The organism is Aeromonas salmonicida subsp. salmonicida, assembly GCF_001643305.1.
Taxonomy (GTDB): Bacteria; Pseudomonadota; Gammaproteobacteria; order Enterobacterales; family Aeromonadaceae; genus Aeromonas; species Aeromonas salmonicida.
Window position 1 is genome coordinate 1 of sequence record NZ_LSGW01000051.1, and the last position, 52,114, is coordinate 52,114.

Below are 52,114 nucleotides of genomic sequence, written 5' to 3' on the forward strand. Positions count from 1 at the left end.
ATCCCAGTAACGACCACCAGATCAAAAAGCCCGCAACGATGCGGGCTTTTTTTATGGTCGTTTGTCATCAGGTTCTCAAGCGGTCCAGCTGGGTTGCCAGTGCAGTTGAGGCCTGCTCCAGCTCTTCGCTCAAGCGATGGCTGGCACTGGCCTCCTGGCCAATGGTGGTGGCGGCATCACCAATGCGCATAAGGTTCTGGTTAATATCGTCGCTGACCGCACTCTGCTGCTCGGCGGCGGTGGCCACCTGGCTGATGTGATCGTGGATCTGCTGGATCTGGGCGACCACCCGGTTGAGGGCCTCGAATGCCTGTTCCGTGCCCTCGACCGTACTGGCCGAGCGGGTGATGCCGGTACTCATCAGTTGCTGGCTGCTGCTCACCTCGGTTTGCAGACTGCCGATGAGCTGGCCTATCTCGTCGGTGGACTCCCGGGTCTTGTTGGCAAGGGCCCGTACTTCGTCTGCCACCACCGCAAAACCTCGTCCCATGTCTCCCGCCCGCGCTGCCTCTATGGCGGCGTTCAGTGCCAGCAGGTTGGTCTGCTCGGCAATGGCCCGGATCACATCCAGAATGCGGCTGATATTGGTGCTGCGCTGGGCTACCAGCGCCACCGCCTTGTCAGCCTGATGCATGTCTTCAACCAGGGTATGGATCTCGTTGCGGGCATTGCTCAGGGTCTGCTGGGCGGTATTGATGTGATGGGTGGCTGCTTCTGACTCCTGGGCGGCCTGTTCCGCGTAACCCGCCACGCTGACCGCAGTGGTGCTCATCTGGTGCATGGCGCTGACCACGCTCTCCAGTTCTATGCTCTGCTCATCCAGACTGGTGCGCATGGTGTCGGCCGTCTGCTTCATGCCCTGTGCCTGCTGGTGTACCTGCTGGCCTATCAGTTTGCTGCCCTGCACCATGCCGCGCAGCTTGCCGAGAAAGGCATTGAGATGTCCTGCCAGCTCGATCAGCTCCTGGTGGGTGTCGATCTGCATCTGCTGGGTCAAATCTCCCTCGTTGCTGGAGAGGTGGGAGACATGGCGGCTGATGAGCGACAAGGGGGCCGTGATGGTCTGGATGAACCAGATGAGCAGGCCCAGTGCCAGCAGGGTGATGAGGGTCACTGTGATCAGCTGTTGGCGCTGGGCCGCCTGCATCAGATCCCCCAGCTGAGTGCTGATAGTGTTGGCCTGACTCAGTGCCAGCGCCTTGGGTACCTTGATCAGCAGCCACCATTGGGTATCGGCCGCCTCGATCCGCACCGGTTGTTGCAGGATGAAGTCGGTATCGGTATCCAGGGTTTGTCCTGTGGGGGTGCTCAGACCGACCTCCGTCAGCGGACGGCCCAGCTTGTCGGCATGGCGGTTGCTGCCGACGATGAGACCCATCTTGCTGACCAGGGTTACGTCGGCCTGGTTGTCATACAGGCTTTTACCCAGGCTTTCTGCCAGTTGCTGGAAAATGGGCAAGTTCATGTCGACACCGGTTATGCCAACGAACTTGCCCTCCTTGAGGATGGGTACCGTCAGGCTGGTCATCAGCATCTGGTTGCCCGGGCTTATCTCGTAGAGATAGGGTTCCATCAGGCAGGGGCGACGAGTATCCCGGCCGCACAGGTACCATTCGCTGTTGCGAATGCCGAATTCGTTGACCGAGGTGTCGTATTTGGCCTCGCTGGCGGCAGCGTCCACTTGCTGTTGCGAGACCTGGCCACCCTGATCCCGGACGAAGTAGATCTCCAGACTGCCCTTATCGGGCACTGAGTGGGATGCGCCGGACTGCCAGCTGGCATCCTGGCCATCGGCTTCAAATTGGGCATAAATGGAGCTGATCCCGCTCGCCTGCTGCCCTCGAGCTGGGCGGCGATCCCCAGCGGCACCTGATAGGACTGTTGCAACAGGGCCCCTATTTGTACTGCGTAACGCTCGGCCTGGAACTGCAGAGTGCGAGAGACCTCCTGCTCCAGCGCACTGCGGGTCTGGGCCATTATGTCGCTGCGCAGGGATTGCAAGGAGGAGGATTGCATCAGTGTCATGGCCAGTCCACTGGACAGAAAGAGGCCCATGGTGAGCAACAGCAGCTTGGTTTTGAGAGAGCGTTGTTTCATTCGACAACTCCTTTTGGCAAGAATGACAACGAATTACTTGAGTATATTCGGACACTTGCGTATCACCGGATTTGTTGATGGGTTTGTGGCCGGCTTCTGGTTATAATTTTTGCCTTTCCGAGCCTTGATGGAACAGTCGCAATGAGCAATGCACTGAGCAATATCCCTCCGGTGGTCGAGATGGACTACCCGTTCCCGGTCAAACCGGCCCCGCTGACCGCCGAGCAGAAAACGACCCTGATCGCAGACATCAAGGCACTGCTGAAAGAGCGTCAGGCCGTGCTGGTTGCCCACTACTACACGGATCCCGAGATCCAGGCGCTGGCCGAGGCCAGTGGCGGTTTCGTCGGTGACTCTCTCGAGATGGCCCGCTTTGGTCGGGATCATGCCGCGCAGACCCTGATCGTCGCCGGGGTGCGCTTCATGGGGGAGACCTCCAAGATCCTGAGCCCTCACAAGCGGGTACTGATGCCGACCCTGGAGGCCGAGTGTTCCCTCGATTTGGGTTGTCCCATCGATAAATTCTCGGCCTTCTGCGATGCCCACCCCGACCACATAGTGGTGGTCTATGCCAATACCTCGGCGGCGGTGAAGGCACGGGCGGACTGGGTGGTGACGTCCAGCATTGCGCTTGAGATAGTCGAACACCTCGACAGCCAGGGCCACAAGATCATCTGGGGCCCGGACAGGCACCTCGGTGCCTATATCGAGAAGAAGACGGGGGCCCAGATGCTGCGCTGGCAGGGCCACTGCATCGTCCATGACGAATTCAAGGCCAAGGCCCTGCGCGAGCTCAAGGAGCAGAACCCGGATGCGGCCGTGCTGGTGCACCCGGAATCTCCGGCTTCCGTCATCGAGCTGGCCGATGCGGTGGGCTCCACCAGTCAGCTGATCAAGGCGGCCAAAGAGCTGCCCCAGCAGAAGCTGATAGTGGCGACCGATCGCGGCATCTTCTACAAGATGCAGCAGGCTTGTCCGGACAAGGAGATGGTCGAGGCGCCGACCGGTGGCGATGGTGCCACCTGCCGTAGCTGCGCCCACTGTCCCTGGATGGCGATGAACGGCCTGGTGGCGATCAAGGAGGCGTTGACCGATGGCGCCGAGCGTCACGAGATCCTGGTGGATGAAGCCCTGCGGGTGAAGGCACTGATCCCGCTGGATCGCATGCTGGACTTCGCTGCGGAACTCAAGCTAAAGACTCGGGGTAACGCCTGAGTGCGCGAAGAGTTGAATAGAAAGGCTGAATAGAAGAGGGCACCCGTTGGGGTGCCCTCTTTCGTTATGGGGTTCGCGAAGACGAAGATCAGATGATCACGGTAGAGAGGCTGTGCTCCTCATCCGGCGCGATAACGACGCCAGCCTCGGCCGTGATGGCCGCTTCGACGCAGAGCATGGTGCGGTAGCCATCGTTGCTCATGTCCGCCATGGCGGTGCCCCCTTCCAGCCAGGGGGTCCAGACCACGACGCTGTCGTTGTTGCCGCTCACCACTTTAGTGGTGCGATCGCCGTCCTTGACCATCACCATGGCCTCGGCTTGGTGGTAGACCCGATCAATGGCAGCTGTGAGCGTCAGAGCGCCCTGCTGCTGCCCATCCTGACCGGTCAGCTTGTCAGCATAAGGCTCACCCAGCCCGGTCACGCTGACAGCCTCTGGGGCGCTTATCTGCAGATAGGTGTGCAAGGCGGCATTATAGACGACGGCGGCTTTACCCGTATTGCGGGTAGTCAGCACCAGCGAGAGTTCCTTGCCTATCAGCACGTCCAGTTCCAGCTCGAAAGGGTGCGGCCAGAGGGCACGGGTTGACTCATTGTCACGCAGAGAGAGATGTACCAGGGTGCCATCGCCGTGATCGGAGACGCCGTCCAGGGTCCAGAGGGTGGTGCGGGCGAAGCCGTGGGACGGTTTGCCGCTGCCAACGCGGGCTGGCGCCGGGCCAAACCAGGGCCAGCAGACGGGGATACCGCCGCGGATGGGCTTGCTGCCATCCAGCACTGCCTTGTCGCTGAGCCAGATCGAGGCGGGTTCGCCGTGACGCTGGTAGCGCAACACATGGGCGCCAAACAGGCTGATCTCGGCCTTGGCATCGCCATTGTCGATGGTGAGCAGAGGTTGGCCAGCCGCGTTGTGGCTGAGGGTACAGTGGGCAGTCAGAGAGCGTATCGGTTGCATGAGGACTCCTGTGCTCGCGCACATTCAGAAGAGAGGGTCGGAAAATCCAGGGGCCGAAATACAAAAAGGCGGCCAATGGCCGCCTTTTTCAAGCTACTTGATTGCGCATCCCAAATTACTTGGAGATGTGAGCGATCAGGTCCAGAACTTTGCTGGAGTAGCCCATTTCGTTGTCGTACCAGGATACAACTTTAACGAATTTGTCGTTCAGTGCGATACCAGCCTTGGCATCGAACACGGAAGTCTGACGCTCACCCAGGAAGTCAGTGGAGACCACTTGATCTTCGGTGTAGCCCAGCACACCCTTCATGGAGCCTTCAGAGGCTGCTTTCATGGCTGCACAGATTTCGGCGTAGGTAGCGGCTTTCTTCAGGTTGACGGTCAGGTCAACAACGGACACGTCCGGAGTCGGTACGCGGAAGGCCATACCGGTCAGCTTGCCGTTCAGTTCCGGGATAACAACGCCAACAGCTTTGGCAGCACCGGTAGAGGACGGGATGATGTTCTGAGCCGCACCGCGGCCACCGCGCCAGTCTTTGGCAGACGGACCATCAACGGTCTTCTGGGTAGCAGTGGTTGCGTGGACAGTGGTCATCAGGCCGGATTCGATACCGAAGGTATCGTTCAGAACCTTGGCGATCGGAGCCAGGCAGTTGGTGGTGCAGGAAGCGTTGGAAACGATGTCCTGGCCAGCGTAGGTAGCGTCGTTGACACCCATGACGAACATAGGAGTGGCGTCTTTGGACGGGCCAGTCAGAACGACTTTCTTGGCGCCGGCAGCGATGTGCTTGCGAGCAGTTGCGTCGTCCAGGAACAGACCGGTGGCTTCGGCAACAACGTCAACACCGATGGCATCCCATTTCAGGTTGGCCGGGTCACGCTCAGCGGTAACACGTACGGTTTTGCCGTTAACAACCAGGTTGCCGTCTTTAACTTCAACGGTACCGTTGAAACGACCGTGAGTTGAATCGTACTTCAGCATGTAAGCCATGTAGTCAACGTCGATCAGGTCGTTGATGCCAACCACTTCGATGTCAGCACGCTCAGCGGCCAGACGGAACACGAAACGACCGATGCGGCCAAAACCGTTAATACCTACTTTGATAGTCATATTTGGTTACCTAACTGTTCAGTAGTCAAAGAAAATTCCGTTTGTAAATTTACTAGAACTCCCCTGTGAGTCAACCAACAATCTGTCTGAAATTGCGCTATATCATGAAAAACTGTGAAATTTATTTTCTGTTTATGTAACTGACTACCAGTTTTTGTCGAAATAACTATCTATTGGTCAGCGTCACAGAGATCAACAATAGTGCCTGCTCTGTCACACAACCAGCCCGGCAGATGTGTAAAAATGTGCGCGGTTTAGCATGGCCACAGAGCCACTGTTCAAGTACCACCCATAAAAATTAATCAAAATAGTATAGATAGAATCCACAGCGGGAATTCTCAAACTATGACCACCCTGATTGAACAGCTGGCTGCCGCCAAAGGTATCGCCAGCGAGTATGTTGATGCCTGGGGCCACCCGGCCCAGGTATCCGAAGAGAGCAAGTCTGCCATGCTGGGCGCCATGGGTTACCGCGTCGATGACGAGGCCGCCCTGACCGAGCAGTTGGAAGAGGAGCACCGTCAGCACTGGCTGCGCGCGCTGGATCCCGTCATGGTGGTCCGCAGCGGTGAGCCCATCACCCTTGAAGTCCGTCTGCCCATCGATTTTGTCAATGACGCCCTTACCTGGCAGCTTGCGCTGGAGCAGGGGACTGTGTTGTCCGGCCAAATCACCCCCATTGAGGGTGAGCTGGTTGGCGTGGCTGAATTCGAAGAGATGGAGTGCCAGGCCTACCAGGTCGCGCTGGATGTACAGCCAGCGCTTGGCTATCACCAGCTGACCTTGCTGGAGGAGGGTAATGATGAGCCGCTCGCCAGTATGCGTCTTATCGTGGCACCCAAAGCTTGCTACAAGCAGGCTCCCATTGCCGATGGCCGCAAGGTGTGGGGGCCGAGCGTGCAGCTCTACTGCCTGCGCAGCCGTCACAACTGGGGGATCGGTGATTTCAGCGATCTCGGCCAACTGGTCGAGAAAGCGGCCGCCTGGGGCGCCCACTTCGTGGGCCTGAACCCCATTCATGCCCTCTATCCGGCCAACCCCGAGAGTGCCAGCCCTTACAGCCCCTCTTCCCGTCGCTGGCTCAATGTGGCCTATATCAACGTGGAAGCCGTGCCCGAGTTTCTGGCCAACGATCACCTCAAGGCCGAAGTGGCCAATCCGGCCTTCCAGCAGCACCTGAACGAGCTGCGTGCCAAGAGTAACGTGGATTACACCGGCGTTATCCAGACCAAGATCGGCATGCTGCGTCAGGTGTTCGATGAAGCCAGCTTCAGTACCGAGCGTCAGGCCGATTTCGATGCCTTCGTGGCGGCCGGTGGTGACAGTCTGCAACAGCAGGCGGCGTTTGATGCCCTGCAGGCCCACTTCTATGCCAAGGGCGAAAATGCCTGGGGCTGGCCGGTATGGCCGGAAGAGTTGCGGGATTACCACAACCCCGAGGTGGCTGCCTGGATGGCCGCGCACAGCCAGGATGTGAACTTCTATTTCTACTTGCAGTTCCTGGCCGATGAGCAGCTGGCGCAAGCCGATGCTCGCGCCAAGGCCGCTGGTATGGTGATGGGGATCTATCGGGATCTGGCGGTCGGCGTCTCCGAAGGCTCCACCGAGATCTGGGCCAACCGGGATCTCTACTGCCCGAAAGCCTCGGTCGGTGCACCGCCTGACATTCTGGGCCCGCTTGGCCAGAACTGGGGCCTGCCCCCCATGAACCCGAACCAGCTGTTTGAAGCTGCCTATCAGCCCATGGTGGATCTGTTCCGTGCCAACATGCGCTCCTGCGGCGCGCTGCGCATCGACCATGTAATGGCCTTGCTGCGCCTGTGGTGGGTGCCGCCCGGAGAGTCTGCCGCCAAGGGGGCCTACATTTATTATCCGGTCAACGACCTGCTGGGGATCCTGGCGCTCGAATCCCACCGCAATCAGTGCCTGCTGATCGGTGAAGACCTGGGGACTGTGCCGGAAGGCATAGACGTCACGCTCAAAGAGAACGGGGTTCACTCCTACAAGGTGTTCTTCTTCGAGCGATCCAAGGCCGATGGCGGTTTCATATCTCCCGCTCACTACACCGAGCAGGCGATGTCGGCCCTGACCACCCACGACATGCCGACCCTGAAGGGCTTCTGGCATTGCGATGATCTGGCGCTGGGTCGCGAGTTGGGATTGTATCCGGATGAAGACGTTCTCAAGACACTGTATGCTGATCGCCATCAGGCCAAGCAGCGGATCCTCGACAGCCTGCACGCCCATGGGGTCATCTCTGACGACATCAGCCATGACGTGAACTGGGTCGGCATGAATACCGAGCTCAACCATGGTCTGCAACTGCATATGTCCCGCGGCAGCTGCGCCCTGTTCAGTACCCAGCTGGAAGACTGGCTGGAGATGGACAAGCCGGTCAACGTGCCGGGAACCAGTTACGAATACCCCAACTGGCGTCGCAAGCTGTCCACCGATCTGGAGGATATTTTTGCCAATGAAGCGCTCAAGGCGCTGGCAGGCAAGATGAGCCAGGCCCGTGATGAGGCCAGTCGTTGAGCCACTGCCGACAAAACGTGACTCACTTACATCCGCTTCGGCCCTGGCCGGAGCGGATGCTCAGCTATGAAAGGAAATCTCGATGCTCGTTGAACGTTTGGTTGCTGCCCGCTGTGCCGATCCCTTCTCTCATTTAGGCCTGCAGGCCAATCCGGATGGGCCTGGCCTCAAACTGACCGCCTGGTTGCCGGATGCCCTTGAGGTGCGCGTCAAGGATCTCAAGTCGGGCAAAGTTGTTGCCACTCTGGCACCCACCGATGAATCGGGCCTTTTTGAAACTGTTTTCACCCGCCGTAAAAATCCCTTTCCCTATCAGCTGCTTGCCAGCTACCCCGATGCCAGTACTGAATTTGTCGACCCCTACCAGTTTCAGGATGCGGGTTGGGCCGGTCTGGCAGAACTGACCTCCCAGCCGGAAAACATCTACCACACGCTTGGCGCACAACTGCGCACCGTGGAGCACCTTGGCGTGCGGGTGGAGGGGGTGCGCTTTGCCGTCTATGCGCCGAGCGCCACCGCTGTGAGCCTGATCGGTGATTTCAACTTCTGGGACGGCCGTCGTCACCCCATGCAGCGCAGCCAGTGCGGTCACTGGGTGTTGTTCGTGCCGGGCCTCAAGGCCGGGGATCGCTACAAGTTTGAACTCAAGGATCCTGCCGGTCATCGTCTGCCTCACAAGAGTGACCCTGTCGGTTTCTACTGCGAACAGTATCCGTCGTTCGCCTCAGTGGTGTATGACCACGATCAATACCAGTGGCAAGATGCCGCCTGGATTGCCAGCCAGCACAATGACAAGCGGGATCAGCCCCTCTCCATCTATGAACTGCATGTCGGCTCCTGGAAGCGTCACTCCAACGGCGACAGCCTGAGCTGGCGCGAGCTGGCGGTGGATCTGGTGGCCTACATCAAGGAGATGGAGTACACCCATATTGAATTGCTGCCGGTCTCCGAGCATCCGTTCAGCGGTTCCTGGGGCTATCAGCCGGTGGGCATGTTCTCTCCTACCAGCCGTTACGGCAGTGCCGATGACTTCAAATATTTCGTGGATCAGTGCCACCAGGCCGGCATAGGCGTCATCCTGGACTGGGTGCCGGCTCACTTCCCGTCCGATGCCCACGGTCTGGCCCGTTTCGACGGCACGCAGCTCTATGAGTACGAAGATCCGCGCCGTGGCTGGCACCCGGACTGGAACTCCTACATCTACGACTTTGGCCGTAATACGGTGCGCCAGTTCCTGGTGGCGAGCGCCCTGTTCTGGCTCGACAAGTTCCACATCGACGGCCTGCGGGTGGATGCGGTCGCCTCCATGCTCTATCTGGATTACTCGCGCAATGCCGGCGAGTGGGTGCCAAACGTCGACGGTGGCAACCACAACTACGAGGCGATCAGCCTGCTGAAGTGGACCAACGAAGAGGTGTACGGCAAGTATCCCCACGCCATGACCATAGCCGAAGAGTCCACCGCCTTTGCCGGAGTGTCTCGTCCCACTTTCCTCGGTGGCCTCGGTTTTGGCTTCAAGTGGAATATGGGCTGGATGCACGACACCCTCACTTACATGCAGAAAGAGCCTATTCACCGCCGCTATCACCACAACGACATGACTTTCTCCATGGTTTACCACTATGACGAGAACTTCATCCTGTCGCTCTCCCACGATGAGGTGGTGCACGGCAAGCACTCCATGCTCTACAAGATGCCCGGCGACGAGTGGCAGCAATCGGCCAACTTGCGCGCCTACATGGGCTTCATGTATGCCCACCCGGGCAAGAAGCTCAACTTCATGGGCACCGAAATCGCCCAGAGCAACGAATGGAACCACGATGCCCAGCTGCCCTGGCACCTGCTGCAGTATCCCAAGCACGGCGGTCAGCAGCGCCTGATCCGCGATCTCAACCACCTCTACCGTCATGAAGCTGCCTTGTATCAGGCCGATTATGAGCAGACCGGTTTCCGCTGGCTGGATCACAACGACGCCGACAACAGTGTCTTTGCCTGGCTGCGGGCCGACAAGCAGGGGGCCCACCCGATCATGGTGGCCTGCAACTTCACGCCTGTACCGCGCATCGCCTATCGACTCGGGGTGCCTGCCGCCGGCAATTACCGCGTGGTGCTCAACACGGATAGCGAGCATTACTGGGGCAGCAACTATGATGTGGGTCTGGTCTTCGTCGCCGAGCCAACCCCCTGGCAGGGATTGGGGCACAGCATAGTGCTGGATCTGCCGCCGCTCGCGACCTTGTTCATCAAACAGGAGTCTTGATGTTTGCAATGGAAAAGGGGCAGGACCACCCGCTGGGGGGCCTGCTCGATGAGACGGGTTGTCACTTCTGCGTCTGGGCCCCCCAATCGGACATGGTAGAGCTCTGCCTGTTCGACGAGCAGGAGCAGGAGCTGGTCCGGCTGGCATTGCCCGGCCGGCGCGGCCAATATCGCTTCGGCTATGTGCGCGGCGTCAAGGCCGGTCAGCGTTACGGTTATCGGGTACATGGTGCGCCCCAGGAGGGGATGCTGTTCGATCCGCAAAAGCTGCTGATCGACCCCTATGCCAGGGCGCTCAGCCGGGCGACTCATTGGGATGACAAACTGTATGAGGGCGACAGCGCCGCCATGGTGGCCAAGTCAGTGGTGGTGGATGACGCCTTCGACTGGCAGGGGGTCGGCAAGCCGGGCATAGAGCCTGCGCGTACCGTCATCTACGAAACCCACGTCAAGGGGTTCACCCGCCAGCATCAGGGGGTGCCGAGCGAACTGCGCGGCACCTACCTTGGCATCTGCCATCCGGTGATCATCGAGCACTTGAAGTCCCTCGGCGTTACCTCTGTCCAGCTGATGCCGGTGGCGGCCTTCATGTCCGAGCCCAGGCTCGAGCAGCTGGGGCTCACCAACTACTGGGGCTACAACCCCATCGCTTTCTTTGCCCCCGAGCCGCGCTACAGCGCGGGGGAGGCGGTGACCGAGTTCAAGACCATGGTGCGCGAGCTGCACAGGGCCGGGCTCGAAGTGATACTGGACGTGGTCTACAACCACACCGCCGAATCCGGTTTCGATGGCCCCACGTTGTCATTCAAGGGCTTTGACAATGCGGGCTACTATGCCTTCGAGGCGGGGGCTCACGGCCCCGACTACAGTCGCCATGCCAACGTCACCGGCTGCGGCAACAGCGTCAATCTGGATCACCCCAACAGCCTGCGGCTGGTGCTGGATGCCCTGCGTTACTGGGTCACGGAGATGCAGGTGGATGGTTTTCGCTTCGACCTTGCCGTCACCCTGGCGCGGGAGGCGGGGGAGTTCGATCCCATGGGGGCCTTCTTCAAGGCCATGATGGCGGATCCCGTGCTGGCGCGAGTGAAACTCATTGCCGAGTCCTGGGACATTGGGCCGTTCGGCTATCGCCTCGGTCAGTTCCCGAGCCAGTGGCTGGAGATCAACGACCGTTACCGCGACACGGTGCGCGCCTTCTGGCGCGGCGATGCCGGCAAGATGGGGGATTTTGCCACCCGGCTGGTGGGCTCGCGGGATCTCTTCCCGAAGAACTGGCGCGCTCCCCATACCAGCGTCAACTACCTCTGCTATCACGACGGTTTCACCCTGGAGGATCTGGTCTCCTACAACCAGCGCCACAACCAGGCCAATGGCGAGGATAACCGGGACGGTCATGGCAACAACCTCTCCAACAACCATGGGGTAGAGGGGCCGACCCTGGATCCCCGTGTCAACAACCTGCGTCAGCAGCAGAAGCGCAACCTGATCGCCACCCTGCTGCTCTCCCAGGGCACGCCGCACTTCCTGGCCGGGGACGAGATGGGCCGCAGCCAGCTGGGCAACAACAACGCCTATTGCCAGGACAACCAGATCAGCTGGGTCAACTGGCAGTGGCGGCCGGAGGATGAGCGCCTGCTCGCCTTCACCCAGCAGATGATGGCCCTGCGGGCGGAGTCCTCCGTCTTTGCCAACCTGCAACTGAGCGATGACAGCTGGAACGGGGCTCCCACCAGCTGCCATCAGGTCAACTGGTATCACCCGGATGGCCATCAGCTGACGGATCAGGATTGGCACGCCCCCATGGGACAGGCGTTTGCCATGGACATCGGCATGCAGCAGTGCGAAGGGGAGCGCTGGTATGTGCTGTTCAACGCCAGCGACTACGATATCCAGTTCCGTCTGCCGCCACCGGGGGAGGGGCTGGAGTGGATCCAGACCATAGACACGGCCACCAATGACGGCCTGCCCTTCCTGCCCGATGACATCAAGCGGCAGGTGGCGGTTGGCCGAGCCCACTCCCTCAAGTTGCTGGAGCGGGTTTCATTGCCGGCGGTTGCCTTGGCCAAAGAGGAGGTCGCCATTACACCGGATGTTGCCACCGTGTTGCCAACGGGATCACAGTTCCCGCTGGCGGGGTAGAGCAAAGCGGCCTGACTGGGTATGCTGGGCGCCGTGATTAATGGCAAGGAGTCGGTATGAGCAACAACAATCCCGAGCAGTGGCGCAACAAGCTGAGTTCGGAACAGTTTCGCGTCTGCTGGGAGAAAGGCACCGAGCAGCCCTACAGCGGTGCCTTGCTCCACAACCGCAAGAGTGGTGACTATCTCTGCGTCTGTTGCAAGAGCATGCTGTTTCACTCGGATGCCAAGTTTGACTCCGGCTGCGGCTGGCCCTCGTTCGATCGAGCCATCGAAGGCACAGTGACCTACACAGAAGACAGCAGCCACGGCATGAAGCGGGTGGAGATCACCTGCAGCCAGTGCGGCTCCCATCTGGGTCACGTCTTCCCCGACGGACCGACCGAGACAGGCCAGCGTTACTGCGTCAACAGCCTGAGTCTGGATTTCGACCCGGACGCCTGACGGGCTCGTCCACTGATATGAAAAACGGCGCCTCTGGTAACAGAGGCGCCGTTTTTTTGTCCTTACCACCGCCGCATTGCCGGAGGCCTGTCTGGGCCAGACCTGGGGTTATCCGGCATTCGGTAGCGGGCACCACGAGCCCACAGGTTGGCTCACGTTATGCCATCAGGCAAGTTTGAAGGCCTGAATATGGGTATCCAGCGTCTGGCTGTGATGTTCCACCAGCTCGGAGGCTTCCTGCAGCTCCCGCAGTACCACCACTGAACCCTCCACGACTTGTTTTACCTGCTCCAGATTGCCGCTCATCTCCTCGGCCACCGAGCTCTGTTGCTCGGAGGCGGCCGCGATCTGGCGATTCATGTCCGCCACACCCTGTACCCGCTGCACTATGGTGGCGAGCTGATCGCCGGCCTGGGTCACCTGCTCCACCCCCTTGTCGGCCTGTTGCACGCTCTGGGCCATCAACTCGGCAGCCTGATGGGCATTGCCCTGCAACTGCTCGATCATCTTCTGGATCTCGACGGTGGCCGCCTGGGCCCGGTTGGCCAGCTCGCGCACCTCGGAGGCGACCACGGCAAAGCCGCGACCCGCTTCGCCGGCACGGGCGGCCTCGATGGCGGCGTTGAGGGCCAACAGGTTGGTCTGCTCCGAAATGCTGCGAATGGTATCCACCACTGAGCCTATCTGCTCGACCCCCTGCTCCACCTGATTGACCACGTTGGAGGAGCGCTGGATGTTGCCGGAGAGGGTATCTATGGTGTTGACGGTCGCAGCCACGCAGCGGCTGCCCTCTTCGGCCAGCAGGCTGGTTTCGGCGGTGGCATGGGAAGCTTGTTCCGCATGAGCGGCCACCTCGCGGATGGCACCCACCATCTGGCTCATGGCGCTGGCCAGTTGTTCTATCTGGGTGAACTCTTCGTTGATGGCCTCGTTGGCCTCTTCCATGCAAAGGGTGACCTGGGAGGCGATGTCATTGAGCTCCTTGCAGGCGACGCGCTGGGTGCCGAACACTTCCTTGAGGTTCTCCTGTGAGTGGGCCACGGCCTTGGCGATGTCGCCGAACTCATCACGAGACTTGAGCAGCACTTTGTGGCTCAGATCCTTGCGGGCGAAACGCTCAAGCAGGCCCACCAGATAGTGCACCTGCTTGACCATGAGGCGGGAGCCGGTCAGCAACAACACGACGAAGACGATGCCCATCACGGCGGTTTCCATCACGCCGCTCCAGAGCAGGCGATCGGCAATGGCGTTTGCCTTGTCCGCGTCTATGCCCTCACTCAGCAGTGTGGTTTCCAGATTGCTGGCATCGAACCAGAGCTTGGCCAGCAGCAGCACAGTACTGAACACCATGAGCAGTACCACTTTGGGTACCAGCCGGATATTGCTCATTCGCCTCTCCAGCGGGTTTAACTGCATAATTTTTCTCCTTTTAATGACCGGTTTTCCTTTGCCCTCAGGACTATCGGCATTATCTTCCTTTTTATTAATTCGCACCGTGCCTAAAGTAGGAAAATGTATGCGACATCACTCTTCTGGCCTGAGATCCATGGATCTGCTCATGGCCCTGCTCTCCATCGTCTCAGTGGTACTGGTGGGATTCCGCTGGCTGGGGGCTCGCTACTTCACTCCCGAGACGCTCTCCCTCTTTTATGATCTGGACAGTTTGATCTGCTACGTCTTCCTCGCCCATTTCACCTATGGCTGGTTCCGTGCAAGTGACAAGCGAGCCTTCTTCAAGGCGAACTGGTTCTATCTGCCGGGCAGTCTGCCCATGGTGGAGCAGTTGCGCTGGGCCAGGCTGATCCAGCTCTACCGGGTGATCCAGCTGCTGCGCAGCAACCCGGACCTGCTCGCTATAGTGCGCAGGGGGCGAAACGAGAGCCGTCTGGCCGGGATACTGCTGATCTTTTTCCTGCAAATCGGGGTGGGCACGGCACTCATCTACTGGATCGAGGGAGACAGACCCGGCAGCCAGATCCACAACGCCTATGACGCCTTTTGGTGGACCCTGGTGACGCTTTCTACCATCGGTTACGGTGACATAGTGCCGCAAACCGAGGAGGGGCGTTTCGTCGCCAGCCTGATGATCATCTTCGGGGTCGGTCTGTTCAGCGCCCTGAGCGGCTTCATGGCCAGCCTGTTCCTGCAACACGGGCGGGGTGACAACGAACTGGAAAAGTGGCGCCATCAACAGAGTGCGCAGCAGGATCTGCTGCTTCAGGAGCTGCGTGCCCTGCGCGAAGAGGTGAAGGCACTGAAACAGAAATAGCCTGCGACGTCCGGAATGGTCGCGTGAGTGAGGGGCAAGTTGCGAGTCAGCTCTCAGCTCGGGGGGAAGCGCTTTTCTTTGCTTGTCCTTTGACCCGCTGGCGGCTTAACATTCGGCCTGTCACCTAACCAAAAGAAGAGAACCGATCGACCATGCGCGCCCTTCTCGGGATCCTTATCTGCTTGTGTGCCCAACAGGCACTGGCCGACACCCGTTATGTCTCAGACAACATCTTTACCTTCATCCACAATGGTCCGGGTACCCAGTTCCGGATCCTCGGCAGCGTCAAGGCGGGTGAACCGCTGGAAGTAAAGGCGGTGAACAACGAAGCCGGTTTCACCCAGGTGGTGGACGGTCGTGGCCGTGAAGGCTGGATCAAGAACGCCGAGCTGCAGGGCGAGATCAGCCTGCGCGAGCGTCTGCCCCAGGTCCAGCAAGAGCTGGAAGATCTCAAGGCTCGCCTGCAGAACCTCAACGGTGACAATGAAAAACGCTTCACCGAGAAGGATGGCAAGATCGCCGAGCAGAGCAAGGAGATCGACAGCCTGAAGGCCCAGCTTGCCAGCCAGAGCGAGGAGATGGGTAACCTCAAGGAGCAGAACGAGGCCCTGACCCGCAGCTATGACAACAAGGAGCACGACATGCAGATGGACTGGTTCATCCGCGGTGGTGCCATGGTGGGTGGCGGCATCCTGCTTGGCATACTGTTGCCCATGCTGCCCCGCCGCCGCAGTCGCGGTGAACGCTGGATGAACTGACGGTTCCTGTCGGTCGGATGAAGAGGGGTCGCAATAGCGGCCCCTCTTTTTTGCCTCGCATAAAATTGTATACAAAATAAGGCGATAAACTTGTCTGTCTCGCCGTCTCCTGGTCTGAATACAGGCTAAATTTGCCAGTCAGCTATTTTTGTTAATAGCAGGCAACAATTTCATTTCATCTATGGGTGGATATTGTATACATTATCGGCGTTTCGGCAGCACGACCGCCTTCGTCGATATAGCCTGCGGGCGTACAGGAAGACCCCCTATGTTCAAAGCTACTCAAGTGCTTGCTGCTGACTACATTCCCTCCGATCTGGCCGCTTTGCGCGAAGCCATCACCCAGAATTACGTTGTGGATGAAAACGCCTATCTGGCGGAGCTTTCCGCCATGTTGCCGGGGGATGGGGCCTCGCTGGAGCAGGTGACCCAGCGCGCCCGCGCCCTGGTCACCAAGGTACGCAAGGAGAGTGGTTCGGGAGATGGCATCGATGCCTTCTTGCAGGAGTACAGCCTGGATACCCAGGAGGGGATCATACTGATGTGCCTGGCAGAGGCTCTGCTGCGCATCCCCGATGCAGAGACCGCCGACGCCCTCATCAAGGACAAGCTCTCCGGCGCCAACTGGTCCTCCCATTTTCGCAAGAGCGACTCCACCCTGGTCAATGCCTCCACCTGGGGCCTGATGCTGACCGGCAAGATCATCAAGCTGGACAAGAAGCTGGACGGCAATCCGGCCAACATGCTGGGACGCATGGTCAACAAGCTCGGCGAGCCTGTGGTGCGCTCCGCCATGTATGCCGCCATGAAGATAATGGGCAAGCAGTTCGTGCTGGGGCGCGACATGAAAGAGGCCCTCAAGGCGAGCCGCAAGTCCCGCGAGAAGGGTTACACCCATACCTATGACATGTTGGGGGAGTCAGCCCTGACCCTGGCCGATGCGGACAAGTATTTCGGCGACTACCAGCGCGCCATCGAGGCGGTCGGCAATGAGCGTATCAGCGACGGCGGCCCGGCGCCCTCCATTTCCATCAAGCTGTCGGCGCTCCATCCGCGCTATGACGTGGCGAACCGTGAGCGGGTGCTCGGCGAAATGAGCGAGCGGCTGGTGGGTCTGGTGCGCCTGGCCCGCGACAAGGATGTGGCCATCAGCATCGATGCCGAGGAGATGGACCGCCTCGAGCTGTCACTGGATCTCTTCGAGCAGCTCTACCGCTCTGACGCCAATCGTGGCTGGGGCAAGCTCGGCATGGTAGTGCAGGCTTATTCCAAGCGCGCTCTGCCGGTGCTCTGCTGGCTGACGGCGCTGGCCCGGGAGCAGGGGGACCTGATCCCGGTGCGGCTGGTGAAGGGCGCCTACTGGGACAGCGAGCTGAAATATGCCCAGCAGGCTGGCCTGCCCGGCTACCCGCTCTTTACCCGCAAGGCGGGTACCGACATATCCTATCTGGCCTGCGCCCGCTATCTGCTGAGCGAGCCGACCCGTGGTTTCATCTCTCCCCAGTTTGCGACCCACAACGCCAATACCGTGGTCTGCATTCTGGAAATGGCCGGTGATCGCCAGTTTGAGTTCCAGCGCCTGCACGGCATGGGGGAGGAGTTGCACAATGCAGTGCTGAACGACCATCCCGGCCTGCACTGCCGCATCTATGCCCCGGTCGGTGCCCACAAGGATCTGCTGCCCTATCTGGTACGTCGCCTGCTGGAAAACGGGGCCAACACCTCCTTCGTTCACAAGCTGGTGGACCCGAACACCCCGGTGGATTCACTGGCCGAACACCCGCTGCGCACCCTCAAGCGCTACACCAGTCTGGCCAACGATCGCATTCCACAGCCGGTGAATCTGTTCAGCGACCGCAAGAACTCCAGCGGCGTCAACATGAATATCGTCTCCATCCAGCGTCCCTTCTTCGCCCGTTTGAAAGAGCTGGAGAGCAAGCAGTGGCTGGCGGGCCCCATCGTTGATGGCGAAACCCTCAAGCGCAGCGAAGCTCGCACAGTGCTGAGTCCGCAGGATGTGAGCCAGCTGGTGGGCAAGATCCACTGGGCCGATGCACAGGCGGTAGAGCAGGCGCTGGCCTCGGCTCATGCCGCCTTCCCGCGCTGGCGCGAGACGCCGGTAAGCGTGCGTGCCGCTGCGCTGGAAAAGCTGGCAGATCTGCTGGAAGCCAACCGCGAGCAGTTCATCTCGCTCTGTACTCGCGAGGCGGGCAAGCTATTGCAGGATGGGATCGACGAGGTGCGCGAGGCGGTGGACTTCTGCCGTTACTACGCGCTGCAGGCCCGTGGTTTGATGGGACAGGCGACCCTGCTGCCCGGCTACACCGGCGAGCAGAACGAGCTGTTCCTGCAGGGCCGGGGCGTATTCGTCTGCATCAGCCCGTGGAACTTCCCGCTGGCCATTTTCCTCGGGCAAGTCGCGGCGGCGCTGGCCACCGGCAATACCGTCATCGCCAAACCGGCGGAGCAGACCGGCCTCATCGCCCATCTGGCGGTGACCCTGGCTCATCAGGCCGGCATCCCGGGTGATGTGCTGCAACTGCTGCCGGGCGATGGCGCCACAGTGGGGGCCAAGCTGACGGCGGATGCCCGCATTGGCGGCGTCTGTTTCACCGGCTCAACCGAGACCGCCAAGCTCATCAACCTGACACTGGCCCAGCGTGATGGCGCCATACTGCCGCTCATCGCCGAGACAGGCGGCCAGAACGCCATGATAGTCGACTCCACCGCTCTGCCGGAGCAGGTGGTGCGCGACGTGGTGAGCGCCGCCTTCCAGAGTGCCGGTCAGCGTTGCTCAGCCTTGCGGGTACTCTACCTGCAGGAGGAGATAGCGCCGCGGGTGCTGGAGATCCTGACCGGCGCCCTGCAGGAGCTGAAAGTGGGCAATCCGGCCGAGCACAACACGGACGTGGGGCCCGTCATCGACGCCGAGGCCAAGGCCGGGCTGGATGCGCACCTGGCGCACATGATCCCGCGCTCACGTCTGATCGCTCAAGCCCCCATGCCATCCGCGACGCTGGCGGGTCACTTCGTGCAGCCGACGGCGCTGGAGATTGGCTCCATCCGTGAGCTGGTGAAGGAGCAGTTCGGTCCCATCCTCCATGTGGTGCGCTACGCTGCCCGTGAGCTGGACAAGGTGATTGCGGATATCAACGGCACCGGCTACGGTCTGACGCTGGGGATCCACAGCCGCAACGAATCCCACGCCGAGGAGCTGGCCAGCCGCATCAACGTGGGCAACGTCTACATCAACCGCAACCAGATCGGCGCCATGGTCGGGGTGCAGCCTTTTGGTGGTCAGGGCCTCTCCGGCACAGGCCCCAAGGCGGGCGGTCCCCACTACCTCGGCCGCTTCGTCACCGAGAAGACCCGCACCATCAACACCACTGCGGTGGGCGGCAATGCCTCCCTGCTGGCGATGGGCGATGCCTGATTGACGTTTTGAGGTCTTTGCATCAAGGCTGCCTGCGGGCAGCCTTTTTCTTGACCGTGGAGTGGGGTGGATCCGCCATCTTGGGGTCGCCAAGGTGCCTGTCCGGCCGTAATATGGTCGCCACTTGTCCGTGCCTTGCACACTGTTCTCGACAAGGGATTTCAACCTGATTTTCAACGAGAGTCTGCATCTGATGCCATTAACCGAACAGGCCCGCTGGTTCGTACTGGGGGGCGAGCACCTCGTCCTGCTGGATGAACAGGGCCATATTCCGCAAGGCCCCCGAGCCTGTTTGCCTGCCCATTTTCACCCGGCGTCATTCGAGCGTTTCGATGAGTGGGATGGCCTGCCCTGCTATTTGCTGGACCTGGGGGCAGATGCCGATGCCAGCCATTTCACCCCGTTGCGCCAGCTGATGGTAGCGGGGGATGAAGAGGGATTTCGTCTCGCGGGTCGCGCCTGGCAGCTGGCGACCTTTCGGCGCAGCCACCGCTTCTGCGGCGAGTGCGGTGCCCCCATGGCCCCCAAGGCGGGTGAGTGGGCCCAGGTGTGCCAGCTTGGCCACACCGTCTATCCGCGCATCTCCCCCTGCATCATAGTGGCGGTGCGCAAGGGTCCCGAGATCCTGCTGGCGGCCCATCGCCGTCACTATCAGGTGGAGGACCCCATGTATACGGTGCTGGCAGGCTTCGTGGAAGCGGGGGAGAACCTGGAGCAGTGCGTGGCGCGGGAGGTGTTCGAGGAGAGCGGCATCCGGGTGCGCAACGTGCGCTATGTGGCCAGCCAGCCCTGGCCCTTCCCCCACAGCCTGATGATGGGGTTTACCGCCGACTACGATAGCGGCGAGATCCGGGTACAGGACGATGAACTGGTGGCAGCGGATTTCTTCACCGCCGACCGGCTGCCACGGTTGCCGCCCCATGGCACCATAGCGCGACGTTTGATTGAGCAGAGCCTGGCCGAAGAGGGTTGAGGTCGGTCTGACCTTGTCATCAGGGTAAAAACGGGGCGCTTGTTTGCGCCCCTTCACATCTTTGCGCTTGCAGCGGCCTGGCCGCATCTTTGGGCCGTCCCCCGCCGCGTACAAAGTGGTATCATATCCGCCATTTTATGCATGACCTGACTCAGGAACTGGGATGAAAGAGCTGAAGAACGATCGATACCTGCGTGCCCTGCTGCGCCAGGACGTGGACATGACACCAGTATGGATGATGCGCCAGGCTGGCCGTTATCTGCCGGAATACAAGGCGACCCGCGCCGTCGCGGGGGACTTCATGTCCCTGTGCCGCAACGCCGAGCTGGCTTGTGAAGTCACCTTGCAGCCCCTGCGCCGTTATCCGCTCGATGCCGCCATCCTCTTCTCCGACATCCTGACCGTGCCCGACGCCATGGGGCTGGGTCTCTATTTCGAACAGGGTGAAGGCCCGCGCTTCGAGCGACCCATCAAATCCATGGCTGACGTGCAGGCGCTGCCCATTCCGGATCCGGAAGACGAGCTCGGCTACGTGATGAATGCGGTGCGCACCATACGCCGCGAGCTCAAGGGTGAAGTGCCGCTCATCGGTTTCTCCGGCAGTCCCTGGACCCTGGCCACCTACATGGTGGAGGGGGGCAGCTCCAAGGCCTTCACCAAGATCAAGCAGATGATGTATGCAGAGCCGCAGACACTGCACCTGCTGCTGGACAAGCTGGCCGACAGCGTGATCGGGTATCTCAATGCCCAGATCAAGGCCGGTGCCCAGTCCGTCATGGTGTTCGACACCTGGGGCGGCGTGCTGACCCCGCGGGATTACCGCGACTTCTCCCTGCAATACATGCACAAGATCGTTGACGGTCTGATCCGCGAAAACGAAGGTCGCCGCGTACCGGTCACTCTGTTCACCAAGAACGGTGGCCAGTGGCTGGAGCAGATCGCTGCCACCGGCTGCGATGCCCTGGGGCTGGACTGGACCATAGACATAGCGGACGCCAAGCGCCGGGTCGGTGACAAGGTGGCGCTGCAGGGCAACATGGATCCTTCCATGCTCTATGCGGCACCAGCGCGTATCCGCGAAGAGGTAGCCACCATACTGGCGGGCTTTGGCAGCGGCAACGGCCACGTCTTCAACCTGGGTCACGGTATCCATCAGGATGTGGACCCGGAACACGCGGGCGTGTTCGTCAACGCTGTGCACGAGCTTTCTGCTCAATACCACGGCCGTTGAGGCGGGCGAAAGCCCTAAAAAATTAAGGCGCCATTGGCGCCTTAATTTTTGGTATCGGCCCACAGGGGCCTTTTAACGAGAGAGACGCTTACTTGGCTGCGTAACGCTCGGCAGAGGTAACGATCTCGGCTTCGGCAGCGGCCTTGTCGCCCCAACCTTCAACCTTGACCCACTTGCCTGCTTCCAGCTCTTTGTAACGCTCGAAGAAGTGCTGGATCTGGGCTTTCAGCAGCTCGGGCAGATCGTTCACATCCTTGATGTGGTCGTACTGCTTGGTCAGCTTGGAGTGCGGCACGGCCACGATCTTGGCATCTTCGCCAGATTCGTCGGTCATCTTCAGCACGCCAACCGGGCGGCAACGAATGACGGAGCCAGCCAGCAGCGGGTAAGGAGTCGGCACCAGCACGTCGACCGGATCCCCATCCAGAGACAGGGTGGCGTTCACGTAACCGTAGTTGCACGGGTAGAACATAGGGGTAGACATGAAGCGATCAACAAAGATGGCACCGCTGTCCTTGTCGACTTCGTATTTGATCGGATCGGCATTCTGCGGGATTTCGATGATGACATAGATGTCGTCGGGCAGGCTCTTGCCAGCCGGTACCAGGTTCAGGCTCATGACGTTTCCTTCAGTGTTGGAGTCAAGTTTGCAGGCCGATATTATAGCGATGTCGCGTCAAATGACCATATTTCGAGGGCACTGTGACAGAGTTGGCTGATGTCGCGCAGCCAAGGTCTGCCAAATTGCTGTCACCTTCTCCGGGGTTGGTGATTTCTCGTCGCGACCGCGGCTTGTGCCGCAACCTCAACAACCCCTAGAATGCGCACTCCCTTTACTGGAAAAGGCAGCGGTATGCATATTCACATTCTCGGGATCTGCGGCACCTTCATGGGTGGTCTGGCGGTGTTGGCAAAACAGCTTGGCTATCGGGTGACCGGCTCGGATGCCAACGTCTATCCCCCCATGAGTACCCAGCTCGAGCAACAGGGCATAGAGTTGACCGAGGGTTATGATCCCTCCCAGCTCGATCCGGCACCGGATCTGGTGGTGATCGGCAACGCCATGAGCCGTGGCAATCCCTGTGTGGAGTATGTGCTGGATCGCAATCTGCCCTATATCTCCGGTCCTCAGTGGCTGCTGGAGCATGTGCTGCAGGATCGCTGGGTGCTGGCCGTGGCGGGCACCCATGGCAAGACCACCACCGCCAGCATGCTGGCCTGGGTGCTGGAGTACGCCAAGCTGGAGCCGGGTTTCCTTATCGGTGGCGTGCCGGGCAACTTCCCGGTCTCAGCCCGCCTGGGCTCTGCGCCCTTCTTCGTCATCGAAGCGGACGAATATGACTGTGCCTTCTTCGACAAGCGCTCCAAGTTTGTTCACTACCATCCGCGTACTCTGGTGATGAACAACCTGGAGTTCGATCACGCTGACATATTCCCGGATCTCGCCGCCATCCAGCGCCAGTTCCACCACCTGATGCGCACAGTGCCGAGCAATGGCCGGGTGCTGTTCCCGCAGGCCGACGACAACCTCACTGCGGTGCGCAAGATGGGCTGCTGGAGCGAAGTCGAGCTGGTGGGTCAGGACGACGCCAAGTGGAAGGCGGTCAAGCTGGCCGATGACGGCTCCGCCTTCGAGGTGTGGCTGGATGGGAGCAAGCAGGGCGAGGTGCACTGGGAGTGCATCGGCGAGCACAACGTCAACAACGGTCTGATGGCCATCGCCGCTGCCCGTCACGCCGGTGTCATGGTAGAGCACGGCATAGCTGCCCTGCGCCAGTTCAAATCCCCCAAGCGGCGGATGGAGCTCAAGGGCGAGGTGGCGGGCATCAGCGTCTATGACGATTTTGCCCACCACCCCACCGCCATCGAGACCACCCTGGGCGGCCTGCGTGCCAAGGTGGGCAAGGCCCGCATCCTGGCGGTGCTGGAGCCCCGCTCCAATACCATGAAGCTGGGAGTCCACAAGGAGGAGCTGGCAGCCTGCTTCGACGGCGCCGACGAGGTGTTCTTCTTCCAGCCACCCAACATAGGTTGGGATCTCGGGGAGGTGACAGCCCACATGAGCCGTCCGGCCAAGGTGTTCAACGAGCTGGAGACCCTGATCAACCGCCTGGTGGCCGAGTGCCGCGACGGCGATCATATTCTGATCATGAGCAACGGCGGTTTCGGCGGCATTCATGACAAGCTGATCGCCCGTCTCAAGGATTACCACGGCGAACTATGACGTCGTTGCTGACCCCTTGCGGTTGTTTGTTCCCATGCCAGAAGAGCCAAGGACCATCATGCTGAAACAAGTCACCCTGGCGCTGACCGGCGCCTCCGGCGCCCCCTACGCCCTGCGTCTGCTCCAGTGTCTGGTGCAGGCGGACTATCGGGTTTATCTGCTGGCCTCATCGGCGGCCAGAGTCGTGCTCAAGACAGAGCAGCAGCAGGATTGGCCCGGCTCCCCCAGAGATCTCTCCGCCTACCTCTGTCGCCAGTACGGCGCCAAAGAGGGTCAGATAGTGGCCTGCGGCAAGGAGGAGTGGTTCTCGCCGGTGGCCTCGGGGTCGGCGGCACCGAAACAGATGGTGGTCTGTCCCTGCTCCATGGGTACAGTGTCGGCCATTGCCAACGGCGCTTCCGACAACCTGCTGGAGCGGGCGGCGGATGTGGTGATCAAGGAGCGCGGCCAGCTGATCCTGGTGCCCCGCGAGAGCCCCTTCTCCGCCATCCATCTGGAGAACATGCTGAAACTGGCACGGCTCGGGGTGACCATAATGCCCGCCGCCCCCGGTTTTTATCATGAGCCCAAAAGCATCGAGGATCTGGTGGACTTCATGGTGGCGCGGATCCTGGATCACCTCGGAATCGAGCATGGCCTGACAGAGCGTTGGGGTTACGCCAAATCTTGAGGCGAGATGTGAGCGAATAGCAGACAAACAAAAGCGGCGCCGACCTGAACAGTCCGGCGCCGCTTTTTATTCACGAGGCGGGTTATGCAGCCTGGATAGGGGCCGTCACGTACTTGAACAGAAAATCGGTCACATCTTCCCGTGAGGGGCGTTGTGGCTGATTGATCATCTGCATCATGACGTAACCAAAGCCGGTCAGGGAGCGAGCCAGGTCCTGGGCGGACAGCACACTCTGGATCTCACCGGCATCCATGGCTTGTTGCAAGTGGGGTGCTATGCGTTCCAGCGCCTTGTCCAGCAACTTGGCGTAACGGGGCCAGACCTCTTCCCGCACCGATGAGCTCCACTCCAGCCAGATACTGGCGTGGTCGGGCTGATCGTAAGCGGCGTCAACAAACAGCTTCACGTGACGGTGAATGCTCTCTTTGACCGGGCCCTGGCCGGTATAGGCCTGTTCCAGCATCTGGTGAACGAAACGTTCGATCTCGGCCAACACCTCATCCACCAGCTCTTCGCGGGTGTTGAAATAGTTGAACACGGTAGCTACCGAGACTTTGGCCTGTTCTGCAATTTCGGCGTGACCCGCACGGCCAATGCCGCGACGGGAAAACACTTCGATGGCACATTCCATCAATTGATTGCGCCGAGCTTCCGGAGAAAGCCGGGTTCGACGTCTAATTTCTGCGCGTGGTTCCATAGTTTTTTCATCTAATAGTTATTGATTATGGTGTTTATAGTATTGTCACCGATAATGCCCGAGGGCCTGCTAACTCTATCAATTAAAATAAGCCGATAAAAGCATCACGTATGCCTGACGCCTCTCGGCTTGGATGGTAGAATCCTCGGTTTTGACGTTAATGAACGGCCAAATCCCCTTTGGCCATGAGGGAGTAAGTGATGAAACACACTGTCGAGGTGATGATCTCCGAGGCCGATGTTGCCGCCCGGATCGCCAAATTGGGTGAAGAGATCACCGCCCGTTATCAGGGTTCTGACGAAGTGGTCATGATTGGCCTGCTGCGTGGCTCCTGCGTCTTCCTGGCCGACTTGTGCCGCCAGACCCCGCTGCCCATTACCCTGGATTTTATGACTGCCTCCAGCTACGGCTCCGGCATGCGCAGCACCCGTGACGTTCGTATCCTGAAAGACCTGGATGATGACATCAAGGGCAAGGATGTGGTGATCGTCGAAGACATCATCGACACCGGTTACACCCTCAACAAGGTGCGTGAAATCCTGTCACTGCGCGAGCCGAAATCCCTGGCCATCTGCACCCTGCTGGACAAACCGTCCCGCCGCGAGGTGCAGGTGCCGGTGGACTGGATCGGTTTCTCCATTCCGGACGAATTCGTGGTGGGTTGTGGCATTGACTACGCCCAGAAGTACCGCAATCTGCCGTTTATCGGCAAAGTAGTTCCGCAAGAGTAAGCAAGGTCCAGGAAGATCCCGGGCGAGGTGGTCTAGCGCCATCTTCTGTCTGCAGGCGGCCTTGGCCGCCTTTTCTGTATCGAGATGGGATCCGCCATCACAGAGGTTGCAATGAACGCATTGGAAATCAGCGGCCTGAAAAAGACCTATCAGGGGGGCGTCGAAGCCCTTAAAGGCATAGATCTCACCGTCAAGCAGGGGGATTTCTTCGCCCTGCTCGGCCCGAACGGCGCGGGCAAGTCCACCACCATAGGTGTCATCAGTTCACTGGTGAACAAGAGCGCCGGCAAGGTGAAGGTGTTTGGCTACGACATCGACAGCGATCTCGAACAGGCCAAGGCCCAGCTCGGCCTGGTACCGCAGGAGTTCAACTTCAGCCAGTTCGAGAAGGTGAGTCAGATAGTCACCCATCAGGCCGGTTTCTACGGCGTGCCCAGGGCGGAAGCCAAGATCCGCGCCGAGAAGTACCTGCGTCAGCTCGACTTGTGGGACAAACGGGACATGCCGGCCCGCACCCTCTCCGGCGGCATGAAGCGTCGGCTGATGATAGCCCGCGCCCTGATGCATGAGCCCAGACTGCTGATCCTGGATGAACCGACCGCAGGGGTGGATATCGAGATCCGCCGCTCCATGTGGACCTTCCTCAAAGAGCTCAACGAACAGGGTGTCACCATCATTCTCACCACCCACTATCTGGAAGAGGCCGAGATGCTGTGCCGCAACATCGGCATCATCGACAAGGGTCGGCTGATCGAGAACACCAGCATGAAAAACCTGCTGGGCAAGCTGGGCCGCGAGACCTTCATGCTGGATCTGGCACCGGGCTCCGCCGTGCCAAACGTGCCCGAGTTCAACGGCCGCATGCAGGATGAACGCACCCTGGAAGTGGATCTGGAAAAGAGCCAGTCCCTCAACAGCCTGTTTGAGCAGTTGTCTAGCCAGCAAGTGCAGGTGCTGAGTATGCGCAACAAGGCCAACCGACTGGAAGAGTTGTTCGTCAACCTGGTCGAGGAGGGGAGAAAAGCATGAATCTGACCACCTACTACATCGCATTCAAGAGCATTCTGGCCAAGGAGATAAGCCGCTTCACCCGGATCTGGATCCAGACTCTGGTGCCGCCCGCCATCACAATGAGCCTTTACTTTGTCATCTTCGGCAACCTCATCGGCTCGCGCATCGGTGACATGGGGGGCTTCAGTTACATGGAGTTCATCGTGCCCGGTCTCATCATGATGTCGGTGATCACCAACTCTTACTCCAACGTCGCCTCCTCCTTCTTCAGCGCCAAGTTCCAGCGCAACGTGGAAGAGTTGCTGGTAGCCCCTGTGCCCAACTACATCATCATCGCCGGTTACGTGGGTGGTGGTGTGGCGCGGGGTATCTGTGTCGGTCTCATCGTCACCCTGGTGTCGCTGTTCTTCGTGCCGTTGCAGATCCATCACCTGTTCAGCGTCTGCTTCACCGTGCTGCTCACTTCGATCCTGTTCTCCCTGGGTGGCCTCATCAATGCGATATTTGCCAAGACTTTTGACGACATCAGCATCATCCCCACTTTCGTGCTGACGCCGCTTACCTATCTGGGCGGGGTGTTTTATTCCATCAGCCTGCTGCCGCCCTTCTGGCAGGGGGTCTCCCAGGTGAACCCCATCATCTACATGGTGAACGCCTTCCGTTACGGCTTCCTCGGTATCTCCGATGTGCCGCTCGGCACCGCCTACCTCATCATCATCGGCTTCATAGTCGCGCTCTACGGATTGGCCTGGTGGCTTATTTCCCGGGGTACCGGATTGAGGCACTGAGTTGCAACCATGAAAAAGGCGCCTGTTGGCGCCTTTTTACTGCATGAGGGTTAGCCCCGGAGGAGGGGAGCGTCATATTGCGCCGGTTCGTCGCTGTAGACGCAGACGTTCCATTTGGCAGCCAGGCCATCCTCGGCCAGGCAGTAACGCTCGAAGAAGGATTTGATCTCGGTGCGCTGGCAGTGGGCCTCGAAGCTGGCCATGTCACGCCAGATCTCGTTGAAGACGATGGGGAAGCTCTCCCCTTCGGCAAAGGGGCTGGGGATATGGCGGGTGACAATGTACTGCTGGCAGCCATCTTCGCGCAGCGTGTTTGGCTCGAGTGCCTGCAACACCTGAAACAGGGCCTGTTCCTGGCCGGGCTTGGGCAGGAACTGGGCGATGCAATAAACCTTCTTGGACATGTAGTTCTCCTGATCGGGGTTGCTCAGGCGCTGAGCATCACCACTCGGTTGTCGATGAGACGGGCCTTGCCCAGGTAAGCCGCCATCAGGATCACCAGATGCCGGCTCTTGTCGGTGGCCGACTCCAGGGTAGTGGCATCGACGATGTCGATGGCGTCGGTGCGAAAACCGGCGTTGTCGAGGCGCTGGCTGGCCTGGGCCACCAGGGAGGGCAGGTGGTGATCACCTCCTTCAATCTGCTCGGCAATCCAGTTCATGGTACGCGCCAGCTCGGGTGCCAGCGCCCGCTCGGCCGTCGTCAGATAGCCGTTGCGTGACGAGAGCGCCAGCCCGTCTTCAGCCCGTACCGTGGGCACGCCGACGATCTCGATGGGCATGGCCATGTCGGCCACCATCTTGCGAATGAGCGCCAGCTGCTGGTAATCCTTCTGGCCGAAACAGGCGACATCCGGTTGTACCAGGTTGAACAGCTTGGTCACTACGGTACTGACGCCACGAAAATGGCCCGGGCGCAGCGCCCCTTCCAGCAGGCCGGAGAGACCCGGCACTTCGACGAAGGTCTGGCTGGCCAGTCCCTGTGGATACATGATCTCCGGCGTCGGGGTAAACACCAGGTCGACCCCCGCAGCGTTCAGGGCGGCGCAATCCTCTTCCAGCGTACGGGGATAGTTGGCGAGATCTTCGGCCTTGTCGAATTGCATCGGGTTGACGAAGATGCTGACCACCACCTTCTCGGCGTGGCTGCGCGCCTGCTCAACCAGAGTGAGATGGCCCTGATGCAGATTGCCCATGGTGGGCACGAATGCGATGGAACGCCCTTCACGGCGCCAAAGGCTAATCTGTTCACGTAAAACGAGAGGATTGTTAACGACCAACATCAGCAGTGCACCTTCGGATTAATCAAAGAGATATGGGTTAATAAATCAAAGGGATACGGATTAAATCAGCCTGCCATGAATGGCGAAACGGGGGCTTTCGCCCCCGTTGCCGTCCATGAGGCCTGGATCAGTTGAAGCTGTGCTCCGGACCGGGGAAGGTACCCTCGCTCACCTGTTGCACATAGAGCCGGATGGCGGCATGCATGTCACCGGTTTCGGCCAGGAAGTTCTTGGTGAACTTGGGCACATAACCGGAGGTGATGCCGAAGGCATCGTGCATCACCAGGATCTGGCCGTCGGTGGCCGGGCCTGCACCAATGCCGATCACCGGGATCCGCAGTGCCTTGGTGATGCGCTCGGCCAGGGCGACCGGCACGCACTCGAGCACCAGCAGCTGTATGCCGGCTTCTTGCAGGCAGAGCGCCTGACGGTAGATCTCCTGGGCCTGATACTCGTCACGCCCCTGCACCTTGAAGCCGCCAAACACATGGACGGACTGGGGAGTGAGACCGAGGTGACCACAGACAGGCACGCCGTTGCGGGTCAGGTGGCGAATGCTGTCACACAGCCAGTCGCCCCCTTCCATCTTCACCATGCGGGCACCGGCCGCCATCAGGCGAGCGGCTGTCTGGTAGGTCTGCTCCGGGGTGGCATAGCTCATGAACGGCATGTCTGCGATGATCAGTGCATTGCTGGCACCACGGGCGACACAGCGGGTGTGATAGACCATCTCATCCACGCTGACGGCCAGGGTATCCTGACCCCCTTGCAGCACCATGCCCAGGGAATCCCCGATGAGCAGCACGTGGGCGCCCTCATCGTCGAACAGCTTGGCGAAGCTGGCATCATAGGCGGTGATGGCGGTGATTTTTTGGTCGTCCTGCTTCATCTTCAGCAGGCTGGCGGTGGTGATCTTGCTCATAACGTTTCAGGGCTCCTAAACGTCTGCACCGGGGGCAATGATGGCAAGATCATTGGTCGGGCAGCGGGCAACCAGTTCCGCGAGCGGGGTGCCGCAGGGCAGCACCAGAGCGGGCGCAATCTCGGCCAGGGGCAGCAGCACGAACTCCCGCTCCTTCATGCCGTAATGAGGAACGACGAGGCGCTCGTGCCCTATGATCTGATCGCCATAGAGCAGCAGATCCAGATCCAGGGTTCTCGGGCCCCAACGCTCATCCTTGCGCACACGTCCCTGTTCCAGCTCGATTCTTTGCAATTGATCCAGCAAGGCCAAAGGGCCTAGCCGGGTCGTCAGCCGGACTACGGCATTGACGTAGTCCGGCTGATCCGCAGGGCCCATGGGGCGGCTGCTGTAAAACGAGGAAGCCTGTTGCAACCGGGACTCCGGCAGCGCCGCCAGTGCGTCGACGGCGCGGCTAGCCTGACCCAGGGGGTCAGCCAGATTGGATCCGATGGCAACGAAGACCTCGGTCATGACGCTGGTGGTCACTGCGCCGCTTTCGGTTTGCGACGGCGCGGGCGACGACGGCTGCGACTGCTGCTATCACGTTTCTCGCCGTCACCGCTGCGGGGTTCACCGGCTTGGGCATGCTCGCCGCTGGCAGGGCGGCGGGTCGCTTCCCGTTGCAGCTGCGGGCGTACGTCAGGGTTGGACTCCACATAACGTTCCCACCAGCTGGCGAGCTCGCCAAGGCCGCGCTCGACCCGGTTGCGCAGCAACAGGAAGTCGTAGGCGGCGCGGAATTTCGGGTGCTCCATGGCACGCTCGGGATGACGGCCCTGACGGCCCTGACGGCGGGTCAGGCGCTGCTGCAGTGCCCAGATATCGCGGACATCCGTGGTGAAGCGGCGTGGTACTGCGATGATACGTACCTGATTGTCCAGCACCTCGTTGATCGCCAGCATGAAGGCGTCGTGCCAGGGCAGGCCACTTTCGTTTTCCAGCACGCGGGCACGGGCTTCGACACAGCCCCACAGCAGGGTGGCGTAGAGGAAGGCGGGGGTGACCCGTTTGTCTTCCCGCACCCGGGTATCGGTATCGATCAGCGCCAGCTCGATGAACTGCTCGAACGGCGAGGTGCCGTGGGGAGTGAACAGGGCGGCCACTTGCGGGAACAGCGGCTGGAACAGCCCATATTCACGCATCAGCTTGTAGGTCGCCAGACCATCGCCAGCCAGGAACAGCTTGAGCGTCTCCTCAAACAGACGGGCGGGTGGAATATCCTGCAGCAGCGGGGCCAGCTCCTTGATAGGGGCGGCGCTGCGCGGGCTGATGGTCATGTCCAGCTTGGCGGCAAAACGCATGGCGCGCAGCATCCGCACCGGATCCTCGCGATAGCGGGTCTCGGGGTCGCCGATCAGTTCCAGTTTGCGCTGGGCGAGATCCTCTATGCCACCTTCGAAATCGTGCAGGGTAAAATCCCGGGCACTGTAGTAGAGGGCATTGACGGTAAAGTCGCGGCGCTCGGCATCCTCTTCGATGGTGCCGTAGACGTTGTCGCGTAGCAGCATGCCTTCATCAGACTGGGCCGAGACATGCTTGCTGGTATTGACCTGATGGTGGTGACCCCGGAAGGTGGCCACTTCGATCACGTCACGACCAAAGACGATGTGGGCCAGGCGGAAGCGGCGGCCAATCAGGCGGCAGTTGCTGAACAGCGCCTTGATCTGCTCCGGCGTTGCGTTTGTGGCAATGTCGAAATCCTTTGGCGTTCTCCCGAGCAGAATATCCCGGACACCTCCGCCGACCAGGTAGGCATCATAGCCACCCTTGTTCAGGCGATAGAGCACCTTGAGCGCATTCTCGCTGATCTCTTTGCGCGAGATGGGGTGCTGGTCACGGCTTAAAGTACGACGCTGCCCGGTTACGTGGGCTGGGATGGGAGACTCCACCGACTGCTCGCCGTCTTCCTTGCCGAGCACCTTGCGGCAAAAGTTTGCGATCTGGGAAAAAATGGTACACCTCTTCATGACTTCTAAATTGACGGGAGGCCAAAAAATAGCGGCCTATCATAGCTCAGGCCTGACCAAATGAAAAACGATGTACTTCATTCAACAATTTCAGGCTTGGCTAAATAAAAATTTGTACTGTCTATGTCAGAGAGCCCAGGCTGATCTTCTCTCTGGATGGGACTTGGTCGAGCCGCCAGTGGGCAATACCCCAGCCGATCACCTCGTCAATCCTGCTTGCCATCAGCTCGGGTGGCGGACATTGGCCGAGAAACTCGAGTGCCTGCCACAGGGCCGGTCTGACCTCGTCCAGCGCCAGTGCCGGAGCATGGTTCTGCTTCGACAGTTTGTGGCCGTCCGCCAGCACCGCCAGCGGCAGGTGTACCCAGGTGGGCACGTTTGCCCCCAGGGTCTGGTAGAGGGCAATCTGGCGCACCGTGGGCTCCAGCAGATCGGCGCCGCGCACTATCTCAGTGATGCCGCAATCCATGTCATCTACCACCACAGCCAGGTTATAGGCATAGAGGCCGTCCCGGCGGCGGATGATGAAGTCTTCATCGGCAAGACCGGCGGGCACAGAGACGTGTCCCTGCAGCGCATCCTCGAAATGGTAGACGGGATGGCGCTGGCGCAGCCGGGCGGCGCAACCTTCTGCCGCCAGCCCCAGTGCGCGGCAGTGACCGTTGTAAAAGCCGCCGCCTGCCATGATCTCGCGCCGGGTACAGCGGCACCAGTAGAGATCCCCTGCCTGATAGAGCTGCGCTATGACGTCGTCATAGCGGCCGTGGCGCTGGCTCTGGTACATCACCTCCCCATCCCACTCAAGGCCATGGGCCTCCAGTGTCTGCAGGATAAGAGGGGCGGCACCGGCCATCTCCCGTGGCGGATCTATATCTTCGATCCGCACCAGCCAGCGTCCTTGCTGCGCCCTGGCCTGCAAGAAACTGCCGAGCGCCGCTATCAGGGAACCAAAGTGGAGCGGGCCTGACGGGGAGGGAGCAAAGCGGCCTATATAAGGGCGAGTCTGGGGAGACGGGACTGTATTCACGGACATGGCAATTCGGGCAAACGGTTCATTGAGGCTGCATTCTGGGACGCCCCAGCGAAAAGCTCAATAAAAAAGGGAGCCTGCAAGCTCCCTTTTTTCAGTTATGCCAGTGGTCGGTATCAACCGGCCATCTGTTTTTCCTTGATTTCAGCGAGTGTCTTGCAGTCGACACAGAGGTCGGCTGTCGGACGGGCTTCCAGACGACGGATGCCGATCTCGATACCGCAGTGTTCGCAGTAACCGAAGTCATCGTCTTCGAGCAGCACCAAGGTCTTCTCGATCTTCTTGATCAGCTTGCGCTCACGGTCGCGGGTACGCAGTTCAAGAGCGAACTCTTCTTCCTGCGCGGCACGATCCACGGGATCCGGAAAGTTGGCTGCCTCATCCTTCATATGGTCAACGGTGCGGTCAACTTCCTGCATCAGTTGATTGCGCCAGGCTCCCAGGATCTTGCGAAAATGTGCCTTTTGTTGGTCATTCATGTACTCCTCACCCGGTTTTTCCTGGTAAGGCGCCACACCCGCAACGGCCAGGGGGCCCAGAGATTTCCTGTTTTCGCCTGTTGGCATGCCCTGTCTCCTAATTCAGCACGCTACCCGTGCCATCCATAAATTGAGGGCGACATCTATAGCAGAAGGGTAACGCGTAGGCAAACAAGCCGTACCAATTATGTTACCCACACCTACATTTATTCGCTGCCCTCGGGTAGCAGGTGACAAGATTCAAACGGGATAAAATCTTGGGCCACCATGCTCTGCACCCCAACATGGGGTCGATAGCATAAAATTTCAACCCCTGCCGTAATTGCTTGCTCAATAAGCAGACTATAGTGCGGATCTATGTGTGCTGCAGGGCGCATTCTCACTATTCCGGAGTGTAAAACCATAAATAACAGCACGGCTCTGTGACCTGCTGCCTTCATGACCATCAATTCACGCAAGTGCTTGGCACCGCGGGCAGTGACCGCATCGGGAAAGTAGCCCATGCCGGGCTGCTCCCGCTCATCGAGCAGGGTTACCGACTTTACCTCTATGTAGCAATCCGGCTTGCCGTCATCTTCCAGCAGCAGGTCGATGCGACTGTTCTCTTCGCCATATTTCACCTCGGTGCGCAGCCTCGCATAACCGGTGAGCGGAGCCAGTGCCCCTTGTTCGATCAGCTCGCGGGCTATCTGGTTGGCCCGCGCCGTGTTGACGCAAATAAAGTGGCCCGCCGGGCTCTCGGCGATCTCCCAGCTGTGGGGCAGCTTGCGCTTGGGATTGTCGGAGGTGGAGTACCAGACTCGGGTACCAGGGTCGGCGCAGCCGGTCATGGCGCCGGTATTGGCGCAGTGAATGGTGATCACCTCGCCATTGTCGAGCCGCACATCGGTCAGGAAGCGCTTGTAGCGGGAGATGAGCTGCCCGGACTGCAGGGGAGGATCGAAGATCATGGTGTGGTTCTCTCTTTTATAGGCAGGAAGCGAGGGCGATCGACTGTCACGACGCCATCTTCTCTCTGGCGCGCAGGGGCCAGCAGGCGAGCGGTTCATAGCGAACCCCGTCCTGCGTCGTGACCGACTGATAGAGGCAGAAGTGGTCTGCCTGCAACACAAAGTCAGGTGCTGGCAGATCTGCGGGTGCCTCGCCCGCCTTGCGTGATAGAGTCACATGGGGGCGGTAACCCTGTTCCCCATTGCCCAGCCCCAGCTTTTCGCCGTGACGGCGCAGGGCCCTGGCCAGTACATTGAGCTCGTTGGGCCATGCTTTGGGGCCCACCCAGGCCGCCTTGGCGCGGCTGAACCAGCCGGTTTCATCGAGAGTGATGACAAGGGGTGGACAGTGCTGACGCTCGGCGGCGGCCATCAGGCGGGCAGTGGTGACCTGATCCGCTTCACCCAGAAAGGCCAGCGTCAGGTGGAGGTTCGCTTCAGGCACAGGTTGGCCGGGCCAGGGGCGCTGATCACGCCAGTCGATAAGCTCGGGGGCGAGCTGTTGCAGGGGCAGGGCAAAGAAAAGTTTGGCCATCTTGGTGAGGATGCCTTTTTACGCTCATAACATGACGCCATTCTATGGCAGCCATCGCTGCCATGTCTCGCCATCCTGTTATCCCGTTCATATCTATGGCTCGAGTGGGATGACGGCCATGATGATCATCTTGCCGTCGCCTGTGCCGGCGACATCTGCTCACGGTGGCCGCGAATGCTATGGCAGAATGGGCGCCGTTTTAAGGTCGCTAACGTAAGGTGTTTGCCGCTTTGTCCCAACTCCCCATTGTTTCGGTGCTGCCCGTGCTGTTTGCCGCCATTGATGCCCATGCCAGCGTGATCCTGCAGGCCCCTCCCGGCGCGGGCAAGTCAACTCTGCTGCCGTTGGAGCTGGTGCGCCAGAACCGGCTGCCCGGTCGCATCATAATGCTGGAGCCCCGTCGGCTGGCGGCGCGCAATATCGCCAGCTTCCTGGCTCGCCAGTTGGGGGAGAAAGTCGGGGAGCGCATCGGCTTGCGGGTCCGGGGCGAGAGTCGTACCAGCGCCCGGACCCGACTCGAGATTGTCACCGAGGGGGTGCTGACCCGGATGTTGCAGCAGGATCCCGAGCTCAGCGGCATCTCCCTGGTCATTTTCGATGAGTTCCACGAGCGCAGCCTGCATGCGGATACCGCGCTGGCGTTTGCCATCGAGAGCCAGCAGGGGCTGCGGGATGATCTCAAGCTGCTCATCATGTCTGCCACCCTGGATGGCATGGCGCTCGAGAGTCTGTTGCCCCATGCTCCCGTCATCCGCTCCGAAGGGCGCGGCTTTCCCATCGACTACCACTACCGTCCCGCCAACCGTCAGCAGTGGCTGGATCCTCAGGTGGGCGCAGTGGTGCTGGAAGCGCTGGCCAGCCATACCGGCAGTGCTCTGGTGTTCTTGCCAGGCCAGGGGGAGATAGAGCGGCTGGCGCAATGGCTGGAGGGGCGCTTGCCGGATGACGTGCGCCTGGCTCCCCTCTATGGTCGCCTCGACATGGCGGCCCAGCAGGCCGCCATCGAGCCCGCGCCTGCGGGTCAGCGTAAGCTGGTGCTCACCACCAATGTGGCTGAGACCTCCCTTACCATCGAAGGCATCAGTTTGGTCATCGACAGCGGATTGGAGCGGCGCGCCAGCTTTGATTTGAAAAGTGGCGTCACCCGGCTGGAGACCCGCCAGATCGCCAGGGCGTCGGCCACCCAGCGGGCGGGCCGTGCTGGCCGTCTCGGTCCCGGGGTCTGCTACCGACTCTGGAGCGGCGAGGTGCAAGAGCGGCTCGCCGAGCAGAGTCCGCCCGACATTCTGACCCAGGAGCTGACCGGTCTGCTCCTGGATGCCGCCCAGTGGGGGGCAAAAGTAGAGAGCCTGCCGCTGCTGGATATGCCTCCCGCCGCCGCCGTGGCCAGCGCCCAGCGGTTGCTGGTCAGCCTGGGTGCCATGACGCCGGAAGGTGAACAACAACTTACCCCCGCCGGCCGCGCCATGGCGGCCTTCGGCACACATCCCCGGTTGGCGCGCATGCTGCTGCGAGCCCGCGAGCTGGAAACAGAGGGTCTGACAGGGATTGTCGCCGATGCGGCTTTCCTGGTGGCGCTGTTGGAAGAAGATCTGCGAGGATCGGAGCGCCTCTCCGTGCTGTTTCATCGCCGACAGGGCGCCCTGCGTCAGGGGGCGGCCCGCTGGTTCGAACGCCTCGGTGTCAGGTCCGACGCTTCTCAACGCCAATCCCGGGGGGAGTGGCTCGGGTTGCTCTGCGCCCTCGCCTGGCCGGATCGGATCGGCAAGTTACGCAGTGGCAGCCGTTATCAACTCAGTGGTGGGGTGAGCTGCGATCTGGTAGAAGGTCATCCATGCCAGGGACAAGGGGCCCTGATCGCCATCGAGATGGGGCAAAACGATCGTGGCAGCCGCATCTTCATCGCCGAGCCGGTGGAGCTGGACGAGCTGGCGCGCCAGCTGCCGGAGCTGGTAAGCGAGCGCCAGTGGTTCGACTGGGACGAGCGGGTACGGGCCGAGCGCCAGCAGGTGATCGGTGAACTGGTGCTGAGCCAGCGGCCGCTGACCGACCTGACCGATGAACAGAAGGGGCGCTGTTTGCTGCAGGGCATATGTCGCAAGGGGCTGCATGTGTTGCCCTGGGATGAGCAGAGTGAAGGGCTGCTGGCCCGATTGCGTTGCGCCCGCGATTGGCTGCCGGATGATGGCTGGCCTGCCATGGACGACGAAAGCCTGCTGGCGGGCCTCGAGGCGTGGCTGCTGCCTGCGGTGAGTGGCATGACCCGGCTGGAGCAGCTAAAAAGGCTCAATCTCTGCGACGTGCTGCGTCAATCCTTGTCCTGGCCGCTGCCCAAACGGCTGGATGAGGCGCTGCCGAGCCATTTCACGGCACCGACCGGCAGCCGGGTACGCATCCGTTATCAGCCGGGCCAGGCGCCTGTGATCCCGGTGCGTATTCAGGAGATGTTCGGGCAAGGCACAACCCCGTGCGTGGCAGATGGACGGGTGGCGCTGGTGGTGGAGTTGCTCTCCCCGGCCCAGCGGCCGCTACAGATCACCGCCGATCTCGCCGCCTTCTGGGCGGGCTCCTACGCCTTGGTAAAAAAAGAGATGAAGGGGCGTTATCCTCGTCACTACTGGCCGGATAACCCGCTGGAAGCCATGCCAACCAAGGTCACCAAGAAGAAGATGGGATTGCAGGATTAACCTCTCCCATTAAGGTCAGAGCCCTATCAGGGGCCTGACAACAGAGTAAAAACGAGTTCAGGGACGAAAGCCTTGGTTTTCGTCGGGTCGACGGCATGGGTCGACCGGTAATCATGCCCGCGATGGCGATATAACGAATAGCAAAGAGGATTCATGGCAACGCAACGACGCAAGCGTACACCCAAGAAGGTGGCGCCCAAACGCACCATCTGGCGCAAGCTGTTCTGGCTTGGCTTCAAGCTCTCCCTGGTGGTGGCGGCCTTCATGGTGGTATTTGGCATCTATCTCGATACCAAGGTGCGCGAGCGCTTTGACGGGGAGAAGTGGCAACTGCCGGTGATGGTTTACAGTCGTCCGTTGGAGCTCTATCCCAGCCAGCGCCTCTCCCAGGCCCAGATGCTGCGCGAGCTCAACATGCTGAGCTACAAGCAGGTGCGTCAGCCCCATACTCCGGGCGAGTACGCAGTGAGTGGCAATCGTATCGAGCTCATCCGCCGTCCATTCGCCTTCCATGACGGCGCCGACGGTGCCCGTGGCCTGCGCCTTACCTTCAGTGGCGCTCGTCTGGAAGGGATCCAGTCGCTGGAGAACCAGCGTCAACTCGGTTATGCCCAGATGGACCCGGTACTGCTCGACCGCCTCAATACCGAGGATCGGGAAGATCGTCTGCTGGTGCGCATCGCCGAGGTGCCGGACAGCCTGCTCATCACGCTGCTGACCACAGAGGATCGCGACTTTTACCAGCATGGCGGCGTCTCGCCGGTGGCCATCATGCGTGCCATGGTGGCCAACGTGCTGGCCGGTCGTACCGTGCAAGGGGGCAGTACCCTGACTCAGCAGCTGGCCAAGAACTTCTTCCTGACCCGCGAACGCAGCCTGTGGCGCAAACTGCAGGAAGCCTACATGGCGGTGCTGATTGACTACCGCTATAGCAAGGACGAGATCCTGGAGGCCTATCTCAACGAGGTCTATCTGGGGCAGAACTTCTCCCAAGGGGTATATGGCTTCGGGCTCGCTTCCTACTTCTACTTCGGCATTCCGGTCAACGAGCTGGACATAGATCAGGTGGCCCTGCTGGTGGGGCTGGTGAAGGGACCCTCCTATTACGATCCCTGGCGCTTCCCGGAGCGGGCCAAAGCCCGTCGTGATCTGGTGCTCAAGCTGCTGATGGATCACGGCAGCCTGCAAGCGGCAGAGTACGAACTGGCCAGCAAGCAGCCGCTTGGCATCATTACCCGTGGCCAGATGAGCTATGGCCGCACCCCGGCCTTCATGGGCCTGCTCAAGCGCGAGATCCAGAGCCGTTTCGGGCCTGATCTGCTCAAGCAGTCCGGCCTCAAGATCTTCACCAGTCTGGATCCCATCGCCCAGCATGCCGCCGAGCAGGCGGTCGCATCGGGACTGGCACTCATCGAGAAGCAGCGTGGCAAGAAGAAGCTGGAGGCGGCCATGGTGGTCTCCGACTGGCACAAGGGTGAAGTGGTTGCACTGGTGGGTGGCCGGGATCCTCGCTACGCCGGTTTCAACCGGGCGCTGGATGCCCGCCGGCAGATTGGCTCTCTGGTCAAGCCTGCCGTCTATCTGACCGGCCTCTCCAACGGCCTGACGTTGGCGAGCCCGCTCAAGGACCAACCGATCCGCATTCGTGGCAAGGATGGCCAGATCTGGACACCGCAGAACTATGATCGCAAGTTCCGCCAGAGCGTGCCTTTGATGGATGCGCTGGCCAGCTCCCTCAACGTGCCAACTGTCAACCTGGGTCTGCAAGTGGGGCTGGAGAAGGTGGTGGACACATTGCACAAGCTAGGGGTAGAGCAGGAGATCCAGCCCTATCCGTCGCTGGTGTTGGGTGCTGTGGCGCTCTCCCCCATGGAGGTGAACCAGATGTATCTGCCCATCGCCAACCAGGGGATGACCCAGCCGTTGTCGGCCATCCGCGCCGTGGTCAACAGCGATGGCAGTACTCTCTATCAGCATGATCAGACCGCCAAGCGGGTCACGGACGAGCAGGCCAGCTGGCTCACCCTGTTTGCCATGACCAAGACGGTGAGCCAGGGCACGGCCCGCTCACTCAACGCCAAGTTCCCCGGCGCCACCATGGCGGGCAAGACAGGCACCACCAACGAGCTGCGTGACTCCTGGTTTGCAGGGCTGGACAACAACGAGCTGGTCAGTGTCTGGGTGGGGCGTGACGACAACACGCCGGCGGGGCTGACAGGCTCCAATGGCGCCCTGCAACTGTTTAGCGGTTACATGGGCCAGCGTGGCGTCAACAGCCTTGCCATCAAGATGCCGCAAGGGGTGAGTTGGGCCAACTTCTCCCGCGCCAGCGGGGCCAGAGTGGCCAGCGATTGCCCGGGCAGCCTGCAGGTGCCTGCCAAGCTGGCCGGGCTGGCCGAGCCCATGAGCTGCAGCAGCCCATCGCCACGCAGCGCACTGGATGACTGGTTCGGTGGTTTCTTCAACTGATAGATGAAACGGGCAGCGCAGGCTGCCCGTTTGACTGGAGTCCTCATGTCTTTGCCATTGTTTGACGCCATCCACCATGTGGCCATCATCGCCAGCGACTACGACCGCTCGCGTCACTTCTATCACCAGGTGTTGGGACTGCCCATCATTGCTGAAACCCTGCGTGAGGCGCGCCAATCCTGGAAGCTGGACTTGGGGCTGCCCGATGGCAGTCAGCTGGAGCTGTTCAGCTTTCCGGCCCCCCCTGAGCGTCCCTCACGCCCGGAGGCCTGTGGCCTGCGCCATCTGGCGTTCAGGGTGAGCGACCTGGACAGGGTCATGCGGCATTTGCAGCATCATCAGATAGAGGTGGAGCCGGTGCGGGTGGATGAATTGACCGGCAAGCGTTTTACCTTTTTCGCCGATCCAGACGGTCTGCCGCTGGAGCTGTACGAGGTGAGATAGCGTTTCTGTGATGCCGTCGCGACCAGTAAAAAAGCCGCCCAGTCTGTGACCGGGCGGCTTTTTTCATTGTGGGGTCAAGTTCATCAAGCCGTGGTCAGCAGCGCCACTGCGACAGCCATGACCACTATGCCGACCCAGCCGATGGGCTTGAGGCGCTCGCCAAACAGCAGCAAGCCACCAAGCGCCGTACCGAGAATGCCGATGGCACCCCAGGTGGCATAAGCGACAGCAAGGTCAATCTTGCCGGTACCCACGGCTTTGGAGAGCAGGGTGAAGGCGCAGAGCACCAGCAGAATACCGAAGAAACCCCAACCCTTGTGACGAAAACCCACCGAACGATTGATCGCCATGTTGGCGCCAATATCCAGCAGGGCGGCGCCGAGTATGATGACTATCGGGCTCATACCGCACCTTCAATCTTGACGGGGGCAATGGGTCTGCGGCGACGGGGTGCCGGATCATCATGGGTCTCACCCATTGTCACCATAACAATACCCACTATTGCCAATGCCAGACCTATCAACTCCTGAGTGTTGAGGTCATAACCCAGGAACAGGATGGAGATGATGGTGATCAAGCCGATCCCCAGTCCTTCCCACAGGGCAAACGCAATACCAATGGAGATTGTTTTGGCGGCTTTGGCCAATAACATGTAAGAGACGGTGATCAGGATCCACATCGGCAGATAGTTGATCCAGCCGGCATCATTGGCGGGGATCATGGCCATGCTTGAGGTGCCCGCGACCTCGGTGAAAATGGCAGCCGTCAAAAATATTCGGGCTAAAAGCATTCGACTGAGTAACATAAAATTTCCTTCTGTGGCTGAGACGGATGAGAGGATAACCCTAGTGATACTTGAGTCAGGAATCGCTGAGCGTCGGTTATTCAGACGCTAATGGTTTGCCTTGCCAAACGGAGGCGAGGTAATGTGAACATCGGATATTCTGCCATCAGCCCGTCGTCATGAAGCTTTATCAGATACAACTCTTTGTCGAATCAGCTAACAGTGGCTCCATTGCCAACACGGCTCGTCGTCTTGGCAAAAGTCGCAGTGCGGTCAGCACGGCGATTGCGGCGCTGGAGGTAGAGCTTGGCGTCGAACTTTTTGAACGGGGGGCTAACCAGAGTCGATTGACCGAGATCGGTGAGCTGGTGCTGGATGATTGCAAACGGCTATTGCAGGCCGCCAACAGCCTCAAGCTCAAGTGCGAGCACTATGCCTCCGGCGCCGAGGTGGCGCTGCGGGTGGCGCGGGATGATGCCATTCCCGAGCTGGTGTGGCGCGACATGCTGGGGGCGCTGCGCCGCCAGTTTCCCGGCACCAGTATCTCGCTGGTGCTGGCTTCTCCCCCTGAACTGCCAGCGCTGGTGGAGGAGGGATTTGTCGATGCCGCCTTCGGTCTCATCACGGAGGAGCAGGAGCGCAGCGGCCTCAATATCGATGTGCTCAATCCTATCCGCACCCTGATGGTGGTGGCGCCGAGCCACCCGTTGGCCAGTCTGAAGCGGGTACTGCAGCAGGATTTGACCGGCCACACTCAGGTCACCCTCTCCTACGTGGACGAATTTTCGGTCAAGAGCCTGCTCCCTATCGGGGGTCAACATATAGGTCTGTCGAGCTTCGAACTGATGCGGGATGCTGTGCTGGATGGACTGGGGTGGGCCGTGCTGCCTTCTCCCTTGATCCAGAGCCAGCTGCGGCAGGGGGAATTATTGACCCTGAAGCACAAATTCAGTCTGCAGTGGCGTGACTACGGCGTCTATCTGTCAGAAAACGCCTATCATGGCAAGGTACTGGCGTGGCTGAAGAAGGCCATTCAGGCCTACCTTGAACCTTTTGAATAAGCTGGCAAGCGTCATGCCTTCTGGCCATTGGCGAGGGGGAGAACGCAGCGGGTTCTTGTGATCCATCACGGCCTGATGGTACATACTGTCAATACACTCATGCAGCGCCTGGAGGCGTGAACGATATGAGCAGTGCCCAAGACAAGGACGAAATCTGGCTGGATGACGACATCATAGAGCTGGATGATGATGAGGCCGTGGTGGTCAAGGCGATCAACCCCTGGAAGGTGCTGATCGTGGACGATGAACCGGACATTCATCATGCTACCCGATTGGCGCTTTCCAACATTCAATACAAGTCCCGCCCCCTCGAACTGCTCAATGCCTACAGTGGCGCCGAAGCGGCTCGAATGCTGCTGGCCAATCCACGTATCGCCCTCATCTTGCTGGATGTGGTGATGGAGACCGAAGATGCCGGTCTACGACTGGTACACCAGATCCGCAACGAGATGCACAACAGCCTGGTGCGCATAGTGCTGCGCACCGGCCAGCCCGGTCAGGCCCCTGAGCAGCGGGTGATCCTCGATTATGACATCAACGACTACAAGACCAAGACTGAGCTGACGGTGCAGAAGCTTTTCACCACTGTCATAGCGTCTTTACGCTCCTACGAGACTCTCTGCGCCATCGACAAGAGTCGCCAGGGGCTTGGCAAGATCCTGGAAGGCGCGGGGGATCTCTATCATCTGCACTCCCTGCGGGAATTTGCCTCCGGCGTCCTGAAACAGATCAGCGCCATTCTGGATGTCGGCACTGAAGGGGCCATCTGCGTCGAGCGCAGGCCCGACTCTCAGGAACTGGAAGTGCTGGCGGCCACTGGTGACTATGAATCTCTGCTCAATGGTGTATCCCTTGCTGCCTTTCCTGCGTTGAACGACTCTGTGATGAGTGCGCTTGCCAACCGTCGAAACCGCTTTGAGCACCCGCAAGATGCTCTCTATATCGCTGCCCAGAATGGTCGCGAGTTCGTGCTCAACTTCACGCCGACCCAACCTCTCGATCCTCTGGAGTGCGATCTGCTGGATGTATTTTGCCAGCGGATTTCAGCTGCTTACGACAACCTCTATCTCTACAACCAGCTGCTGCGTGCCCAGGAGGCAACAGTGGTGGCGCTCGCTGCGCTGGCGGAGTTTCGTGACTCTGATACCGGTGAACATGTGCTGCGAGTACAGAAACTCTCCGATGCCATAGTGGCCGAGATGCAGCAGGCGGGTGCTTACCCCAATGAACTGACTCCCGGCTTTGTCGACATGATCGGCATGGCCAGCATATTGCACGATGTCGGCAAGGTCGGCACACCGGACCACATTCTGCACAAGCCTGGCCGGTTTGAGCCGGATGAGCGGGTCATCATGGAGCAGCATGCAGACATAGGGGCCAGCATATTGCACAAGGCGGGCGAGATGGTGGAAGGCACCAGCTACCTGTCGCTGGGGGCTGAGATTGCCCGTGGTCATCACGAGCACTTCGATGGCAAGGGCTACCCGGAGCAGCTGGCCGGCCAGCAGATCCCGCTGTCGGCCCGTATCGTGGCCGTGGTCGATGTGTTTGATGCTCTGCTCAGCAAGCGGCCCTACAAGGAGCCCTGGTCGCTGGCGCAGACCATGGAATATATCCAGTCCCGCTCCGGCAGTCAGTTCGATCCTCATGTGGTCCAGGCGCTCAATCGGCTGGTGACGGAGTCGCGATTGCCATACGAGTTGTGAGCGTGACAGTGCTGGCGAAAAAGCAGAAGGGGCCATCAGGCCCCTTCTGCTTTGGTCTCTGTAGCGATTTTTATAGGTTGCAGCTAGCGCAGGGCATGGCGCGATCTCGGTTGGCGCTTTCGAAACGGCAACAGTATGAGGCCGAGCAACAGGTCTCCCAGCAAGGCCGCGATGAACCCCACCGACATGCCACAGATGATGGCGGACTGTTTGAGCGGCACCAGATAGCTGTAGTTTTGCAGGGTATCTTGCCAGAGTTGGGGATCGGCGCGCAGCAGCAGATGTGTCAGCTGCTGATACCAGGGATGATCCTTGAAGGCACTCTCCTGCAACAGCATCTGCTGCTGGCTCACCAGGTGTTGCAGACTGACGGCATCCCGGGCGAATACGGGGTCCGGGTTGGTGCGATAGTGGTTGACCAGGGCGGTCAGATCGCCGTTGAAGTGCTGATCCGCCGTGCCCTGAAATGGCACCAGGCTGAGGTTGGCCTGTTGCAGGCGTGCATCCAGCCGCTGGTAATAGAGGTCGATCAGACCCGGTACCTGAACGCCGGCCAATAAACCCAGGGCAAACAGCATAATGCGAAGGTAGCTGCGCATATTCCTCATCATCTCGTTAAAAAAGAGCTCTCATACTAGCTGCAAGCCTGGTTCAGACCAAGGTAGTGTTCCGTCATCCAGTGGAGCTTGTGTCGATATGGCGGCTTCACAGCCCGGTTGTAATAGCGCCTTGTCCGGTTATCCCCTCTCCAATGTTAAGGATTCAAATCGCGCCCATTATGTTCTAGAATGCCGCGTTTTTTCCGGGAGAGGAGAGTCTGCATGAACAAGTTCGTGCCGTGCTATTTGATTGGGGGCCTCATTGCCATCAGTTGGGCCGCCTTGCCTGCCCATGGCCCCTGGGATCAGTGGGATCTTGCCGTCTTTCATCTGGTCAATGGCTGGCTGGGCCAGTCTTCGTTGTGGGCCGATGTGGTGGCCGTGACCAATAATCGTCTGTTTGATCTGGTCGTATTGGGCTGCATGGGGCTCATCCTGGCGATGTGCTTCTTCCGTTCTGAGGATGGGGATCGTCGTCGCCTTGTCGCCATGGGGATCGTCATGTTGTTGGGGGCACTGGTTATCAACCAGTTTGGTCACCTGCTGCCGGTCAGTCGTCCCAGTCCGACCCTGACCGTTGCGGATGCACTGCGAGTCACCCAGCTCAGCGCGATCCCGACCAAGGATTCCTCCAGCGACAGTTTCCCCGGCGATCATGCCCTGTTTTTGATGATCTTTGCCGGTTTCGTCCTGCGTTATCTGCCACGCTGGGCTGGGGTGCTGGCCATTTTGATGGTGCCGCTGTTCTCGGCGCCCCGTATTTTGTCTGGTGCCCACTGGCTGACGGATGTCTATGTTGGCGCCTTGGGCCTGACTCTGCTCTGTTTGCCCTTGTTGTTGCTGACGGGGCTGTCGGATGCGCTGATCGGCTGGCTTGCCTCCCGGTTGCCTATTGGGCCACGACGGCGCAGTACCGGGTATCCGTCCGATTAATATCAAAAAAAGAAGGTCGGTTTACACCGGCCTTCTTTTTGGCTACTGCCCATCGATGACTGTGGTCGTCGCGAAATGACCATGACTACCACCGATGGCCCCAGGCCTGCTGGCCCTCATGGATAAGTATTAGCAGAGTCATTCGAACGCGCTTGCCCGACCTTTATCCAGATAATCGTTTGCATGGGGGCGTGATTGATTCTGGTCAGGACTTTTAATTTCCGCTGCCTTAGAATCGCCGGCCCTTGCAGGAGAGGTCGGTATGCTAATTAATCTTTTACGCCTGATATTCATCATGTGTGCCATGGCGTTCGTTTTCATGCTGATACGGGCCTGGTGGCATAAACGGCAGCAGGGCTCACTGGAGCCAACCCCGTTCTGGCCGGTGGCCGCCATCGGATTTGTTGCCAATTTTCTCGATACCCTGGGGGTTGGCAGCTTTGCCGTGAAGACAGCCTGTTTCAAGCAGTTCAAGTTGATCGACGATAGGCTGCTGCCCGGTACCCTCAACGGCCAGTGCGTGCTGCCGACGGTTGCCCAGTCCCTCATCTTTATCGGCGTGGTCAAGGTGGACCCGATCACGTTCATCAGCATGATGGTGGCAGCCGCCGCGGGGGCGGCCTGGGGGGCGCGTCATGTGGCTTCATTTGATCGTCAGACCATACGGTTGGTGATGGCTGTCTCTCTGCTGGTGGTGGCCGGCCTCATCTTTGCGGGCTTGCTGGGTCTGTTCCCCCTCGGCGGCGATGCCATGGGGCTGACAGGTTACAAGCTGGGAATTGCCCTGCTCGGCAATTTCATCTTCGGGGTCTTGATGAATGTGGGTATCGGGCTGTTCGCCCCCTGCATGACGCTCGTCTATCTGCTGGGGATGAACCCCATGGCGGCGTTTCCCATCATGATGGGATCCACCGCCGTGCTCAGCGTCTTCTCGGCGGGCACCTTCATTCGCAAGGGGGCCTTTGATGCCAGGGCCGTGCTGGCGGTGGCAATTTTTGGCCCCATCGGCGTGGTGCTGGCGGCCCTGCTGGTACAGTCCATGGACATGGAAATGTTGAAGTGGCTGGTGGCCTTTATCGTCATCTATACCTCCTGGACCATGTACGCCTCCTGGCGGGCAGAGCGACGCAAGGCTCAACCCCGGCTGGTGGAGATCGCAGGTTAGCCTGGACCAGTGCCGCCTCGGCTTTGGCCCCCAGAAACACATAGAGCCCCAGTGCCAGCAGCAGTCCCACGGCACATCCCATCACACCTACCGCAGGCCAGAGCAGTTCGCTCTGGCCAAGCGACCCCTTGAACAGCAGCAACAATCCCTCTATGGAGACCGCAATCAGGATGGCGGCGATAAAGCGGGTGATGGTGCGGCGAACGGCGCTGTGGCGAAAGATGTCCTTATGCAGCAGCACCTCCTCCTCCAGAATCGTCTTGCCCAGATCGAATACCGCCAGCGCCAGGGTCAGGAATATGATGGCGCTAAAGGCACCTAGCTGGTTCTGCTGCTCCCCGCACAGCAGCAGATAGAGCTGCTCCAATCCATGCCATATCAGGGTGGCGACGATGAGAAACAGCGCCATGCTCAGCACCACATAGACAGCCTTGAACCAGGGCATGGCGCGGCGCCGCTCACGATCGCCCATCAGCCAGGCAATCAGCTGATTGAGGCAAAGTGTCAGTTCCCGACCATGACCCTGCACAACCAGACGTAGCTGTGCCTGTGGCGCGGGTACGGGGGGAAGGATCCTCGCAGACTCACGGCTCTGGCCTATGGTCAGAATAAAGGGGTAGCCCTTGAGGGAATCACGGGGGGCGGTGAGCAGCCCCAGCAACAGGGGGGCCAGTTCGGTTTCGTATTCCTGATAGCGCCGCAGCACATCGATGGGGCTCATCTCTGCCATATGGACCTCGGTCAAGTGGGCTCCTGCTGAAGATGTGCAAATAGTGGGCCCGTTTTATGACAGGCATGGTATGGGATATTGCACCAGGAGATGACAAAACAGAGGGGGTGAGCAGATAGCTGCACCAGAAAGAGGCGCTGGGGGAAGTCAGACACATCAGATAGAGAAAAGGGCCCTCTCGTTAATCTCTGGCTGGATTAACCCGCCAGTTTGGCGAAGCTGCGTTCGGCGGCGGCCAGGGTATGTTCGATCTCCTTGTCGCCGTGGGCCAGTGACAAGAAGCCTGCCTCGTAGGCACTCGGCGCCAGGTAAACACCCTCTTCCAGCATCAGATGATAGAAGCGCTTGAAACGTTCCATGTCGCAGCGGGTAACCTGCTCATAGCGGGTGATCTCCGGCTCGTCGGTAAAGAAGAAGCCGAACATGCCGCCCACATAGTTGATGGCGAGCGGGATACCGTGCTTGGCGGCAGCGGCTTTCAGCCCCTCGGCAACTCGGGCAGTCTTGGCATTCAGCTGCTCATAGAGCCCCGGCTCCAGCAGCAGATCCAGCATGGTCAGGCCCGCGGCCATGGCGACCGGGTTGCCGGAGAGAGTACCCGCCTGATAAACCGGACCGGTCGGGGCTATATGCTGCATCACCTTCTTCTTGCCGCCGAAAGCGCCAACCGGCATGCCGGCACCGATGATCTTGCCGAGAGTGGTAAGGTCCGGGTCTATGTTGTAGTAACCCTGAGCACCGCGCAGCGAGACACGGAAGCCGGTCATCACCTCGTCCAGGATCAACAGGGCACCGAACTCGTCGCAGATGGTGCGCAGCCCTTCCAGAAAACCGGGCACAGGCGGGATGCAGTTCATGTTGCCGGCGACCGGCTCGACTATGATGCAGGCGATATCGCAACCGTACTGGGTGAAGGCTTCTCGCACTGAATCGAGGTCGTTGAACACGCAGGTCAGGGTGTGTTTGGCAAAGTCGGCCGGCACGCCCGGGCTGTTGGGCTGACCCAGAGTGAGGGCGCCGGAGCCGGCCTTGACCAGCAGAGAGTCGGCGTGGCCGTGATAGCAGCCTTCAAACTTGACGATCTTGTCGCGACCCGTGTAACCGCGAGCTAGCCGGATGGCGCTCATGGTTGCCTCAGTGCCGGAGTTCACCATCCGCACCTGCTCCATGGAAGGCACAATCTGGCGTACCTTCTCGGCCATCAGCACTTCGATCTCGGTGGGTGCACCATAGCTCAGCCCCTTCTCCACTGCCTTGATGACGGCAGCCTTGATGGCTGGGTGGTTGTGACCGAGCAGCATGGGGCCCCAGGAGCCGATGTAGTCCACATAGGCCTGACCATCCACGTCATAGAGGTAGGCACCATCGGCGTGATCAATGAAGCGGGGTGTACCGCCGACCCCATTGAAGGCGCGGACCGGTGAGTTGACGCCACCCGGAATGGTCTGGCGGGCCTGTTCAAACAGCTGATCTGATTTTGACATGGATCATCCTTAATGGGATTTTGGTCGTCGCACAGGCGAAGGCGGCCTATTGCGGCTCGGCAGCCTGGGGGAGCTGGAGTATGCTTTGCGCTCTCGTTACCTGGCCCAGGCCTGCCCCGTGCTAAATGAAACGGGCCGACTATAGCAGAAAGGCTTTGTGCTGGGCAGCCGGGCTGTCTGCCAGGTGCTCCTCACCAGGCAGACAAATGTGGTCTTTCCAACATGGTGCAACAAGATGGCACAACAAGTTATCTCCTCTTCTGACGCTTCCTCTTATCCACGCAGCCCCGCCTTGCTGCGCATGATTCATCAAGACAAGATGCCACTGCTGGTGTTATTGCTGGCGGCCCTGGTCGGTACCTTGACTGGGTTGGTGTGCGGACTGTTCGAATCCGGTGTGCACTGGCTGGCCGAGCAGCGACTCGAGCTGCTGGCCGACCGCACCTGGTGGCAGCTCGGTCTGCTCGGATTTGGCTTCAGCGCCTTGTTAGGCTTTGTCGGTTACTTCCTCACTCATGCCTTTGCTCCGGAAGCGGGGGGCTCAGGGATCCCTGAAATCGAAGGGGCCATGGATGATCTGCGTCCGGTACGTTGGTGGCGGGTGCTGCCGGTCAAGTTCTTCGGCGGCATCTGTACCCTGAGTTCCGGCATGGTGCTGGGACGGGAGGGACCCTCGGTGCAGATAGGTGGCAACCTTGGCAAGATGGTGGCGGATATCTGCCGGCTACCCAAGGAGCATGGTCATGCTTTGCTGGCCGCCGGTGCCGCGGGTGGTCTGGCCGCTGCTTTCAATGCACCGCTGGCCGGGATCCTGTTCGTGATGGAAGAGATGCGACCGCAGTTTCGCTACTCCTTTCTGGCCATCAAGGCGGTAGGGATCTCCGCCATCATGGCGACCCTGATGCTGCAAAACATGAAAGGGCAGGGGGCGGTGATCACCTTGCCCCACTACGATGCCCCTGCACTGAAGGCGCTTTGGCTGTTCCTCTTTATGGGGGCTATCTTCGGGGTGCTGGGTTTTGTCTTCAACAAGCTGGTGCTGGCCTGCCAGGATGGCTATCTGGCACTGCACCAGAACAAGCGTCATCGCTTCGTGGCCATCGGCATGCTGGTGGCGGGGACCTTTGGCGTACTGTCGCTGTTTGCGCCATCGGTGACAGGCGGAGGGACAGAGCTCATCCCCCATCTGATGGGCGGAGAGTATGCAATGGCGACCCTGTTCCTCATCTTCTCTGTACGGCTGGTGGCCACTCTTATCTGCTTCTGCTCTGGCGCCCCAGGTGGCGTGTTTGCTCCGACCCTGGCCCTTGGCACCCTGTTTGGTGTGGTGTTTGGTCATCTGTTTCATGCGGCTTTTCCTGAGCTTGGCATCGAACCCGGCGCCTTTGCCATCGCCGGCATGGGGGCCTTGTTTGCCGCCACTGTGCGTGCTCCCATCACGGGGATAGTGCTGGTGACCGAGATGACCGATAACTATCAGCTGATCCTGCCCATGATGATCACCACGGTCGGAGCAACTCTGGTGGCCCAGTGGCTGGGGGGGCGCCCCATTTATTCCCAGATCCTGGAGCGAACTTTACGGCTTGCTGCGCGTCAAAAGCGGGGAGACAGCGGCGCTACTGCCAGTTAACTCCTTGTATGTCAGCGCGAATCCGGTCGGGTCGCGTATAGTGAAGGGAGCATGGCCGCTGTATGGTGTAGTAATAAAAGAGGCCTTATGTCCCAGATATTGAAGTTGTTGACTGTGCTGTGCGTGGGGGCGCTCATCGGTTATTTCGTCGGCAATCGACAGGAGCTGGCCCAGAGCAGCCTCCTGACGGTGCAGCAAGAAACCCTGGAGCGTCAGGGCAAGGCGATAGGTCAGCTCAAGAGCGACCTTGCCATCAAGGAGACCCTGCTGGCCACACAGAGGGCCGCGTTCGAGCAATTGCAAAAGACGCTCAAGGAGCAGGAAGCCCAGGTGCAGGAGCAGAAGCGCCAGTTGGCCTTTTTCGAGCGGATCATGCGACCCACGGGTGAACAGGTAGGGGTGGTGATCGATAACCTCACATTGCAGGAGACCAGCATCCCCGGCCGTTATCACTACCGCTTGGCGCTGACCCAGCCAGCCAAGAAGCGGGAGTTGTTCCGCGGCCAGGTACAGATAAAGGTAGAGGGCAGCCTGGGGGACAAACCAAAGACCCTCGGTAGCCGTGAGCTGGGCATGAAAGTGGGCGAGGGGCGCTATGCCTTGCGTTACTTCCAGCTGCTGGAGGGCAACTGGCAGCTGCCGGAAGGCTTTATACCGGACCGGGTGCGTGTCACTATTGGCAAAGAGGGCAGACAGCCGGCCCAGGAGCTGCTGGCCGAATGGGGTGACCTGATCAAACCCCTGGTGGTTGCTCCGTCTGCGCCTGCTGCGCAGTAAGAAGATTGGTGAATACTTGAACTAAACAGTCGGGTATTAGATAATTTCGCGGTTTCCATGTTTGTGGATTTAACGGTTGTGAGGTCAGTAATGAGTGCAGTAGCAGAAGCCCCGTTGCCAATCCAGATGACGGATGCGGCAGCCAACAAGGTGAAGAACCTGATCACCGAAGAAGAAAATCCCGAGCTCAAGCTGCGGGTGTACATCACGGGTGGTGGCTGCTCCGGTTTCCAGTACGGTTTCACCTTTGATGAGAAGATCAATGAAGGGGACACTGTGGTCGAGAAGAGTGGCGTCACCATGGTGATCGATCCCATGAGCCTGCAATATCTGGTAGGCGGCAGCGTGGACTACACCGAAGGCCTGGAAGGTTCCCGCTTCACCGTGACCAACCCCAATGCCAGCACGACCTGTGGCTGTGGTTCCAGTTTCTCCATCTGATGTGTCGTAACAGCGCGATTGAAGGGCCCAACAGGGCCCTTTTCTATTTATCCCTCTCTGCCTTCCTATATAAAGTGTCGCATCCTTATAAAGGCATCAACGGAGTTCTTGGCCTGTAAAAGGGGGACGGAGCTTCTTCTGAAGCACATAAATGGATGCATCTTGCACGATCTGGCTATTGATTAAACACTTGAACGTCTTCCTCAATAAAACACAGTGTTTTTGCTTGCCAGAAAGATTCAGCTCCCTATAATGCGCGCCTACCAGCACGGCGGAACACGCCAACCTGATGAGCCAGCTTCCTTGCGAAGCAGGCGCCGAAAGAAAAGCGAAAACAACCGCTTGACTTTCGAAGTGAGGAGCGTAATATGCGCCTCCTCAACGCGACAAGCGTGACGCTCTTTAACAATTTGAAT

44 protein-coding genes and 1 pseudogene are annotated in these 52,114 nt (G+C 59.9%); 25 read left to right on the forward strand and 20 right to left on the reverse strand.

Going from position 1 to position 52,114, the window contains the following annotated elements; translation table 11 throughout:
• Positions 1 to 67: 67 nt before the first annotated feature.
• A pseudogene (locus AXW79_RS08150) lies at positions 68 to 2,097 on the reverse strand (methyl-accepting chemotaxis protein).
• 141 nt (positions 2,098 to 2,238) lie between these two features.
• Between AXW79_RS08150 and nadA the strand changes: the two are divergent.
• Positions 2,239 to 3,312, forward strand: coding sequence for a quinolinate synthase NadA (nadA, locus tag AXW79_RS08155; protein WP_005313257.1), 1,074 nt, complete (start codon positions 2,239 to 2,241; stop codon positions 3,310 to 3,312).
• Positions 3,313 to 3,400: 88 nt separating this feature from the next.
• Here the strand turns inward: nadA and AXW79_RS08160 are convergent, their stop codons facing one another.
• Together AXW79_RS08160 and gap are read right to left on the reverse strand one after the other, a co-directional pair.
• Positions 3,401 to 4,267, reverse strand: a complete 867-nt coding sequence (locus AXW79_RS08160; RefSeq protein ID WP_005313254.1) for a D-hexose-6-phosphate mutarotase — start codon at positions 4,265 to 4,267, stop codon at positions 3,401 to 3,403.
• A gap of 115 nt (positions 4,268 to 4,382) precedes the next feature.
• A complete protein-coding gene (gene gap, locus AXW79_RS08165; protein WP_005313250.1) occupies positions 4,383 to 5,378 on the reverse strand; it encodes a type I glyceraldehyde-3-phosphate dehydrogenase in 996 nt (331 codons plus the stop codon).
• A 345-nt stretch (positions 5,379 to 5,723) separates the two neighbouring features.
• Here gap and malQ point away from each other — a divergent pair, with 345 nt between their 5' ends.
• The 4 genes from malQ to msrB all read left to right on the forward strand — a co-directional run bounded on the left by malQ (position 5,724) and on the right by msrB (position 12,757).
• Complete coding sequence (malQ, locus tag AXW79_RS08170; protein WP_005313246.1) at positions 5,724 to 7,913, forward strand: 4-alpha-glucanotransferase; 2,190 nt, start codon at positions 5,724 to 5,726, stop codon at positions 7,911 to 7,913.
• Positions 7,914 to 7,995: 82 nt separating this feature from the next.
• Entirely contained in the window at positions 7,996 to 10,173 is a 2,178-nt protein-coding gene (gene glgB / locus AXW79_RS08175; protein ID WP_005313243.1) for a 1,4-alpha-glucan branching protein GlgB, read from the forward strand.
• The gene (glgX, locus tag AXW79_RS08180) at positions 10,173 to 12,314 is read left to right on the forward strand and encodes a glycogen debranching protein GlgX (RefSeq protein ID WP_043151115.1); all 2,142 of its coding nucleotides are present in this window, start codon (positions 10,173 to 10,175) and stop codon (positions 12,312 to 12,314) included. Before glgB ends, glgX begins: the two co-directional genes overlap by 1 nt.
• 56 nt (positions 12,315 to 12,370) lie before the next feature.
• On the forward strand, positions 12,371 to 12,757 hold the full coding sequence (gene msrB / locus AXW79_RS08185; RefSeq protein WP_005313238.1) for a peptide-methionine (R)-S-oxide reductase MsrB: 387 nt from the start codon (positions 12,371 to 12,373) through the stop codon (positions 12,755 to 12,757).
• Positions 12,758 to 12,922: 165 nt separating this feature from the next.
• Here the strand turns inward: msrB and AXW79_RS08190 are convergent, their stop codons facing one another.
• On the reverse strand, positions 12,923 to 14,173 hold the full coding sequence (locus AXW79_RS08190) for a methyl-accepting chemotaxis protein (protein ID WP_034523776.1): 1,251 nt from the start codon (positions 14,171 to 14,173) through the stop codon (positions 12,923 to 12,925).
• A gap of 100 nt (positions 14,174 to 14,273) precedes the next feature.
• Between AXW79_RS08190 and AXW79_RS08195 the strand changes: the two genes are divergently transcribed.
• From AXW79_RS08195 to hemE, 5 genes are all read left to right on the forward strand, one after another.
• Positions 14,274 to 15,026 (forward strand): potassium channel family protein, encoded by a 753-nt coding sequence (locus AXW79_RS08195; RefSeq protein WP_005313232.1) that lies wholly within the window; start codon positions 14,274 to 14,276, stop codon positions 15,024 to 15,026.
• Between the two features lie 152 nt (positions 15,027 to 15,178).
• Positions 15,179 to 15,784, forward strand: coding sequence for a TIGR04211 family SH3 domain-containing protein (locus AXW79_RS08200; protein ID WP_005313229.1), 606 nt, complete (start codon positions 15,179 to 15,181; stop codon positions 15,782 to 15,784).
• Positions 15,785 to 16,052: 268 nt separating this feature from the next.
• Positions 16,053 to 19,217 carry a bifunctional proline dehydrogenase/L-glutamate gamma-semialdehyde dehydrogenase PutA gene (putA, locus tag AXW79_RS08205; RefSeq protein ID WP_005313226.1) on the forward strand — a complete coding sequence of 1,055 codons (3,165 nt, stop codon included), beginning with the start codon at positions 16,053 to 16,055 and terminating at the stop codon, positions 19,215 to 19,217.
• Between the two features lie 193 nt (positions 19,218 to 19,410).
• Complete coding sequence (gene nudC / locus AXW79_RS08210) at positions 19,411 to 20,190, forward strand: NAD(+) diphosphatase (protein WP_011898367.1); 780 nt, start codon at positions 19,411 to 19,413, stop codon at positions 20,188 to 20,190.
• 163 nt (positions 20,191 to 20,353) lie between these two features.
• Positions 20,354 to 21,421, forward strand: a complete 1,068-nt coding sequence (hemE, locus tag AXW79_RS08215) for a uroporphyrinogen decarboxylase (RefSeq protein ID WP_005313219.1) — start codon at positions 20,354 to 20,356, stop codon at positions 21,419 to 21,421.
• A gap of 88 nt (positions 21,422 to 21,509) precedes the next feature.
• Here the strand turns inward: hemE and ppa are convergent, their stop codons facing one another.
• On the reverse strand, positions 21,510 to 22,040 hold the full coding sequence (gene ppa, locus AXW79_RS08220; RefSeq protein ID WP_005313216.1) for an inorganic diphosphatase: 531 nt from the start codon (positions 22,038 to 22,040) through the stop codon (positions 21,510 to 21,512).
• Positions 22,041 to 22,274: 234 nt separating this feature from the next.
• Here ppa and mpl point away from each other — a divergent pair, with 234 nt between their 5' ends.
• Positions 22,275 to 23,645 carry a UDP-N-acetylmuramate:L-alanyl-gamma-D-glutamyl-meso-diaminopimelate ligase gene (gene mpl, locus AXW79_RS08225; RefSeq protein WP_005313214.1) on the forward strand — a complete coding sequence of 457 codons (1,371 nt, stop codon included), beginning with the start codon at positions 22,275 to 22,277 and terminating at the stop codon, positions 23,643 to 23,645.
• Between the two features lie 58 nt (positions 23,646 to 23,703).
• On the forward strand, positions 23,704 to 24,315 hold the full coding sequence (locus tag AXW79_RS08230) for a flavin prenyltransferase UbiX (RefSeq protein WP_005313212.1): 612 nt from the start codon (positions 23,704 to 23,706) through the stop codon (positions 24,313 to 24,315).
• 82 nt (positions 24,316 to 24,397) lie between these two features.
• Here the strand turns inward: AXW79_RS08230 and AXW79_RS08235 are convergent, their stop codons facing one another.
• Positions 24,398 to 25,012, reverse strand: coding sequence for a TetR/AcrR family transcriptional regulator (locus AXW79_RS08235; protein ID WP_011898368.1), 615 nt, complete (start codon positions 25,010 to 25,012; stop codon positions 24,398 to 24,400).
• Between the two features lie 200 nt (positions 25,013 to 25,212).
• Between AXW79_RS08235 and hpt the strand changes: the two genes are divergently transcribed.
• The 3 genes from hpt (at position 25,213) to AXW79_RS08250 (ending at position 27,542) form a co-directional block, all read left to right on the forward strand.
• Positions 25,213 to 25,743, forward strand: a complete 531-nt coding sequence (gene hpt / locus AXW79_RS08240) for a hypoxanthine phosphoribosyltransferase (RefSeq protein WP_005313207.1) — start codon at positions 25,213 to 25,215, stop codon at positions 25,741 to 25,743.
• A gap of 111 nt (positions 25,744 to 25,854) precedes the next feature.
• Complete coding sequence (locus AXW79_RS08245; RefSeq protein ID WP_005313204.1) at positions 25,855 to 26,772, forward strand: ABC transporter ATP-binding protein; 918 nt, start codon at positions 25,855 to 25,857, stop codon at positions 26,770 to 26,772.
• Entirely contained in the window at positions 26,769 to 27,542 is a 774-nt protein-coding gene (locus tag AXW79_RS08250; protein ID WP_005313201.1) for an ABC transporter permease, read from the forward strand. Before AXW79_RS08245 ends, AXW79_RS08250 begins: the two co-directional genes overlap by 4 nt.
• Positions 27,543 to 27,592: 50 nt before the next feature.
• Here AXW79_RS08250 and AXW79_RS08255 read toward each other — a convergent pair whose 3' ends face one another.
• The 9 genes from AXW79_RS08255 to thpR all read right to left on the reverse strand — a co-directional run bounded on the left by AXW79_RS08255 (position 27,593) and on the right by thpR (position 34,788).
• Entirely contained in the window at positions 27,593 to 27,946 is a 354-nt protein-coding gene (locus tag AXW79_RS08255) for a putative quinol monooxygenase (protein WP_005313198.1), read from the reverse strand.
• A gap of 23 nt (positions 27,947 to 27,969) precedes the next feature.
• On the reverse strand, positions 27,970 to 28,824 hold the full coding sequence (panC, locus tag AXW79_RS08260) for a pantoate--beta-alanine ligase (protein WP_005313195.1): 855 nt from the start codon (positions 28,822 to 28,824) through the stop codon (positions 27,970 to 27,972).
• Positions 28,825 to 28,951: 127 nt separating this feature from the next.
• Complete coding sequence (gene panB, locus AXW79_RS08265) at positions 28,952 to 29,746, reverse strand: 3-methyl-2-oxobutanoate hydroxymethyltransferase (RefSeq protein ID WP_005313192.1); 795 nt, start codon at positions 29,744 to 29,746, stop codon at positions 28,952 to 28,954.
• A 15-nt stretch (positions 29,747 to 29,761) separates the two neighbouring features.
• Complete coding sequence (gene folK, locus AXW79_RS08270) at positions 29,762 to 30,259, reverse strand: 2-amino-4-hydroxy-6-hydroxymethyldihydropteridine diphosphokinase (RefSeq protein WP_011898372.1); 498 nt, start codon at positions 30,257 to 30,259, stop codon at positions 29,762 to 29,764.
• Positions 30,260 to 30,270: 11 nt separating this feature from the next.
• Complete coding sequence (gene pcnB, locus AXW79_RS08275) at positions 30,271 to 31,755, reverse strand: polynucleotide adenylyltransferase PcnB (RefSeq protein WP_005313187.1); 1,485 nt, start codon at positions 31,753 to 31,755, stop codon at positions 30,271 to 30,273.
• Between the two features lie 121 nt (positions 31,756 to 31,876).
• Positions 31,877 to 32,788 (reverse strand): tRNA glutamyl-Q(34) synthetase GluQRS, encoded by a 912-nt coding sequence (gene gluQRS, locus AXW79_RS08280; RefSeq protein ID WP_005313184.1) that lies wholly within the window; start codon positions 32,786 to 32,788, stop codon positions 31,877 to 31,879.
• A 113-nt stretch (positions 32,789 to 32,901) separates the two neighbouring features.
• The gene (gene dksA / locus AXW79_RS08285) at positions 32,902 to 33,351 is read right to left on the reverse strand and encodes an RNA polymerase-binding protein DksA (protein WP_005313182.1); all 450 of its coding nucleotides are present in this window, start codon (positions 33,349 to 33,351) and stop codon (positions 32,902 to 32,904) included.
• Positions 33,352 to 33,470: 119 nt separating this feature from the next.
• Positions 33,471 to 34,214, reverse strand: coding sequence for a DNA/RNA nuclease SfsA (gene sfsA / locus AXW79_RS08290; protein ID WP_005313179.1), 744 nt, complete (start codon positions 34,212 to 34,214; stop codon positions 33,471 to 33,473).
• 46 nt (positions 34,215 to 34,260) lie between these two features.
• Positions 34,261 to 34,788, reverse strand: coding sequence for an RNA 2',3'-cyclic phosphodiesterase (thpR, locus tag AXW79_RS08295; RefSeq protein WP_005313176.1), 528 nt, complete (start codon positions 34,786 to 34,788; stop codon positions 34,261 to 34,263).
• Between the two features lie 230 nt (positions 34,789 to 35,018).
• Between thpR and hrpB the strand changes: the two genes are divergently transcribed.
• From hrpB to gloA2, 3 genes are all read left to right on the forward strand, one after another.
• Complete coding sequence (gene hrpB, locus AXW79_RS08300; protein ID WP_005313175.1) at positions 35,019 to 37,475, forward strand: ATP-dependent helicase HrpB; 2,457 nt, start codon at positions 35,019 to 35,021, stop codon at positions 37,473 to 37,475.
• A 153-nt stretch (positions 37,476 to 37,628) separates the two neighbouring features.
• Positions 37,629 to 39,944 (forward strand): penicillin-binding protein 1B, encoded by a 2,316-nt coding sequence (mrcB, locus tag AXW79_RS08305; protein ID WP_005313172.1) that lies wholly within the window; start codon positions 37,629 to 37,631, stop codon positions 39,942 to 39,944.
• Between the two features lie 45 nt (positions 39,945 to 39,989).
• Positions 39,990 to 40,388 carry an SMU1112c/YaeR family gloxylase I-like metalloprotein gene (gene gloA2, locus AXW79_RS08310; protein ID WP_005313169.1) on the forward strand — a complete coding sequence of 133 codons (399 nt, stop codon included), beginning with the start codon at positions 39,990 to 39,992 and terminating at the stop codon, positions 40,386 to 40,388.
• 83 nt (positions 40,389 to 40,471) lie between these two features.
• Here gloA2 and AXW79_RS08315 read toward each other — a convergent pair whose 3' ends face one another.
• Positions 40,472 to 40,792, reverse strand: a complete 321-nt coding sequence (locus AXW79_RS08315; RefSeq protein ID WP_005313167.1) for an SMR family transporter — start codon at positions 40,790 to 40,792, stop codon at positions 40,472 to 40,474.
• A complete protein-coding gene (locus tag AXW79_RS08320) occupies positions 40,789 to 41,193 on the reverse strand; it encodes an SMR family transporter (RefSeq protein WP_063639046.1) in 405 nt (134 codons plus the stop codon). The genes AXW79_RS08315 and AXW79_RS08320 overlap by 4 nt, the downstream gene beginning before the upstream one ends.
• A gap of 158 nt (positions 41,194 to 41,351) precedes the next feature.
• On the opposite strand from AXW79_RS08320, the gene AXW79_RS08325 reads away from it, so the two are divergent.
• Entirely contained in the window at positions 41,352 to 42,233 is an 882-nt protein-coding gene (locus AXW79_RS08325) for a LysR family transcriptional regulator (protein ID WP_005313161.1), read from the forward strand.
• Between the two features lie 125 nt (positions 42,234 to 42,358).
• The gene (locus AXW79_RS08330) at positions 42,359 to 43,939 is read left to right on the forward strand and encodes a DUF3369 domain-containing protein (protein WP_005313158.1); all 1,581 of its coding nucleotides are present in this window, start codon (positions 42,359 to 42,361) and stop codon (positions 43,937 to 43,939) included.
• A gap of 83 nt (positions 43,940 to 44,022) precedes the next feature.
• On the opposite strand, the gene AXW79_RS08335 is transcribed toward AXW79_RS08330, so the two are convergent.
• On the reverse strand, positions 44,023 to 44,550 hold the full coding sequence (locus AXW79_RS08335; protein WP_017411649.1) for a DUF2937 family protein: 528 nt from the start codon (positions 44,548 to 44,550) through the stop codon (positions 44,023 to 44,025).
• Positions 44,551 to 44,760: 210 nt separating this feature from the next.
• Between AXW79_RS08335 and AXW79_RS08340 the strand changes: the two genes are divergently transcribed.
• Together AXW79_RS08340 and AXW79_RS08345 are read left to right on the forward strand one after the other, a co-directional pair.
• A complete protein-coding gene (locus AXW79_RS08340) occupies positions 44,761 to 45,471 on the forward strand; it encodes a phosphatase PAP2 family protein (protein ID WP_005313153.1) in 711 nt (236 codons plus the stop codon).
• Positions 45,472 to 45,733: 262 nt separating this feature from the next.
• Entirely contained in the window at positions 45,734 to 46,636 is a 903-nt protein-coding gene (locus AXW79_RS08345; RefSeq protein ID WP_005313150.1) for a sulfite exporter TauE/SafE family protein, read from the forward strand.
• Here AXW79_RS08345 and AXW79_RS08350 read toward each other — a convergent pair.
• Together AXW79_RS08350 and hemL are read right to left on the reverse strand one after the other, a co-directional pair.
• On the reverse strand, positions 46,551 to 47,366 hold the full coding sequence (locus AXW79_RS08350; protein WP_011898378.1) for a hypothetical protein: 816 nt from the start codon (positions 47,364 to 47,366) through the stop codon (positions 46,551 to 46,553). The genes AXW79_RS08345 and AXW79_RS08350 overlap by 86 nt on opposite strands.
• Positions 47,367 to 47,563: 197 nt before the next feature.
• Positions 47,564 to 48,850: a glutamate-1-semialdehyde 2,1-aminomutase gene (gene hemL, locus AXW79_RS08355; protein ID WP_005313142.1), complete on the reverse strand. Its 1,287-nt coding sequence runs from the start codon at positions 48,848 to 48,850 to the stop codon at positions 47,564 to 47,566.
• Between the two features lie 235 nt (positions 48,851 to 49,085).
• Here hemL and clcA point away from each other — a divergent pair, with 235 nt between their 5' ends.
• The 3 genes from clcA to erpA all read left to right on the forward strand — a co-directional run bounded on the left by clcA (position 49,086) and on the right by erpA (position 51,698).
• Positions 49,086 to 50,480 carry a H(+)/Cl(-) exchange transporter ClcA gene (gene clcA / locus AXW79_RS08360; RefSeq protein ID WP_011898379.1) on the forward strand — a complete coding sequence of 465 codons (1,395 nt, stop codon included), beginning with the start codon at positions 49,086 to 49,088 and terminating at the stop codon, positions 50,478 to 50,480.
• Between the two features lie 87 nt (positions 50,481 to 50,567).
• Entirely contained in the window at positions 50,568 to 51,257 is a 690-nt protein-coding gene (locus AXW79_RS08365; RefSeq protein WP_005313137.1) for a DUF6776 family protein, read from the forward strand.
• A gap of 90 nt (positions 51,258 to 51,347) precedes the next feature.
• A complete protein-coding gene (gene erpA, locus AXW79_RS08370; RefSeq protein WP_005313135.1) occupies positions 51,348 to 51,698 on the forward strand; it encodes an iron-sulfur cluster insertion protein ErpA in 351 nt (116 codons plus the stop codon).
• Positions 51,699 to 52,114 lie beyond the last annotated feature (416 nt).

Bases quoted from the DNA above. Each gene is read 5' to 3' on its own strand.
- nadA (WP_005313257.1), top strand. From the start codon at position 2,239: ATGAGCAATGCACTGAGCAATATCCCTCCGGTGGTCGAGATGGACTAC.
- mrcB (WP_005313172.1), top strand. From the start codon at position 37,629: ATGGCAACGCAACGACGCAAGCGTACACCCAAGAAGGTGGCGCCCAAA.
- AXW79_RS08200 (WP_005313229.1), top strand. From the start codon at position 15,179: ATGCGCGCCCTTCTCGGGATCCTTATCTGCTTGTGTGCCCAACAGGCA.
- panC (WP_005313195.1), bottom strand. From the start codon at position 28,824: ATGTTGGTCGTTAACAATCCTCTCGTTTTACGTGAACAGATTAGCCTT.
- AXW79_RS08365 (WP_005313137.1), top strand. From the start codon at position 50,568: ATGTCCCAGATATTGAAGTTGTTGACTGTGCTGTGCGTGGGGGCGCTC.
- hpt (WP_005313207.1), top strand. From the start codon at position 25,213: ATGAAACACACTGTCGAGGTGATGATCTCCGAGGCCGATGTTGCCGCC.
- AXW79_RS08325 (WP_005313161.1), top strand. From the start codon at position 41,352: ATGAAGCTTTATCAGATACAACTCTTTGTCGAATCAGCTAACAGTGGC.
- AXW79_RS08235 (WP_011898368.1), bottom strand. From the start codon at position 25,012: ATGGAACCACGCGCAGAAATTAGACGTCGAACCCGGCTTTCTCCGGAA.
- erpA (WP_005313135.1), top strand. From the start codon at position 51,348: ATGAGTGCAGTAGCAGAAGCCCCGTTGCCAATCCAGATGACGGATGCG.
- AXW79_RS08330 (WP_005313158.1), top strand. From the start codon at position 42,359: ATGAGCAGTGCCCAAGACAAGGACGAAATCTGGCTGGATGACGACATC.
- glgX (WP_043151115.1), top strand. From the start codon at position 10,173: ATGTTTGCAATGGAAAAGGGGCAGGACCACCCGCTGGGGGGCCTGCTC.
- AXW79_RS08245 (WP_005313204.1), top strand. From the start codon at position 25,855: ATGAACGCATTGGAAATCAGCGGCCTGAAAAAGACCTATCAGGGGGGC.
- mpl (WP_005313214.1), top strand. From the start codon at position 22,275: ATGCATATTCACATTCTCGGGATCTGCGGCACCTTCATGGGTGGTCTG.
- gluQRS (WP_005313184.1), bottom strand. From the start codon at position 32,788: ATGTCCGTGAATACAGTCCCGTCTCCCCAGACTCGCCCTTATATAGGC.
- AXW79_RS08230 (WP_005313212.1), top strand. From the start codon at position 23,704: ATGCTGAAACAAGTCACCCTGGCGCTGACCGGCGCCTCCGGCGCCCCC.
- AXW79_RS08255 (WP_005313198.1), bottom strand. From the start codon at position 27,946: ATGTCCAAGAAGGTTTATTGCATCGCCCAGTTCCTGCCCAAGCCCGGC.
- thpR (WP_005313176.1), bottom strand. From the start codon at position 34,788: ATGGCCAAACTTTTCTTTGCCCTGCCCCTGCAACAGCTCGCCCCCGAG.
- hemL (WP_005313142.1), bottom strand. From the start codon at position 48,850: ATGTCAAAATCAGATCAGCTGTTTGAACAGGCCCGCCAGACCATTCCG.
- AXW79_RS08195 (WP_005313232.1), top strand. From the start codon at position 14,274: ATGCGACATCACTCTTCTGGCCTGAGATCCATGGATCTGCTCATGGCC.
- putA (WP_005313226.1), top strand. From the start codon at position 16,053: ATGTTCAAAGCTACTCAAGTGCTTGCTGCTGACTACATTCCCTCCGAT.
- gap (WP_005313250.1), bottom strand. From the start codon at position 5,378: ATGACTATCAAAGTAGGTATTAACGGTTTTGGCCGCATCGGTCGTTTC.
- folK (WP_011898372.1), bottom strand. From the start codon at position 30,259: ATGACCGAGGTCTTCGTTGCCATCGGATCCAATCTGGCTGACCCCCTG.
- AXW79_RS08350 (WP_011898378.1), bottom strand. From the start codon at position 47,366: ATGGCAGAGATGAGCCCCATCGATGTGCTGCGGCGCTATCAGGAATAC.
- clcA (WP_011898379.1), top strand. From the start codon at position 49,086: ATGGCACAACAAGTTATCTCCTCTTCTGACGCTTCCTCTTATCCACGC.
- hemE (WP_005313219.1), top strand. From the start codon at position 20,354: ATGAAAGAGCTGAAGAACGATCGATACCTGCGTGCCCTGCTGCGCCAG.
- AXW79_RS08345 (WP_005313150.1), top strand. From the start codon at position 45,734: ATGCTAATTAATCTTTTACGCCTGATATTCATCATGTGTGCCATGGCG.
- glgB (WP_005313243.1), top strand. From the start codon at position 7,996: ATGCTCGTTGAACGTTTGGTTGCTGCCCGCTGTGCCGATCCCTTCTCT.
- AXW79_RS08190 (WP_034523776.1), bottom strand. From the start codon at position 14,173: ATGCAGTTAAACCCGCTGGAGAGGCGAATGAGCAATATCCGGCTGGTA.
- AXW79_RS08335 (WP_017411649.1), bottom strand. From the start codon at position 44,550: ATGATGAGGAATATGCGCAGCTACCTTCGCATTATGCTGTTTGCCCTG.
- AXW79_RS08340 (WP_005313153.1), top strand. From the start codon at position 44,761: ATGAACAAGTTCGTGCCGTGCTATTTGATTGGGGGCCTCATTGCCATC.
- gloA2 (WP_005313169.1), top strand. From the start codon at position 39,990: ATGTCTTTGCCATTGTTTGACGCCATCCACCATGTGGCCATCATCGCC.
- sfsA (WP_005313179.1), bottom strand. From the start codon at position 34,214: ATGATCTTCGATCCTCCCCTGCAGTCCGGGCAGCTCATCTCCCGCTAC.
- AXW79_RS08250 (WP_005313201.1), top strand. From the start codon at position 26,769: ATGAATCTGACCACCTACTACATCGCATTCAAGAGCATTCTGGCCAAG.
- msrB (WP_005313238.1), top strand. From the start codon at position 12,371: ATGAGCAACAACAATCCCGAGCAGTGGCGCAACAAGCTGAGTTCGGAA.
- nudC (WP_011898367.1), top strand. From the start codon at position 19,411: ATGCCATTAACCGAACAGGCCCGCTGGTTCGTACTGGGGGGCGAGCAC.
- panB (WP_005313192.1), bottom strand. From the start codon at position 29,746: ATGAGCAAGATCACCACCGCCAGCCTGCTGAAGATGAAGCAGGACGAC.
- AXW79_RS08160 (WP_005313254.1), bottom strand. From the start codon at position 4,267: ATGCAACCGATACGCTCTCTGACTGCCCACTGTACCCTCAGCCACAAC.
- AXW79_RS08320 (WP_063639046.1), bottom strand. From the start codon at position 41,193: ATGTTACTCAGTCGAATGCTTTTAGCCCGAATATTTTTGACGGCTGCC.
- dksA (WP_005313182.1), bottom strand. From the start codon at position 33,351: ATGCCAACAGGCGAAAACAGGAAATCTCTGGGCCCCCTGGCCGTTGCG.
- pcnB (WP_005313187.1), bottom strand. From the start codon at position 31,755: ATGAAGAGGTGTACCATTTTTTCCCAGATCGCAAACTTTTGCCGCAAG.
- AXW79_RS08315 (WP_005313167.1), bottom strand. From the start codon at position 40,792: ATGAGCCCGATAGTCATCATACTCGGCGCCGCCCTGCTGGATATTGGC.
- malQ (WP_005313246.1), top strand. From the start codon at position 5,724: ATGACCACCCTGATTGAACAGCTGGCTGCCGCCAAAGGTATCGCCAGC.
- ppa (WP_005313216.1), bottom strand. From the start codon at position 22,040: ATGAGCCTGAACCTGGTACCGGCTGGCAAGAGCCTGCCCGACGACATC.